Raw genomic sequence first — 57,671 nt, 5'->3', positions numbered from 1 at the left:
GCATGACTTCAAACTTTTCACAATTAAGCACTGATGCGCTTTCTCCGGGGCAATTACCAGAATCCGTGAAAGCACTGTTAAAACGTGCATATATTAATCGTTATCCAAAACGTACCACGATCATTGATGCAGGATCAGAATCTAAATCTTTATATTTAATTCTGAAGGGGTCTGTATCTATCATTCTTCGTGAAGATGATGATCGTGAAATTGTCGTGGCTTATTTAAATGCGGGTGACTTCTTTGGGGAAATGGGTCTATTCGAGGTTAATCCACAACGTACTGCGGAAGTTCGTACGCGTGATGTGTGTGAAATTGCCGAAATTACCTATGAAAACTTTCACGAAATCAGCAATCAATATCCTGATCTGAGCTATGCGGTATTTGCTCAATTAGTACGTCGTTTGAAAAATACCACACGTAAAGTCACTGATCTGGCATTTATTGATGTTTCAGGCCGGATTGCACGTTGCCTGATCGACCTGTCTTCACAGCCAGAAGCGATGATTTTGCCGAATGGCCGTCAGATTCGTATTACCCGTCAGGAAATTGGCCGTATTGTTGGCTGTTCCCGTGAAATGGTGGGTCGCGTACTGAAAACGCTAGAAGAGCAGGGCATGATCGAAACCGATGGTAAAGCCATCCTGATCTTTGATGCTTCACTAGAAGAAGCGTCTGAAGCAGTTGCAGATGGTGCCATAGACGAATAATCCAGATATTAAAAAGCAAATCTTCGGATTTGCTTTTTAATGCGTCATTACTTAATACATAAAAATTTAGAACAAGCTTCTCAGAAAAGATGATTTAAGCTCCCCTTATAATTCCGATAGGCTATAGCCCACTTGATCTCAATTCACTGAATAAAATTCACAGGATGTTTTTATGCAATTCAGACCGTTGGCGGATACCGGCATTCTTTTGCCAGAAATTTGTTTGGGCACCATGACCTTTGGTGAGCAGAACACGCAAGAACAGGCTTTTCAGCAACTGGATTATGCCTTAGATCAGGGACTGAATTTCTGGGATACTGCGGAAATGTACCCGGTACCGCCAAAACCTGAAACGCAGGGCGCCACCGAGCGCATGATTGGAAACTGGATCGCTGCCCATGGTGGCCGTGACAAACTTTTTTTAGCCTCAAAAATTGCCGGACCATCGCAAGGTGGTAGTCATATCCGGGATGGTCAAACCCGTTTTGTTGCCGATGAAATTTCAGCAGCAATAGACCAGTCATTGTCACGCCTGCAAACGGATTATATCGACCTGTATCAGTTACACTGGCCACAACGCCCCACCAATTTCTTTGGCAAGTTGGGTTATGGCAATGCTGAAGCGGCAGAAGACCGTGCCGTAACGGATCTGGAAGAAACCCTGACTGCCTTGCAGGATGAAATTAAAGAAGGCCGTATCCGTTATATCGGTCTTTCCAATGAAACCCCGTGGGGCACGATGAAATTTCTGCACCTCGCAGAGAAATTAGGTTTGTCCAAATTTGTCAGTGTACAAAACCCATATAACCTGCTGAACCGTACTTATGAAATCGGCATGTCAGAAATTGCCCATTATGAAGGTGTGGGCTTGTTGGCGTATTCACCTTTGGCATTTGGTTATCTGACCGGTAAATTCCGGCATGGTGCACGTCCTGCCAATGCGCGTGTAACACTGTTCTCCCGCTTTAGCCGTTATAGCAATCCGCAAAGTGAATGGGCAACCGAGCAATATGCCCAGCTGGCAGAACAGCATGGCTTAAGTCTTACCCAATTGGCTTTGGCCTTTATCAAGCAGCAGTTCTTTGTGACCAGTACCATTATCGGTGCGACCAATCTGGATCAGCTGAAAGAAAATATTCAGGCTTTTGAAGTCGACCTGTCTGAAGAAGTACTGAAAGGTATTGAAGATATTCACCGTCAACAGCCGAATCCGGCACCATAATCATGGTGTTGTTATTTTAAAGCACCCTCCAAGCGAGGGTGTTTTAATTTTATGAGAAATTAAATTTGATGATAAACAACATGGCCGGAAAACAATAAAAGCAGCATAATCGAAATAAGACGCATCAAGATGATTTGATAAAAATGAATAGTGAAACAGGTATTTCTAAATCCCAAGTATTAGCTATAGCAGTATTCAACTTAGCTGAGCAGTTGCAACTGAAAGAATTCGAACTTGCATTGATTCTGGGTTTATCTGAGGCGGAATTATCTCTGGTTATAAATGAAAAAGAATTAGAACCAGATACTACAGCAGGCGAAAAAGCTATAGCTTTAGTAAATATCTATCAAAAGTTATTTAGCTTGCATGGTGGAGACTTGAGCTGGATGCGCCATTTTATCAATTCACCTAACAAGCTTTTGAATCATCAAACGCCAAGATCCTTGATGCAAACAGAACATGGTTTGAGTGAAGTATTGCGATTACTAGGAAGGTTGCAACCGTACTAAAAATATCTCTCTATTCTCTACTAAGCTGAAAAATAGCAGAGTAAATTAAATAAAATATGAATTGTTTATCTTCACCTTAAAAATTCTTCTAACCTCACTTGAAATATGATTTGATTACACCAATATTATTATTAAAAACTGTCTAAATGTTTATATTAAGTTTTTGAAAAATATATAAAAATGATTTGAAATTTTATCAAGTGCACCCATATATCCATCAAGTAGAACATTTGTTGTGAGGAATAACAAGAATGCGTTTTGAAAAATTTACCAATCGCCTGCAGCAGATCCTTTCAGATGCACAAGTCTTCGCTATGAGCAAAGACCATACCGCAATTGAACCGATTCATCTTCTCCATGCAGTTTTAAAAGAAGCTTCTTATGCAAGCTTATTACAGCAAGCAGGTGCAAATTTAGTTGAGCTGCAAACGAAGCTACAACAAGCCCTCAATGATGCGGCAAAATTATCAAATCCGTCAGCGGACATTAATGTAAATCCTGAAGCTTATAAAGTACTGACATTAACGGAGAGTTATGCACAAAAAGCCGGAGATGAATTCGTTAGTGTTGATTGGTTGATTTTAGCACTGGCTGAAACAGGATCTACGCAAAAAATACTCAGTAGTGTCGGCGTAAAAGCAGATCTACTGAAACAGCTGATTAATCAAATCCGAGGCGATGAAAAAGTCATGAGCAACAATTATGAAGATCAGCGTGATTCACTGAATAAGTACACCATTGATTTAACTGAACGTGCGTTGGCAGGCAAGCTTGATCCTGTGATTGGCCGTGATGATGAAATCCGTCGTACTATTCAGGTCTTGTCACGCCGTACCAAAAATAACCCGGTACTTATCGGTGAGCCAGGGGTCGGTAAAACGGCGATTGTCGAAGGTCTGGCGCAGCGGATTATTAATGGTGAAGTGCCTGAAGGACTCAAAGGGAAGCGTGTTTTATCTCTAGATCTAGGTTCTTTGCTGGCTGGCGCCAAATACCGTGGTGAGTTTGAAGAGCGCTTAAAAGCGGTTCTGAAAGATATTGCCAAACACGAAGGTGAAATCATCCTGTTTATCGACGAGTTGCATACGCTGGTGGGTGCCGGTAAAGGTGATGGCGCGATGGATGCCGGTAACATGCTGAAACCTGCGTTGGCCCGTGGCGAGCTGCGCTGTGTCGGTGCGACCACACTGGATGAATATCGTCAGTATATTGAAAAAGATGCAGCGCTGGAACGTCGTTTCCAGAAAGTACTGGTCGATGAGCCAAGCGTGGAAGATACCATTGCGATTCTGCGTGGTCTGAAAGATCGCTATGCCACCCATCACGGGGTACAGATTCTGGATTCCGCGATTATTGCGGCGGCGAAAATGTCACATCGTTATATCACCGACCGTCAGTTGCCGGATAAAGCTATTGACCTGATTGATGAAGCAGCATCGCGCATCAAAATGGAACTCGATTCTAAACCAGAAGCACTGGATAAACTGGAACGCCGTCTGATTCAGTTAAAAATGCAGCTGGAAGCGGTGAAAAAAGATGAAGACTCAGGTGCCAAAGCTGAGATTCAATACTTGTCCGATCAGATCGCCACAGTTGAAAAAGAGTATCATGACCTGGAAGAAGTCTGGCGTGCAGATAAAGCGCTGGTTGAAGGCAATAAAGACGTACAGATCAAACTGGATCAGGCACGTACAGCACTTGAAAAAGCGCAACGTGAAGGTGATCTGGGCGAGGCCGCGCGTTTGCAATATGGCGTGATACCAGAGTTGCAAAAGCAGCTTGAACTGGCTGAAAAAGCCGATGAAAGCGCAACGCCAAAATTGCTGCGTAACAAAGTCACCGACAATGAAATTGCTGAAGTAGTGAGTGCTGCGACCGGTATTCCGGTTGCGAAAATGCTGCAAGGCGAGCGTGACAAATTGCTACATATGGAAGAATTCCTGCATAACCGTGTAGTAGGGCAAGATGAAGCCGTGGTGGCGGTATCCAATGCAGTACGCCGTTCACGTGCCGGTCTGTCAGATCCGAACCGTCCAAGTGGGTCATTCCTGTTCCTGGGGCCAACGGGTGTCGGTAAAACAGAATTGACCAAAGCCTTGGCGAATTTCCTGTTTGACAGCGACGATGCCATGGTGCGTATCGATATGTCAGAATTTATGGAAAAACATTCGGTCAGCCGTTTGGTTGGTGCGCCTCCGGGCTATGTCGGTTATGAAGAAGGTGGGGTGCTTACTGAAGCCGTACGTCGTAAACCGTATAGTGTGATCTTGTTTGATGAAGTCGAAAAAGCGCATCCGGACGTATTTAACATCTTGCTACAGGTACTGGATGATGGCCGTTTAACTGACTCGCAAGGCCGGGTAGTGGACTTTAAAAACTCTGTGATCGTCATGACTTCGAACCTGGGTTCGCAGGATGTACGTGAATTGGGCGGTAATGCCACAAAAGAAGAAGTCCGTACGGTGGTGATGAATGCGGTATCGGAACATTTCCGTCCAGAATTTATTAACCGTATTGATGAACTGGTAGTGTTCCATGCGCTGGAAAAAGACCAGATTCGCGGTATTGCCGATATCCAGTTGAACCGTTTACGTCAACGTCTGGCAGAACGTGATATGCGCTTGTCGGTAGATGACAGTGCTTTCGATCAGTTAATCGATGCTGGCTTTGATCCACTGTATGGTGCGCGCCCCCTGAAACGTGCAATCCAGCAGCGTATTGAAAATGGTCTGGCGCAGAAAATCCTGGGCGGAGAGTTCCAGCCGGGCGATACCATTCTGGTGAAAGCTGAAGCAGGTGAGTTAATCTTTGAAAAAATGAAACTTAACTAAACCACTTCTCCTTGCAACAAAAAACCCAGCCTAGGCTGGGTTTTTTTTAATCTTATTGTTAACTTCGAGCATTGCAACACTTTTGTATTCTTGTTGCGGCGAGCTTTAAAGCATGGCTTAAAACTCAGCTCAGGGAAAATAAAGAAGATATCAATCGTGATAAAGACAGTTAATTCATCATCAAATTACACTTGCGGATGACGGATTTTCCAGGCACGGTGAATCTTTTGATTCCGCTTGAAGTCAGGTCCAATGGTTTCCTGGGTAATTTCTTCAACATCAAAGAAGGCCAGAATTTCTTCATCCATCTCAAAACCACGATAGTTATTTGAGAAATACAAGGTACCATCAGTGGTTAAGCGGTTCATCGCACGTTTTAACAGGGACAAATGGTCGCGCTGTACGTCAAAGGTCCCGTAGAATTTCTTCGAGTTTGAGAAGGTTGGTGGGTCGATAAAGATCAGCTCATATTGCTCATGACCTTCTTTTAGCCATTCGAAACAGTCAGAGGCAAAGAACTGATGCTGTTCATCCGCATGATCCACGGTTAAGCCGTTCAGAACAAAATTTTCTTTAGACCAGTTCAAATAAGTATTCGACAGATCGACGCTGGTTGTACTTGCAGCACCACCCAAAGCAGCATGTAAACTTGCCGTTGAGGTATAGCTGTACAGGTTCAGGAAGTGTTTGCCTTTTGCTTCACGTGCAATACGTAAACGCATTTGACGGTGATCCAGAAACAGACCGGTATCCAGATAATCGGTCAGGTTGACCAGAATCTTGGCTTGACCTTCCTGAACGATAAAACGCTTGGATGCTGTACTTTGTTTGGTGTACTGGTTTTTACCTTCCTGACGTGCACGGGTCTTGATAAAGATCGCATCACGGCCCAAACCGGTCACGGCACGAATGGCCTGTAAGGCCAGGTTGAAACGTTTTTTGGCTTTTTCCGGATCAATAGTTTTAGGTGGCGCATATTCTTGTACATGCAAACGCTCGCCATACAGATCTACTGCGACGTTAAAATCAGGTAAATCTGCATCATAGAGACGTAAACAATGGATCTGTTCCTTGACTGCCCATTTTTTTAGAGCTTGCATATTTTTGGTCAGACGGTTGGCAAACTCCATCGCACCTTCAATCGGTTCAAACTGCTGAGGCTGCCAGCTTTCTAGGAATGGACGTACCACTGCGGCCGGTTTAACCGTACCGAAGCGGATATAGATCGGCAATTTACCATTCATCAAACGCAGGATTTGCGGATCATTGAACGCCAGCACATCGGCCTGTTCCACTTGGGAGGCAATCACAGCCGCTTTTTGATTCGGGAAATTCTTTTGCAATAAAGCCGATAAACCCAGGTATAAAGAACGGTTTTGCGCTTTATCGCCGAGACGTTCGCCATATGGCGGGTTGGTCACGAAGAATACTTTCTTGCCTTCTGCATGGAAATCAGGCCAGTCATTTAAAGTCCGTTCTTCGATCATGATATTGTCGAGAGCAGCTTCAAAACCCGCCGCGATAATATTTTGTCTGGTGGCTTTAACCGCTTCCCAGTCCGCATCGAAAGCATAGAATTGTGGTAATGGATTTTCCATTGCCGCTTGATGACGTTCAGCAGCTTCGGCCTTGATGCTCATCCACAGTTCATGGTCATGGCCATTCCAGCCATTAAAACCGAAACGACGGACCAGACCCGGTGCACGGTCGGTCAAAATCATTAGGGATTCAATAATAAAGGTACCTGAACCACACATTGGATCGACAATGATGTCCGGATTAATCTGTTTAAGCTGGCCTTTTTGCAGAATCGCAGCAGCCAGGTTTTCCTTAATCGGTGCATCAGTCATGAAACGGCGATAACCGCGTTTATGCAAAGAGTCACCAGACAGGTCGAGGCAGTAAGTATGTTCTTTCTTGCCTGCCAGAATATACATGGTGATTTCTGGCTGTTTGGTGTCAATGCTTGGACGTTTGCCTACCGCTTCCATAAAGGAATCTACGACACCATCTTTGGCACGTAAAGTCGCGAACTGGGTGTTGACCTTGATGTCACGCTCGACATGCAAACGAATCGCAAAGGTGCTTTGTGGTGCAAAAATCAGCGACCAGTCGAAGCTGAGAGCCCCTTCATAGAGTTCTTCTGCCACATCACGGGCATCATGAGAAAATTCAATTTCATGCGTGTGGATTGGCATCAAAACACGTGAAGCCAGACGTGACCACATGCAGATACGATAAGCATTTTCCAGTGTGCCTTTAAAGGTCAAACGGCCCGGAAAACGCTCAATATTCTGAACACCTAAGCCTTGTATTTCTTCTTCTAATAAGGTTTCCAGACCATCGGCACAGGTGACCCAATAATTGCTTAAACGTGGAGAGGTATTCATATAATAGAGAGACCAAAAAAGATAAATAAAAAACTGCGCTAAGTTTACCGTATTTTTATATTGAAAGCTTTTGAAATTCTCTGAAAGGCCGTGGCATGTGATAGAGAAAAATAATATTCACACTATAAATTGAGGAACTGGTACGCATTTTGCTCTATACATGGCAAATCAGGCGGTCAGTCGATGGGGAGCGATGGCTGCCTGATTTTTCAATTTTATAATGGGGGTTAAGATGTTAGAGAATCAGTTACGCAACCATGACGCTTTTTCAGTGGCCACTTTAATTTATGCACGTTTACGACGTGTTTCAGGTCGGGTAATTGATGCAATTTATCTGGCAGAGAACCTGGATTATGCCCGGCATGTGATTCAACTGGCAGAGCAAACCCAGGATCCAGATTTGAATCATCTGATCCAGCGCCTCAAAATGGTACTGGAGATTTCTGAAACAGCACAAGACTCACCAACAGAATCTGCACACCCAAGCCAGCAGGAAGGGCTGATCTCGGTCGAACCGGATGAAGACGATATCTATCGTGCACAGGTGTCACATCGTTATATTGGTGCACTGCGTTAAACCTGAGATGGGTGTGAATGCTCCAGACTGAAGCGCCCGTTGGTTTTGTACTTAAAATCAGCAAGATGCAAATCGGGTTAAATTATCTTATTGAAAAAATACAAAGGAATCTGATTTTTTATTTTTATTGTTCAGATGCTTTTTGTACAAGTAGCAGCATAGCCAACTATAAAAATTCGCCAATCTCTGTATAATATGTTGACTTAACGCATAAGGAATCTCTCATGCACTTGGCGGCATTGCATACACCGAGCCAGATTCAACTCAATAAAGAAGGTAATCTAAAACACTTCTTGACCATCGAAGGTCTTTCTAAAGAAACCCTGACAAAAATATTGGACACTGCACAGTCCTTTTTTAATGACCAAAATCAGCTGATCACCAATAATTTGCTCGAAGGCAAAACGGTGATGAACCTGTTCTTCGAAAATTCAACCCGTACCCGCACCACCTTTGAAGCCGCTGCCAAGCGCCTTTCTGCCAACGTTCTCAATATCGATATTGCCCGTTCGAGTACTTCCAAAGGTGAAACCCTACGTGATACGTTATGGAATCTGGAAGCCATGGCGGCCGATATTTTCGTGGTACGCCATTCATCTTCAGGGGCAGCACATTTTATTGCCAAAGATGTCTGTCCAACCGTGGCAATTATTAATGCCGGTGATGGCCGTCATGCGCATCCGACACAAGCGATGCTGGACATGCTGACCATTCGCCGTGAAACCAAGAAAAAATTCGAAGAAATGTCGATTGCAATTATTGGTGATATCAAGCATTCACGTGTCGCGCGTTCAGATGTGGCCGCCTTGCAAACTTTAGGCTGTCAGGATATCCGGGTGATTGCACCGAATACCTTGCTGCCATTGGGCTTTGAAGAATATGGTGATGGTGTTCGTCTATTTAATAATATGGAAGACGGCATCAAAGACTGCGACGTGATTATTACGCTTCGTATTCAGAACGAGCGGATTGATTCTCCAGCACTGGCCTCGCAAGCTGAGTTCTACAAAATGTATGGTTTGAATAAAGAACGTCTTGCCATGGCCAAACCGGATTGTATCGTGATGCATCCGGGACCAATGAACCGTGGGGTTGAAATCGACTCAAGTATTGCGGATGGCCCACAATCTGTGATTTTAAAGCAGGTGACCAATGGCATTGCAGTGCGTATGGCGGTGTTGGCTTTGTCGATGCAAGGCCAGTTACAAGAACAAGGTTTGATTGAAGCGATTGCGGGTTAAGGAATAAGTCATGACTATTGTAAAAATTGAAAATGTCCGTGTTCTTGATCCAATCCAAAACACTAATTCTATCCAGACCGTGTATCTGGAAAATGGAAAACTCGTTGCAGAAACAGCGGATGTCTCTGAAACGATAGATGGTCAAGGCAAATGGTTGATGCCAACCATGGTTGACCTGTGTGCGCGTTTACGTGAACCCGGTCAACAGCAACACGGTACACTTAAGTCTGAAGGGAAAGCGGCACGTGAAAATGGTATTTTGCACGTGTTTACGCCACCTGATTCAAAGCCAATCGTACAAGATAATGGTGCATTGATTCACGGCCTGGTTGAAAAAGCCATGCTGGATGGTGGTATCTATCTTCAAGTGATTGGTGCACAAACCCAAGGCTTAAATGGTCAACAACCGGCAAATATGGCGGGCTTGAAAAAGGGTGGTTGTACTGCGGTTTCCAATGCCAGTGCGCCGTTTGCCAATGATGATGTGGTATTACGTACACTTGAATATGCTGCAGGTTTAGACCTGACGGTGGTGTTCTATGCCGAAGAACCACAAATCGCCAAAGACGGCTGTGTGCATGAAGGTTTTATTGCATCACGTCAGGGCTTGCCGATGATTCCGGCACTGGCTGAAACCGTGGCGATTGCCAAATATCTGTTGATGATTGAATCAACCAAAGTACGAGCACACTTTGGTCTGTTGTCTTGCGGTGCATCAGTCGAATTGATCCGTATTGCCAAGGAAAAAGGCTTGCCAGTGACCTGTGATGTGGCCATGCATCAGTTACATCTGACCGATCATTTGATTGATGGATTTAATTCACTGGCACATGTACGTCCGCCGCTTCGTTCTGAACAGGACAAAGAATTATTGCGCCAAGGTGTGAAATCAGGCGTGATTGATGCGATCTGTACTCATCATGAACCACTAAGCAGCTCTGCGAAAATGGCGCCGTTTGCTGAAACGCAGCCAGGTTTCACTGCTTTTGATACCTATGTACCTTTTGGTCTGCAACTGATTCGTGAGGGATTGTTGACTCCACTGGAATGGGTGGAAAAAGTGACCTTAGCTCCGGCACGTGTTGCACAAATGGCAGATCGATGGATAAATGAATCAGGCTGGGTGTTGCTAGATCCGGAACTGGAATGGACCCTGAATAAAGAAAGTATCGTGTCACAAGGTAAAAATACCCCGTTAATTAATCAAAAAGTGCTGGGTAAAGTGGTTCAAACTTTTGCTGCTTAAGTGATCCCAATTTTATAAAAGTCAGCTTCGGCTGGCTTTTTTTTATTTTTTAAATTTTGTGTTGGTAAAATGAGTACTCAATAAAAATAGTGAAACTTTATGATATTCATACAATTATTTACATTTTAAAAAAATGGGGATCGTTACACTGATTAAATATTAAACATTAGAAAAATCAAAAGAATGGTGACGATTATGAATATAGACTTTATAGAACGCTTAAAAAGCGATGTTACGGCGATTGTGCTTCAAGGTGAAACCGAGCATTTATTTGCCAAAGATCAAGCTTTGGCTCAATTCTATCCCATCTTTTTAAGTATATTACGTTCACGTCCCGCCTGGATTGAAAATCTTGGTCAGCAACTCAATCCAAAAATCCATGAATTATTCAATGCAAACCCGGCACTCAAGCAGCAGTTTCTAAATCAACTCGATCAGAGCGCACCGCAAGACGAAATAGAACATACCTTGAACCGGTCAATTGTACCGACCATGAATTTTTTACAGACCGAAGCAGGTGCTTCGAGTCCGGAAGCGATTAGCCATTTGCTGGAAACCCACGCCGATTCGATTCAGCGTACATTACCCGTTTGGGCTGGCCCTATTCTGGCAGCGCTAGGAGTTTCACCCTTGGCAGGGCAGAATTTAAATCAGGAGCCTGTATTGGCGGAGCAGACCATCATTGTTCAGGAAGAGAGAAAAACCGGCTTTTTATGGCCGTTTATTATTTTTCTGATCTTAGCGGGTTTGATCCTGTTTCTGGTTCGTAGCTGCATGCAGGATGAGGTTGAAGATTCAAATACCCAAGCGACCAGTGAAGTTGCTGCAGCTCAGCCTGCATCCTTGCGATTAAGTACCGGCAGTAATGGCGAAATTGTCAGTTGCCAATTACAGCTGAATAATCCGCAGTATATGGAAATTCTACAAAATGAGATCAAACAGATCTTTAATTATAATATTGGTTGTGGTGCGCTGAGCAGTGAGGTTTATCATTCAGAATTTATTGATCAGGATACTATTCCGACTGTGTTGAGAACAATGCAGGGAATGCCAAATGTGTCACTTGACTGGATTGGCAATCAGGTTTCAGTGCGTGCAGCAACCAATGCAGAGGCCGAGCGTCTGGCAGCACAAATTCGTAGTCTGGCCAAAAATGTCACAGTGGTGACCCAGCAGCCGCTCAATAGAAGTGACGTGATTAATACCGCCAATAGTGAGGCAGAACAAGCCTTGGCCAGTATCAAGACCGATAATGTTAAAGCGCTGGATGTGGCGACTGCACTGAATTTACAGATCATTAATTTTGATACGGCATCGACTGAAGTTCCCGAGGTCAATAAATTGGTGCTGGATCAGGCTGCTGCATTATTGCAACGAGCACCGCATGTCATTCTGAAGGTTACAGGACATGCCGATGCTCAGGGTAGTGAAGCAGAAAATAAGGTGCTGTCTGTGCAACGAGCTCAAGCGATTACCAGTTATCTCGTTGGAAAAGGGGTCAATCCTGCACAGTTACAGGCAGTTGGCATGGGAGAGGATCAGCCGGTTGAACCCAATGCCACACCTGCCGGACAGTTTCAGAATCGTCGCGTGACCTTTGAGGTCGTGAATACCGAAACGGGAATTGTACGTGAAGTAGATGATGAAGGTATAGTTGAGAAGACAGGAAATTAAGAGAGCGGCCTAAATAAAAAAGGACGAATTTTCGTCCTTTTTTATTGTTTTGAATTAAGAAAATACCGGCGGGCTGTAGGTCAGCGTTCTTCCTAGGAACCAGAGCAGGAACAGTACCAAAGGCAGATGGAAAATCAGCTGGGTCACCGTGAATCCAATCACATCTTTAGCTTTCAGTTTCAGGATACCCAACATCGGCAACATAAAGAATGGATTAATCAGGTTGGGCAAGGCTTCTGCCGCATTATAAATCTGCACCGACCAGCCCAGATGCACTTTCAGGTCATGCGCAGCCTGCATCACATAGGGTGCTTCGATAATCCATTTGCCTCCACCGGATGGAATAAAGAAACCCAGAATCGCCGAGTATAAGCCCATCACAATGGCAAAGGTTTCCTGTGAGGCAATGGAAACAAAGAACTCGGCAATGTAATGTGACAAGGACAGATCGGCCGGGTTTAGCGCATTGGTCATCATAAAGGCAATACTGCCATACAGTGGAAACTGGATCAGTACCCCTGAAATAGCCGGAACGGCCTTTGAAACTGCATTCAGAAAATTTCGTGGTGTACCGTGCAAGGCCACGCCCAAAATCAGAAAGATAAAGTTATAGGTATTTAAGCTGGAAATGGCCAGAATCGGATTGCTTTTGGAAAATTCGTTAAACATCCAGACTGCGCCCAGAATCACAATCAGAATGCTTAAAATGGGTGAATTTTCCAGCCAATCCCCCGGTCTTTTTTCGGCAGATACTTCCGTTTTTTCTTCTTCAATCTGAATCGGGAAGTGTTCAATGGTTTTAATGTCAGAGCCTTTAGGAGCTGACCAGTAAGCAATTGCAATTGAAGCTACAATCAGTACCGCCGTCATGATCATAGACTGTGGCAAGAAAATAGTCTCAGTAAATGGAATCACGCCCGTCAGATTATAGATCGGTTCGAGTAAACTGCTTTTATTGGCCTGTAACTGTGCAGCAGAAGAACTGATGCCCAGCGCCCAGGTCGCACCCATTCCGATAATCGCAGCAGCCGCAGCAGCGCGGTAATCCATGTTAAGCTCTTTACGCTGTGCCAGTGCAATCACTAGGAGTGCAGTCAGTACAGTACTCATGGCCCAATTAATCAGAGAAATTAACAGGCTGACCGTGGCGACCAGGACAATCGCACCACGACCGGAATGTGGCAGGCGCGCCATTTTCTGGATCAGAAGCTGGACAGGCTTAGATACGGAAACCACATAACCGACCACGATCAGCATGCACATCTGCAAGGTAAAGGGAATCAGGCTCCAGAAGCCGTCTCCAAAGGAAATCGCGACATCCTGTGCGGGTGCACCAATTCCGATGGCGGCAATCGCCACAATGATGACGCCAAGCAGGGCAAAAATATAAGAATCCGGAAACCATTTTTCAGACCAGTCGCTGACGCGCAAGGCGAAGCGCTGCAAAATATTTTGTTGAGTTTGCATGATTAAAATCCATTTATTCTGCGATTATTATTTTGAAATGAAACGGCTATATATATAAAAAAGCCCTTAAGAAATTTTATTCTTAAGGGCTGGCTGGATTATGCAGCGTTACGTAGTAGCGCTACCCCAGTGACTTTTTGAATCTCTTCAAAACTGACCTCTGGTGCCAGTTCAATCAGTCGAATTCCATCAGGACTAACATCCAGTACACCGAGATCGGTAATAATCCGGTTCACCACAGCTTGACCAGTCAGCGGCAAGCTACACTGCGGTACAATTTTCGGTGTACCATCTTTGGCGCAGTGTTCCATCAAGACCACGACCTTTTGTACACCCGCGACCAGATCCATGGCACCGCCCATGCCTTTGACCTTTTTGCCTGGAATCATCCAGTTGGCCAGATCACCAGTTTCTGAAACTTCCATAGCACCCAGAATGGCAATATTGACATGACCGCCACGGATCATGGCAAAGGAGTCGGCACTTGAGAAAAATGAAGCACCTTTACGCGCGGTAACCGTCTGTTTGCCGGCATTGATCAGGTCGGCATCCACTGTCTCCGCAGTTGGAAATTCGCCAATCCCCAGCAGGCCATTTTCAGACTGCAGCCAGACATTGATATTTTCCGGAATATAATTTGCGACTAGAGTCGGCAAGCCAATTCCTAAATTGACATAGAAACCATCTTCAAGCTCTTGTGCCGCGCGCTGCGCCATTTCATTACGTGTCCAAGCCATGATCAAGCCTCCGCCTTTAAAGTCATCTGTTCAATACGTTTTTCGGGTTGAGTATTTAAGATAATCCGGTTCACATAAATGCCGGGTAGATGGATCTCGTCCGGATCTAGCGCACCAATCTCGACAATTTCTTCAACTTCAGCAATGGTGACTTTACCCGCCATGGCACAGACCGGATTAAAGTTCTGGGCGGTTTTACGGAAAATCAGGTTACCGGCTTTATCGGCCTTATAGGCGTTGACTAGCGCGACATCGGCAGTTAAGGATTCTTCCAGAATATAAGACTTGCCATTAAATTCACGGACATCCTTACCTTCAGCGATCACGGTTCCGACACCCGTGGCCGTATAAAAAGCCGGAATACCGGCACCGCCAGCACGTAATTTTTCTGCCAGTGTACCCTGTGGGGTCAGTTCAACTTCCAGTTCACCGTTTAAATATTGACGTTCAAACTCCTTGTTTTCACCCACATAAGATGAAATCATTTTTTTAATCTGTTTGGTTTCCAGCAGAAGTCCGAGACCGAAGCCGTCTACGCCGGCATTGTTGGAAATACAGGTGAGTTGCTTAGCACCTGTTTCTTTTAAAGCTGCGATCAAAGCTTCCGGAATACCGCATAAACCAAAACCACCAACGGCCAGGGTATGACCATCTTGCACCACATCCTTTAAGGCGGATTGAGCGCTGTCATAAACCTTGTTTGACATCTTGTCACCTCTATTATTGTTGTAGCAGACTTCAATCTGCTGCTTATATCCTTATGGCTTGCTTGAGAGCATTTTGCTCAAGCAAGCTTATTTTCAAGCACAGGCTTTTTGCCAATAGGCATTGGCATAATTGGATGGATTGTTGCGCTGTAAGACTTCACTGATATTACGGCTGGCCTGCATCAGGGCATCCAGCTGAATGCCAGTTTCAAAGCCCATCTTCGAGAGCAAGTAATACAGGTCTTCAGTTGAGACATTGCCGGAAGCGCCTTTGGCATAAGGGCAACCACCTAGGCCGGCAATGGATGAATCAAAGACCCGAATGCCTTGCAACAGCGACTGGTAGATATTGGCGATGGCCATGCCATAGGTATTGTGAAAATGTCCCGCCAGAACCTTGGTATCAAGTTCAGCCAGACAAGCCTCCCAGACGTTTTTCACCCGGTCCGGTGTTGCTGTACCAATGGTTTCACCCAATGACACTTCGTAGCAGCCCATCTCCAGCAAACGCTGGGTGACTTTGACCACCTGCTTCGGATCAATGGCACCTTCATAAGGACAGTCCACCATGCAGGAAACATAACCACGTACCTTAATGTCATTGGCTTTGGCTGCTGCCATAACATCGGTAAATTTCTCGAAGCTTTCATCAATCGAGCAGTTGATGTTTTTGCGGGTAAAGCTTTCAGAAGCAGCGGTAAATACCGCCACTTCCTTGCAACCCACAGCCAGTGCAGATTCAAAACCTTTCAGATTTGGAGTTAACAAACTGAACTGAATATTCGGATCTTGGGGTAGGCTGGCAAAGAGCACATCACTGTCTGCCATTTGCGGTACCCATTTGGCTGAGACACAGGAACCGACTTCGATGGACTGCAGACCGGTTTTCATCAGGTCCAAAATCAGGTTTTTCCGGTCATCCAATGTCAAAGGTGTTTTTTCATTTTGCAGGCCATCGCGTGGTCCGACTTCTACGATTTTGACAAAATCCGTCATGCCACTTCCTCCGCCAGTGGCTGGAACTCGACCAGTTCATCACCAGCTTTGACTTGATCACCTTTCTGGAAATATGAACTTGCAATGATGCCGTCATGCGGTGCACGAATTGAATATTCGATCTTCATGGCTTCCAGCGTCATCAGTACATCATCTTTTTTGACTTTGTCATTGGCTGCCACGAGCACCTGGGTAATGACACCTGGCATTGGCGCGATCAGATTATTTTCCGTGCCTTGTTCATCCTGATTATTAAAATCAGACTTCAGGTAATTGAACTTATAGCTTTGACCATTCTGGAATAGGGTAATGCCTTGCTCAGTCTGGCTAAAAGCCAGTTTTTGCTGTTTACCCGCCAGTTGCAAGGCTAAAGTATGGGCATCGACGAGCTGACCCTGAATCTGAATTTGCTGACCGTTATAGCTGGTGACAAAACCTTGATCTTGGGCCTTGAACTGAATTTTCAGGTTAATGCCATTGCGTTGTAATTGCACTGTATGGCTATTTTGCTGATTCAGACGCCAGAATGCTTGCTGCTGCCACACCGGATTGCTTGGAATGGGATTCTGTGCTTGACGTGCCAGGAGTTCAATCAGTGCGGCACTGACCACCAGTTCGGCACTGATATCCGCAGAAGGTTTGAGCAGAGATTCTTCTTCACGCTGAATCAGGCCAGTATCTAAATGTGCATTTTTAAAAGAGTCACACAGCACCAAGCGATCTAGAAAAGCGATATTGTTACCCAGACCATCGACATGGAACTGACCCAGTGCATGATGCATTTGTGTCAAGGCTGCTTCACGATTTTTACCCCAGACAATCAGTTTGGCAATCATCGGATCATAATAGGTGCTGATTTCATCGCCTTCGACAATGCCACTATCCACACGGACATGGTCATTTTGCTCCGGATAATGCAGGTAGCTGATCTGACCAATCGCAGGAATAAAGCCTTTTTCCGGTTCTTCGGCATAAACACGGGCTTCGAGTGCATGTCCATGAATCTGCAATTCATGCTGCTGCTTCGGTAAAGGTTCACCAAAGGCCACGCGCAGTTGCCATTCCACCAGATCCTGTCCGGTAATCATTTCCGTCACTGGATGTTCAACCTGAAGACGGGTGTTCATTTCCATGAAGTAAGCTGTGCCGTCTTGCTCCACGATAAACTCGACTGTACCGGCACCGACATAGTTCACTGCACGCGCAGCATCGATTGCCGCCTGACGCATCGCCTCAAGTTTGTCTTCCGGCATTTTCGGTGCAGGCGCTTCTTCCAGCACTTTCTGGTGACGGCGCTGTACCGAGCAATCACGTTCGAACAGATGTACATAATTGCCGTGGGTATCACCAAACACCTGCACTTCAATATGACGTGGCTGAATCACATAGCGTTCAATCAGAACGTCTTCATTGCCAAAACTTGAACGTGCTTCACTTTTACAAGATGCCAGTGAACTCAGGAAATCTTCACTGCGTTCCACCAGACGCATGCCTTTACCGCCACCGCCGGCACTGGCTTTAATCAATACCGGATAACCAATATTGTCTGCCTGCTGTTTCAGGAAGTCGGCATCCTGATTGGTACCATGATAGCCGGGGGTTAAAGGCACACCGGCTTTTTCCATCAGGGCTTTAGAGGTGGCTTTCAGACCCATTGCCAGAATGGCATCGACTGGTGGGCCAATAAACACAATATTGTTGTCCTGACAGGCCAGGGCGAACTGGTCATTTTCAGACAGGAAACCATAACCTGGGTGAATTGCCTGAGCACCAGTGCTTTTGGCTGCCTGAATAATGTGATCAATCTGTAAATAACTTTGTGCAGCTGGCGATTCACCAATATAGATCGCTTCATCGGCCAGTTTGACATGTTGTGATAGTGCATCGGCATCGGAGTAGACGGCAACAGTAGCAATACCTAATTTCTTCGCTGTACGAATGACACGGCAGGCAATTTCACCACGGTTGGCAATTAAAATCTTTTCAAACATCGTAGGATCCTTCTTGTTGTTATGCCGTGGTCTTGATCCAGGCCGGGCTTTGTTTGTTCAAAAATGCATTCAGTCCATTTTTCGCCTCATCTCCCTGGCGAATATGGGCAATATGCTGTGCTGTTTTAAGCAGTAAATCTTCGGTCAAAACCTGTTGGTCAACCAGTTGGATCAACTGTTTCGATGCGCTCTGTGCAGCAGGACCACCCAGTAAAAGTGCTTCCACAATTTCATCAATTTTGCTGTCGAGCTGTTCTGGTGTAGTAACTTCATGCGCAAGACCAATGCTTTTGGCCTGTTCAGCAGTAATCCGCTCGGCGGTCAGGAAATAACGTGAGGCCTGACGGGCACCAATCGCACGAATCACATAAGGGCTGATGGTCGAAGGTGCCAGACCTAAGCGAACCTCGGAAGTGGCAAACTTGGCATCTGTACTGGCCACACAAATATCACAGGCTGAGGCCAGCCCCATGCCGCCACCAAAGGCAATGCCGTGTACCCGGGCAATGGTTGGCTGTTTTAAGGTCGCCAGACTTTGCAGCATTTTTGCCAGTTTGAGAGCATCCGCTTCGTTGTCTGCCTGTGATGCCTGACCTGCCTGTTTCATCCAGTTCAGATCCGCGCCAGCAGAGAAACTCTTGCCTCGGCCTGCCAAAATCACCACACGCACATCATCATGGTCATTTAAAGACCGGAAACAGGCATGCAGTTCTTCAATCACCTGGGTATTAAAAGCATTGTGCAGTTCAGCACGGTTAATCCAAACCGTTGCCACCTGATTCTGCTGTTCGAGCTGTAAAAATTGATATGTCATTTTGTCACCTCTTACATGCGGAACACGCCGAATTTGGTTGGCTGGATGGGCGCATTCAGGGCTGCAGCCAGACTCAAGGCTAGTACTTCACGCGATTGTGCTGGATCAATCACACCATCATCCCATAAACGCGAAGACGCATAATAAGGATGGCCTTGGCGTTCGTACTGGTCACGAATCGGCTGTTTAAACTGGTCTTCTTCTTCAGCTGACCAAGTTCCGCCTTTTTGCTCAATCTGGTCACGTTTTAAGGTCGACAAGACGCTGGAGGCCTGTTCACCGCCCATCACTGAAATACGCGAGTTTGGCCAGGTCCACATAAAGCGTGGCGAGTAAGCGCGTCCACACATACCATAGTTGCCTGCACCAAAAGAACCGCCAATCACTAGAGTCAGTTTCGGTACATTGGCATTGGCGACGGCCATCACCAGCTTGGCACCATTTTTGGCAATGCCTTCATTTTCATACTGGCGGCCGACCATAAAGCCGGTAATGTTTTGCAGGAAAATTAGTGGAATATTGCGCTGGGTACACAGCTCAATAAAATGTGCGCCTTTTTGGGCTGACTCGGAAAATAGAATGCCATTATTGGCAATAATCCCGACCGGCATGCCATAGAGCTTGGCAAAACCGGTCACCAGGGTAGTGCCGAAACGTGCCTTGAACTCGTCAAAACGTGAGCCATCGACAATACGCGCTATCACTTCACGGATATCAAAAGGCTTGCGCGCGTCACTCGGCACAATGCCGTACAGTTCCGAACTGTCAAACAGCGGCGCTTCGATTTCATCTGCGGTCTTGTTTGGCTTTTTATTCAGGTTGGCCACGATGTTGCGGGCAATCGCAAGTGCATGTTCATCGTTTTCAGCCAGATGATCAGCCACGCCAGACAAACGGGTATGCACATCACCACCACCGAGATCCTCACTGGACACCACTTCACCAGTAGCTGCCTTAACTAGAGGAGGGCCGCCTAGGAAAATGGTGCCCTGATTGCGGACAATAATGGTTTCATCTGACATGGCAGGCACATAAGCACCGCCTGCAGTACAGCTGCCCATCACCACTGCAATTTGGGCGATACCTTGGCTCGACATACGTGCCTGATTGTAGAAAATACGGCCGAAGTGATCGCGGTCTGGAAATACTTCATCCTGTAAAGGCAAATATGCACCGCCTGAATCCACCAGATAAATACAAGTCAGATGGTTCTGTTCGGCAATTTCCTGGGCACGTAAATGCTTTTTCACTGTTAATGGATAATAAGTACCGCCTTTCACCGTAGCATCATTGGCGATGATCATGCAGGTCACACCGTTGACCTGACCAACACCAGCGACCACACCTGCGGCAGGAACATCATCCTGATACACCTGATAGGCAGCCAGCTGACCAATTTCCAGAAAAGCGGTTCCTGGATCGATCAGGTGATTAATCCGTTCACGGGGGAGTAATTTGCCACGGTCCAGATGTTTTTGACGGGCAGTTTCGCCACCACCCAAAGCAATTTTTTCAACTTTCTGTTTTAGGTCATCCACCAGTTGCCGCATGGCAGTCTGGTTGGTTTTAAACTCTTCACTACGTATATTGATTTTGCTCGATAACTGATTCATGACCAACATCCTTGTTTTATTCTAAGTGTTAAGGTTTAGGCTGTTTCGTTGAAAAGTTCACGGCCAATCAGCATGCGGCGGATTTCTGAAGTACCGGCGCCAATTTCATACAGTTTGGCATCACGCCATAAACGGCCGGCAGCAAATTCGTTGATATAACCGTTACCACCTAAAGTCTGAATGGTTTCTCCTGCCATCCAGGTCGCTTTTTCAGCAGCATATAAAATGGCACTGGCAGCATCTTTACGCAGGCTACGGCTATGCTCAGCTTTGTCACATTCAGCACCGACCGCATAAACCAGTGCCTTACAGGCTAGCCAGGTCGAATACATGTCGGCAATTTTGCCTTGCATTAACTGGAATTCGCCCAGCGCCTGACCAAACTGTTTACGGTCATGAATATATGGAATCACGGTATCCATACAGGCATCCATAATCCCCAGTGGGCCAGCACTCAATACAGCACGCTCATAGTCCAGACCACTCATCAAGACCTTGGTGCCATTACCGACGCCGCCCATGACGTTTTCTTTGGGTACTTCGACATTGTCAAAAAACAGCGGATAAGTGTTTGAACCGCGCATACCCAGTTTGTCCAAATGTGTGCCATGACTGAAACCTGGCATATTTTTTTCAACCAGAAAGGCGGTCATGCCTTTGGCGCCGGCCTGCAAATCGGTTTTGGCATAAACCACCAGGACATCAGCATCGCCACCATTGGTGATCCACATTTTTGAACCATTCAACAGGTAGTGATCGCCTTTGTCTTCTGCTTTCAGTTTCATGCTCACCACATCCGAGCCTGCATTCGGTTCAGACATTGCCAAGGCACCGACATATTCACCTGAAATCAGTTTAGGCAGATAACGCTGTTTCTGTTCTTCAGTACCATTTCGCTTAATTTGGTTTACACATAGGTTAGAATGTGCGCCATAGGACAGCCCAATGGATGCAGAAGCACGGGAAATTTCCTGCATGGCAATGATGTGCGCCAGATAACCAAAATTTGAACCGCCATATTCCTCACTGACTGTCAGCCCGAGCAGGCCCATCTCGCCAAATTTTTTCCAAAGGTGAGCAGGGAACTCGTTGTCACGGTCAACCTGTTGAGCAATCGGGGTAATTTCTTTGGCGCAAAATGCGGCCACTGAATCACGAAGCGCTATTAGAGTTTCATCCAAACCGAAATCCAAGCTTTGTAAATTCATTCTTCATCCATCCTGAGGTTATATTTGTTGTGTCCAAAAAAGCATTGTTGTTGTGCTTGTGGTTTTAACATACAACGAAAAAATAAAAAAGTGAATCTATATTCACAAAATGATTTACAATTCATTTTATCTTGTTGAGATTAATTTTATGAGTTATAAAAGATCATCATTGATGCAGGAACGAATGGAACAAAATCGCCTGTCGATTTTGGAATCTGCTCGTGAACTGATTATTCAAGGGGGCTTGAAGGAGGCATCGATTCAGGCGATTGCAGAACGCGCAGGCGTTTCTACAGGGCTGGTCTATCGATATTTCGAAAGCAAAAGCCAGATTTTAATTGAGGTTTTGTCGGCCGCGATTCAGCATGAAGTCGGAATTCTGAACCATATTGCCGAGTCAGATTTATCGCCAAAACTGAAATTGCAAAAATCTGTTACAACTTTTGTCAAGCGTGCCATGAATAGCCCCCAATTGGCGTATTCACTGATGTTCGAACCGGTTGATCCGGAAATGGAACATGAGCGTTTTCGCAGTAAGCAGCTGCTTAAGCAGAGCATTAAGGAAATTCTGGCCGAAGGCAAGGTCAATGGAAAATTCGAATTTGAAGATTTGAATACGGCAGCATTAGGTGTGGTTGGTGCCATGACCTTTGTCGTGATTGAACCTTTAAATCCGTCCCGAAATGTCATGTTTGATCAGAAGTATAAGGATCACTTTGTCAAACAGATTGCCGATTTTTGTGTCAACGCAGTACGTGGGCAGGAGGAAAATTTACAAGCATAAACACACAAAAAACCGGTACACAGACAAGGTCGTCGTGGTCATAAAACAATTAGTAAAGTTGAAAATCAGAATTACAAAGAATCAAGGAGATCGATTCAATGACACAAGTACGGTTAAGCTATGCCTATGGAACCAGCAGTCAGCCTTTGTTGGGCATGACGATTGGTGAAAAATTTGATCAGGCTTGCGAGCAGTATGCAGAACGTGATGCGGTAGTGAGTTTGCATCAGAACATACGCCTCAGTTACCGGCAGCTACAGGATCAGGTCAATGCCTTTGCCTGTCAGCTGCTGAAACTAGGTATGCAAAAAGGTGACCGTCTGGCAATCTGGTCGCCGAACTGTGTGGAATGGACCATTACCCAGTTTGCGGCCTTCAAGGCAGGCATTATTCTAGTGAACCTGAATCCGGCCTATAAAAGCAATGAGCTTGAATATGTGCTAAACAAGGTCTCCTGTAAGGGACTGGTGATTGCAGCGCAGTTTAAGACGACGGACTATCAGGAAATTCTGACTAAAATTGCACCTGAGCTGATGCAGACTGAAAGTAAATTCCTCAATGCAGAGCGCTTGCCGCATTTAAAGCATGTGATTGAAATTGATGATCAGCAGCATACCGGTATCCACCGTTTTCAGGATTTACTAAGCTCGCCAAGCGCCCAAGAGCTGGAACAACTGCAACAGATCTCCAGTGAATTGCAGTTCGATGAAACGATTAATATCCAGTTTACTTCGGGCACTACGGGCAATCCGAAAGGCACCATGCTGACCCATAATAATATTTTAAATAACGGGTACTTTGTCGGTGAAGCGATTCATTTAGGTCCAGAAGACAGCGTCTGTATTTCAGTTCCTTTATTTCACTGCTTTGGTATGGTGATGGGTAATCTGGCCTGTATTACGCATGGTTCTGCCATGATCTATCCATCAGCTGTATTTAATCCGCTAGAAACCCTGAAAGCCATCCAGCAGGAAAAATGTACCGCGGCTTATGGCGTACCAACTATGTTTATTGCGGTGCTGGAACATGAGCAGTTTGATGAATTTGACCTATCCAGCTTGCGTACCGGGATTATGGCGGGTAGTCCATGCCCGCAGGAAATTATGCAGCGCGTGATTGAACGTATGCATATGTCTGAAATCACGATTTGTTATGGCATGACTGAAACCGCACCCGTCAGTGCACAAAGCTCAACGGCAGACAGTGTCGAGCAACGTGTCAGTACGGTTGGCCGGGTACATCCGCATCTGGAAGTTAAAATTGTCGATGAAAATGGCAAGGTGGTTCCACGCGGCCAATTGGGTGAGCTGTGTGTACGTGGTTATTCAGTGATGCTCGGTTATTGGGAAGATCAGGATAAAACCCAGGAAGTGATTGATGCGGCGCGCTGGATGCATACCGGTGATATCGCTGAAATGGATGATGAAGGCTTTGTCAAAATCAAGGGCCGAATCAAGGACGTGGTGATTCGTGGAGGGGAAAACCTGTTCCCGAAAGAAATTGAAGATTTCCTTTATACCCATCCGGCTGTTTCAGATGTACAGGTGATTGGGGTGCCAGACCATAAATATGGTGAGGAACTTTGTGCCTGCATCATCCTGCATGAAAATGATCCTTGTACTGAAGAAACCATCCGTCAGTATTGTAAGGAGCATATTTCTCACAATAAAGTGCCGCGCTATGTGCGTTTCTTCCAGGAATTTCCAATGACGGCTTCAGGGAAGGCGCAGAAGTTCAAATTGCGTGAATTTATGCGTGAAGAGCTGAACTTGAAAGAGATTGCTTAAACTTTATTTTTTACGTTAGAACTAATCCTAAAGCTAACAATTAATAGCAACTCATCAGAGAGCCCGGCGACATGGATGTCGCCGTTTCACTGTATGGCAGGGATGCCATATCAGTGAAACAAAAGGGTTTGGTTACTTTGCCCCGTCAAAGTAACGAGAAACCTGCGCAATGGACGTTCAATATATCTAGCAGTTTGAGGTTGTACATTTAGCAAGATTCTAAAATGTCTGTAAATGAATTTACTGATCACGACGGTCTGGTAATAGAAATACATGAATGTACTGAACATCTAAAATCAGAGTAAAATATGGCAAAAAACTTTCACAGTGAAGTCGTGGTCGCCAGTTATGACGATCATATCCGTAAACTGATTCCCGGTTATGAACTGGTGCATCAGCAGATTGAAGCAATTCTCAGCACTGAACTCCCAGAAACCGCACATATATTAATAGTGGGTTGCGGAACAGGTTATGAATTGTCGTATTTATTAGAGCAACATCCAGACTGGACCTTTACTGCAATTGATCCATCAGCAGCCATGCTGAAACAGGCTAGTAAAAATCTGAATTCTATAGATCGACAAAGGGTGCAATTCATCCAAAGCACGATTCAAGATTTGAATCAGCCGGATACTTTCGATGCCGCATTGGCCATTCTGGTGGCTCATTTCATTCCAAATTCCGAAAAAAACGGATTTTTTCAGGCTATCCATCAGTGTCTTAAAACCAACGGTCTTGCATTGACCTATGACCTGATGCAACCCGAAGATCAGCAAAACATCAAAATTATGCAGAAACTAGCGCAACAGACAGGATTGAGCCTAGCGCAAAGTGAAAAAATGATTGAACGCTTGGAGCAGGATTTTCACTTGTTATCTGCACAAAATTTTACAGCACTTTTAACCAAAGTCGGATTTAAACATTGCAAGATTTATTGTCAAATCATGAATTATTATGGCTTTTTGATACGAAAATAAAGATCAAAGAACTTTTTGCAAATTCTAAAGTTTAAGAGAATATTCAGGGAAGTATTAAAACAATGTCGGCATATTACAGTTTTATTCAGCGCGAACAGCATGCAGATGGCAGTACCACGGCCTGTTATAGTTCTAATATTCATGCACAAGGTGCATGGAATCCGCATGAGCAGCATATGGCGCCAGCCACCGGTATTCTGTGTGTCGAACTGGAACAGTTTCAGCCACGTGCTGACATGCGTATTGGTCGGGTCGGGCTGGATATTTTTGGCCTGATAGCCTTTGGTGAATTTTCAATTACTACGCGCATGATCCGTCCAGGTAAAACCATCGAACTGGTTGAGGCTGAAATGTGTGCCAATGGCAAAACCTGCATTGTGGCACGTGCCTGGAGAATGCTAACTTCAGATACCAAGGCCATTGCTGGAGTGGAAGACTTTCCGATTGAAAGTCCAGAATATTTACCTGTTTGGGAGGGTATGCGTTGCTGGCCGGGTGGTTATATCCAGAGTATTGAAACTCGGGCACATGCCGACCATCGTGCAGGCAAGGGGATTGTCTGGCTGAGAAATTCGCTGGACATGGTGGAAGGACAGCTCACTACAGATTTTAGTCGTTTGCTCGGTATGGTTGATACGGCCAATGGCATCGTGCCACGTCAAGACCCGAATTCTGGTTGGGGATTTCCGAATCTGGACCTGCAGATTCATATGCACCGTCTGCCGCAGGGTAAATGGCTGGGACTGGAAGTGGTACAGCAATATGGTGAAGATGGTATCGGTTTAACCAGCGGAATCCTGCATGATGTTCATGGACCTTTTGGTCGAAGTGAACAGATTCTGACCCTGCGAAAGTTCTAAAGTCTATTCGAAACATCAAGGCTAATTGCCTCAATCTTTATTTATTGGCATGCTGTGCGTAATTTATCAGGAAGAACAGCAGATGCGGATCAGTATGATTGGGGCAGGGCGAGTGGCATATCATCTTGCCCTGGTATTGTCAGCACAACATGAGATCGTACAGATCTACAGTCGAACCCTAGAAAAAGCACAGCAACTGGCTGAGCAATTCAACGCTCAGGCAATCGCTCAGCCTGAACAGCTGGATCATGAGGTGGATCTGGTCATTATCGCGGTCAGTGATCAGTCGATTGTCAGCGTCATTGAAAAGATTCATCCGTATCTGCAGCAGAATCTGATCGTACATACCTCTGGCAGCACTCATCTCGATTTACTGAAAAATGTGCATGCGCGTGCAGGCGTATTTTATCCTTTACAGACCTTTAGTCTGGAACGCCAGATTAATTGGCAGCAGACGCCAGTGTTTATTGAAGCGGTGAATGAACAGGACCAAATCCTGTTATTAGAATTGGCAAATAGCCTAAGCAATCGTGTTTATACTTATAGTTCTAGTCAACGTCTCAGTTTGCATCTTGCAGCGGTATTTGCCTGTAACTTTGCCAATTATTGCTATGACATGGCCAAGCAGGTAGTGGATGCACAACAGGTCGATTTCAGTTTGCTGTATCCCTTAATACTGGAAACCGCCAATAAAGCCACTCAGAATGATCCTAAACAAATGCAGACCGGTCCAGCGATGCGTGGTGATCAGAATATTTTACATATGCATCAGCAGATGTTGGCCAATATGCAGCGGGAAGATTTGCAAAATGTCTATCAGTTGTTGAGCCAGCAAATCCTAGAACGTCATCGAAAATAAAAGAGCCGGATTTTTTAGTCTAAAATAAAATACTCAATTCTTTTTCCTCTTTAATTTTGGTGAAAAATGAAAAGAAAAAATAATAAAAAATGGAAATAGTATAAAGATGAAAATCTATTTTTCTTCTTAAGTGTTATTTCGGGTGCATTTGTCTTTATATAAGTGGATTGCAAAATTTTTCCCATAAAAAAGCGCTGATTAATCAGCGCTTTTTTGAATCTTGGATTAAGAAATTTTCTTGAAGATAAAATCATTAATCTTGTGGCCGGCTTCAATGCCGCGACGTTCAAACTTGGTTTGTGGACGCCATTCCGGACGAGGATAGCTATTGCCTTTGCCCGCCAGATTTTCCAGACGTGGACGTTCTTCCAATACTTCTATCATCCATTCCGCATACGGTTCCCAGTCCGTTGCAGCATGGAAAGTTCCGCCAAGCTCCAGCTTTTGCTCCACCAGCGGCATACGGTCATGCGAAACAAAGCGGCGTTTAAAATGACGTTTTTTCTGCCATGGATCAGGGAAGTATAACTGAACTGCATTAATACTATTGTCTGGCATTTCACGTAATACCTGAATTGCATCAGCATCCAGCACACGTAAGTTCGTTAGGCCTTCAATACCTGCTTCATACACGCACTGCGCAATTCCAGGTACATGGACTTCAATTCCGACAAAGTTACGTTCAGGATTAGCTTTGGCCATCAATACCAGTGAACGGCCCATACCAAAACCAATTTCTACAGTCAAAGGACGTTCAGGATGTTCAAAGTGCTGACGCAAATCACCGACTGGATATTCCAAAATTAAGTGACCATATTGTTCAAGCGCAGTACGTTGAGAGGTATTCAGCGGCATTGAGCGGCGCATAAACGTCACGATTTCACGGTGCTCGCTTAAGTTTTCCAGCTCCACGACTTGCTGGTCTAATTGATCGTTCGACATAACTTTGGCAAATCTAAAAATTCAGAATGCGGTATTTTAAGTCCTGAGCCGAGCAAGTCAAACTTTTCTCGGTATTTCTCCATAAAAATCGGCAAGATCTTCCAGATAAAATAAAAGAGCCAATTGAGGCTCTTTTATTAATCATCGTTCATCAGCTACTAAAACGGTCGATCAATCTACTGCTGGCTTCATTCAAACCATTCACCCTTACATCTATCCCTTGGGCTTTAAACTTCTGAATCACGTTATTCAGCATATTGACCGAAGTCACGTCCCAAATATGCGCATGGGTCAGATCCAGTTCGACATGCTCAAGCTTCTCTTTAAAATCAAAGAACTGATAGAACTTCTCTGAACTGCTAAAGAATATCTGTCCAGAAATAAAGTAGCTGCGTGAATGAGCCGAATTCAAATGCGTATAGACATGTACGGTTCTTTCCAGTTTATTAATAAAGAACAGGGCAGAGAGCAATACGCCGACAAATACACCAAGCGCCAGATTATGAGTGGCAAGCACGACAATAATCACGGCAATCATCACGGTATTAAATTCTAGCGGATGTTTGCTGAATTGCTTGATTGCTCCCCATTGAAAGGTGGTAAATGCCACCATAATCATGATCGCAACCAGAGCTGCCATTGGGATATAAGCCAGCCAGTCTTTCAAAAAAACCACGAGACACAGCAGAAACACGCCAGCGACCAGAGTCGATAAACGGGTACGTGCCCCTGAAGACACATTGATAATTGACTGGCCGATCATGGCACAACCGGCCATCCCGCCCATAAAGCCGCTGACAATATTGGCCATACCCTGACCACGACATTCCTGATGACGGTCACCTTCAGTTCCGGTCACTTCATCAATGACTGTAGTGGTCATCATGCTTTCCAGCAAACCGACAGTCGCCAAGGTAAAGGAATAAGGCAGGATAATTTGCAAGGTTTCCAGATTGAGTGGAATTTCTGGAATCAGGAATACTGGCAAAGTATCCGGGAATTGTCCAAGATCGCTCACGGTACGCATATCTGCACTTAACAACAGCGCCAACCCGCTTAATACGATAATACAGATTAAAGGTGAGGGAATGGCTTTGCCAATTTTCGGGATATACGGAAACAGATAAATAATTGCCAGACCAATCGCAATAAACAGATAACCGGTGCTATCCATCCGGTTAATTTCCGGGATTTGTGCCACAAATATCAGGATCGCCAAGGCATTCAAAAATCCGTATACCACCGCCTGCGATACAAAACGCATTAATTTAGCGACTTTAAAATACCCCGCAATGACCTGAATGATACCGGTCAGAATTGTGGCAGCCAGCAGATATTGCAGACCATGTTCTTTTACCAAGGTAATCATCAAAAGCGCCATTGCGCCTGTAGCAGCAGAGATCATGGCGGGACGTCCGCCAAAAAAGGTAATGGATACTGCAATGCAGAAAGAAGCATATAAACCGACTTGCGGATCGACGCCGGCAATGGCAGAGAAGGCAATTGATTCAGGAATCAGGGCAAGTCCCACCACCAGACCTGCCAGTACATCTGTGCGGATATTAGAAAACCATTCTTCTTTTTTCAGGCTAATCACGAAATATCATCTATATTTTGAAAACCTGTGTATGTTAAACAGATAGAGATAAAAATCTACACAAGATTGACTTGCAAAAGCCCGGAATATCCTGAATATTGAATGAGTAACTGCCCCAAAATGACAGTTACGCTTTTTTGCAATTTACAGGTTTGATCACTTGAAAGTTTGTCAGAAGCGATTTAAAACATTGAGAAGTGTATAACAAGGATCAGAAATGAAGCTTTACTATTCGCCAGGTGCCTGCTCACTGGCAGCACATATTATTTTAAATGAAATTAATGTCGATTTTGATTTGGAACGTGTTGATTTAAAAACACATAAAACAGAAAAAGGTACGGATTATTACGAAGTTAATCCTAAAGGCTATGTACCAGCGTTAGAAATTAACCCTGGTCTGATCCTGACAGAAAATGTTGCAATTCTACCGTTTCTTGCTCAACACGATCCAAAACAAGATTTGATTCCACCATCGGGCATGGGACGTGCCAAAGTGCTGGAATGGTTAGGTTATCTGAACTCTGAACTACATGATGCCTATGCGGTGTTCTTCGGTGGCAAGTTATCCGACGATGAAAAGAAAAAAGCCTATGCGGAGATTGATCGTCTATTGAGTTATATCGATAAAGCTATCGGTGAATCGGACAATGATTATCTGGTGGATGATAACTTTGGCCCTGCGGATGCTTATCTGTTTGTCTTGACCAACTGGTCGAACCAGATTGAGCATGATCTGAGTCCATATAAAAATATTATTCATATCCGTAATAAGGTAGCAGAACGTCAGTCTGTACAGATTGCCATGCGTGATGAAGGTCTGATTCCTTAATTACTGGAAAAAATAAAGGACTCAATTGAGTCCTTTATTTTTGTTCATGAAAATTTATTTAAAGAAATAGCCGGTTTCCGGTGAGCTGGCATTGGCCATACGCTTGCGCGGCATACGGCCTGCAAGAAAAGCTTCTCGGCCTGCTTCAACGGCTTTTTTCATCGCAGATGCCATCAAGACCGGATTTTGCGCTGCCGCAATCGCTGTATTCATGAGTACGCCGTCACAGCCCAGTTCCATCGCAATCGCAGCATCACTGGCTGTACCGACACCGGCATCGACCAGAACCGGGACTTTGGCATTTTCCTTGATGATTGACAGGGTATGTGGATTCAGAATGCCCAGACCAGAACCAATCAGGCTACCCAATGGCATAATCGCAACACAGCCCATGCTTTCCAGCTCTTGCGCCACGATCGGATCATCCGAGGTATAAACCATGATCTCAAAGCCATCGTCAATCAAGGTGCGCGCAGCTTTCAGTGTTTCGGTTACGTTTGGATAAAGTGTCTTTTCATCACCCAAAACTTCAAGTTTGACCAGATTGTGGCCATCGAGCAACTCACGCGCCAGCATACAGGTGCGGACGGCACTATTGGCATCGAAGCAACCTGCGGTATTCGGCAAAATGGTATATTTTTCCGGAGGAATGACTGACAGCAGGTTCGGCTGGTCAGGATCTTGGCCAATATTGACACGGCGAATAGCGACAGTGACAATCTCTGCACCACTGGTTTCAATGGCCTGCTGAGTTTCATTTAAATCTTTGTATTTGCCCGTGCCTACCAAAAGGCGTGAATGGAATTGGCGTGAACCAATCTGTAATAAATCTTGCATAATTGTCCCGAGTATTAGCCGCCACCGACCGCGTGAATAATTTCTATTTTGTCTGTATCGCAAATTGGCGTATCGCCCAATCTGCTTTTAGGAATAATCATTTCGTTGACTTCAACTGCAAAACGCTTACCCTCAAGCGCCATACTCTGAATCAGTTCCAGCAGATTCTTGCAGTGAGTTTCGTGTTGTTCGCCATTGATGTAAATCATCATTCTAGCAACCCTCCATGATTAAGTGTTGTTCAGACTTATCTGGCGTATTTTAAAGCATTCCAGGCCAGAATTAACCATCCGGCAATCATTAAAGCGCCGCCAATAGGTGTAATCACCCCTAAACCGCGGGGTAATCCTAAGGCCATGATATACAGTGAGCCAGAAAACAGTAAAATACCAACCTGAATCAGTCCGAAGCTCCACTGAATCGGTAGTGCAGGAATGACTTTCGCGAGCAGAGAAAGAATCAGTAGTCCTAAGGCATGATAGAAAAAATAATCTGTTGCCGTTTGCCACCAGCCGAGCTGTGCTTCAGTTGCTCGCGCTTTTAAACCATGTGCACCAAAAGCACCGAGCATAACTGCAAATGCCAAATTAAGTGCTGAAATCGCAATCCACATTTGAATTGATCTTCCTGATAAAGTTTGCGCTCAACCTTAGCATAAATTCAAAATGCGGACATAAAAAAGCCTTCCTGAAGGAAGACTTTTTAAAAATAAATCAATAACAGAATTTGGTGTTAATTGGATGACATTGCTACTTTAATTTTTTCCATGGCATTTTTTTCCAGCTGACGAATACGTTCCGCAGAAACATTATATTCGGCTGCAAGCTCGTGCAGGGTCGATTTCTCGTCGTCTAACCAACGGCGTTGCAGAATATTCCGTGAACGATCATCTAGCTGATCCATGGCTTCGTGCAGGGCAGAGGTGCTTTGCTCCTCATAGTCTTCATTTTCAATCAGACGGGCCGGGTCATAACGGTTATCTTCAAGATATAAAGCGGGTGCCACATGGGTGGAACCTTCATCATCGTCATCGCTTGATGCATCAAAAGCCGCATCATACGCCGTCAGACGGCCTTCCATTTCCAGTACTTGTTCTGGTGTGACATTTAAATCATTGGCAATAGACTGTGCTTCTGCGAGCGTCAACTTTTTCGATGATTTCTTCAGGCTGCGCAGATTAAAGAACAGTTTACGTTGCGCTTTAGTGGTGGCGATTTTCACAATACGCCAGTTACGGATCACATATTCGTGAATTTCCGCCTTGATCCAGTGCACGGCAAATGACACCAGACGTACGCCCATATTCGGGTCAAAACGTTTTACAGCTTTCATCAGGCCCAGGTTGCCTTCCTGAATCAGGTCGCCTTGTGGCAAACCATAACCTGCATAACTACGCGCAATATGTACTACAAAACGCAAATGCGACATGACCAGCATTTTCGCTGCATCTAAATCTTGGTCATAATAATAGCGTTCAGCCAACTCTTTTTCTTGTTCGGCCGTTAAAATCGGAATCTGATTGACAGTGCTGATATAAGCACCGAGGTTGACACCTGGCGCCGATAATGACAGGGGCATTAACTGATTGCGGCTGTCACTCATGTGTTCTCCTTGAAGTGCGGGATAACCCTAAACTAGGTTTTATCTTAATCCAATCTCTCCGCAAATAATGGATATTTGGGTAGAGAAATGTAAAAAAGTATACGAAAGTGAAGATCAACAGTTTAATTGAAAATTTTTAAGATTCAATTAAGTAGTGAAACTCTGTATCAGAAATTTTTTTAAATTCAAGCTTGAGCTGATGCAGCTGACAATAGCGGCTGACATCTGTCTGGCTATGCGGATCAGATGATGTCAGCAGGAATGTTTTCTGATTTCCGGCCTTTAGTGCGCGCTTTAACATTAATAGCGGCATCGGGCACGGTTTTCCCATAGCGTCTATAAGGCTGAATTGCGCTGGATATTCGGACATTGCGGTTTTATTTAGATAGCAGAAAAGGCTATAAATAGTAGCAAATATGATGCCAGAACCAAACTGGTTTCAGAAAAAGAAGATCTAAATGACTTTATAAAGTCTTTTGACAATTTTCATGAAAAAAATAACTAAATCAAACAGAACATGCTAAAAAAAATCTATTAATTGTGATAAACCCATGTTAAGCTCGTTGCGTATTTGGGACTTTGAATAAACAAAGTGATTGTTTTTCACCCTATTACATAAATGGATGTAACCGGGATTTTGTTGATAGTTTTACAGAATGATTACAAGCTTAAAAATAATATTTTCAAACTTGTTTGCTCTGCTGTTTGCAACACCGGGTGGTCCTTCTTTTAGTTTCAATGAGGATTAACTTATGACAGCTGCTCGCGAACAAGGCGTAGTTAAGTGGTTTAACGATACTAAAGGCTTCGGCTTTATTCAACGTAATGGCGGCGATGACGTATTCGTTCATTTCCGTGCTATCCAAGGTGACGGTCACCGTTCACTTCGTGACGGCCAACGTGTTGAATTCAGTGTTGTTAAAGGCCAAAAAGGCTTTCAAGCTGAAGAAGTTCAACCATTAGACTAATCTTCGGATTAAGCTAAAAAGAAAACGCTCCAATATAACTTGGGGCGTTTTTTGTTTATACTATCCCTATCTTAGTGATTACCCAATTAGAGCACCGCTTTATGTCATCTGGTTTTGAAACCTTAAATTTACATCCCAATCTAAAAAAAGCGATTGATGCTTTAGGCTTTACCACCATGACGCCTATCCAGCAGAAGGTTTTGAAATTCACGCTGGCAGGACATGATGCAATTGGCCGTGCACAGACTGGTACAGGTAAAACTGCGGCCTTTTTAATTAGTATCATGAACGATCTGTTAAATAATCCGATTCAGGAACAACGTTATCGTGGTGAGCCGCGCGCGCTGATTCTGGCACCGACCCGTGAACTGGCATTGCAAATTGAAAGCGATGCACAGCACCTGGCGAAATATGCGGGTTTGCATGTGGTGACCTTGCTGGGTGGTGTGGATTTTGACAAGCAAAAGAACCAGCTTAATAAAGCGCCTGTCGATATTATGGTGGCTACACCAGGTCGTCTGATTGATTTTGTAGAACAAAAAGAAGTCTGGCTAGATCAGATTGAATTTTTAGTCATTGATGAAGCAGACCGTCTACTGGATATGGGTTTCATTCCATCGGTTAAACGGATTGTACGTTTCTCGCCGCGTAAAGAGCAGCGTCAGACTTTAATGTTCTCTGCAACATTTAGCTATGATGTGTTGAATCTTGCGCAGCAATGGCTGTTTGAACCGGTTACGGTTGAAATTGAGCCAGAAAAGAAAACCAATGCTGATGTCGAGCAACGGGTTTATATGGTGGCAAAATCAGATAAATATAAATTGTTGCAAGAAATTCTGCGTGATGAGCCGATTGAGAAAGTCATGATTTTTGCTAACCGTCGGGATCAGGTACGCAAACTTTATGATCATTTAAAACGGGATGGTTATAAGGTGGTGATGTTGTCTGGTGAAATCGCGCAAGATAAACGCACGAAAATGTTAGATCAATTTAAAAATGGTCAGCATAATATTATGATTGCGACGGATGTGGCAGGACGTGGTATTCATGTAGATAACGTATCCCATGTGGTGAACTTTACCTTGCCAGAACAGTCAGATGATTATGTACATCGTATTGGTCGTACAGGCCGTGCCGGTGCGCAAGGTGTAAGTATCAGTTTCTTGTCCGAAGATGATGCGTTCTATCTTCCGGAAATTGAAAAAGCCATTGGGCAAAAATTGCCTTTGACCCGCCTGGAAGGTTATTGTTAATCCAGATCATAGAAAAACCGCTCTTGAAGAGCGGTTTTTTATTGCGCTATGGTTTGGCTTATTTGGCCTGACAGCGGAATGTAAGCACCGTCTGATAGTCGTCATTCTGGTTTAAACCAGTATTGGTACCTGCGATATTGCCAAGGACAGTAGCTGCTGCCTGAATCATCTGACCTGTTTGTTCATCGACCACGCCTTTTAAAGCGCCGTTATAAGCTGTCTTTTCATCTACAATAATTGGGGTTGATCGAGAGCCACAGGCTTTATTGGCCGCAGTAATCGCGTTGTTTTTCGAAGTCAGTTGATTTTTACCTAATCCGGTCACTTCATACTGGTTATTTTCCTTTTGCACTGCCAATGCAGTCGGGTTTGAGGCACAGGCAGTAAGCAGTAATGCGGAAATAGCTAATCCGCTGAAAGCGATTGTTTTTTTCATCATGAAATCTCAAGTAAATACGATGCTGAATATTTCAACACAGCAAGCAGCGCAGATTTTGTAGCTGTTGTATAGGTTTGGCAATTTTTGGTATAGCTCTATGTGAGTTAGGTGAAAAATAGAGCAGCACAGGATTGAAAAACCAAGCAACTTTATCTTCAAATTGTGATGAGCGTGCTGAATCGCTATGAAGTTTCTAGCGTATTTTTCTTTGAATATGTTAATCTTGAGTATGGTTTTTTAAGTGTAGATATACAAGGCAATGACGGAATCTGCGATTGACATCGTTCATCAAAATATTCACCAACGGCAATCGATTGGTCATCTGCTGGCACCCGCACCCAATGCAGAACAACTGGAAAGAGCCTTTCAAGCGGCATTAACTGCACCCGATCATCATCGGCTCAAGCCGACCACATTTGTGGTGGTTCCAGATAATCAGCGTGAAGCTTTTGGAGGGTTGCTGTCGCAGGCGCTCGTCGATTTGGGTGAAACTGAAACAGCGCAGATTGAGCGGGTCAAGAATCATCCATTTCGTGCGCCTTTATTGGTGCTTGCCTTAACGCGTTTGCAGGATCATCCTAAAGTTCCGCATTTTGAACAAATCCTTAGTTCAGGCGCAGCCATTCAGAATTTTCTGTTGTCACTTCAGGTTCAGGGTTTCTCGACCATGTGGCGTAGCGGTGCTGTAGTCGAGTCTGGCCTGTTTAAGCAGGCATTGGGAATTTCAAAAGATGATCTGGTCTCAGGTATTATTTATATTGGCACTGCAGCAAAAGCAATTCCAGCACGCGCAGAGATTCAAACCGGTGATTTTGTCAGTTATTGGAACCAGAACAGCTAGTTTGCAGGGTATAACAGGATATTAAAAAATAAGATGTCAGAATTAAATTTCTCAAAACTGGTAGAACCGGTTGCAGTTGATCATAAGACAGCTTTAAGAGTCACGGTATTGGGTGGGGGCAGCTTCGGTACTGCAATGGCCAATACTGCAGTGCGTAATGGTTGCAATACCATGATCTGGATTCGTGATGAAGCAGTTGCGGCAGATATTAATGTCACGCATATCAATAAACGCTATTTGCCAGATTTTAAGTTAGAAGAAAATCTGCTAGCGGTGTCAGATCTGGAACAGGCTGTGCGTGATCGCGATATTATTTTAGTCGCTATTCCGAGTCATTCCTTTCGGGATGTCTTGCAGCAAATCAAACCTTTTATTACGTCGCAAGCCGTGATCTCGCTGACCAAGGGTATTGAAGCCAAAACCTTTAGTTTCATGAGCGATATTATTCGTGAAGTGTTGCCTGAAGTGCCTTATGGTGTGTTATCAGGACCGAATCTGGCCAAAGAAATTGTGGCAGGACAGCCAGCAGGAACCGTGATTGCCAGCCAGTCCGAGCTGGTGCGTTATGCCGTACAACAAGCCTTACATAGTGCCTTGTTCCGCGTATTCGCCAGTGATGATGTGCATGGGGTAGAACTTGGGGGCGCATTAAAAAATATTTATGCTGTCGCGATGGGTATGGCCGCTGCGTATAACGTGGGTGAAAATACCAAGAGTATGATCCTGACTCGTGCCTTGGCTGAAATGAGCCGTTTTGCAGTAAAACTCGGTGCCAATCCGCTGACCTTTCTTGGGCTTTCAGGTGTGGGTGATTTGTTCGCAACCTGTAGCAGTCCGCTCAGCCGTAATTATCAGGTGGGTTATGCACTTGGCAAAGGTAAAACCTTGGAGCAGGCAACGACTGAATTGGGGCAAACGGCAGAAGGGATTAATACCATTGTGCAGGTCAAGGCACGTTCGGAAGAGCTCGATGTATATATGCCGATTACCTCGGCCTTGTATGATGTGATTTTTGAAGGTGCGCCACCACTCAATATTGCCTTGTCATTGATGAAAAACGGTCATCGAAGTGATGTTGAATTTGTCTTGCCACATCATCAAGTCTGATCTATAACACAGGGACTGTCTGCGAATTGTCATATTCGCTGCTTATCATGCAGGCAAAAGAATATAAGGAAATCAAATGCAACTGACTTTAGTTCGACATGGCGAGGCCGCGCCACCGATCAATGGTAATGACACCAAGCGACCTTTAACGGAGCGTGGTCATCAACAGGCTGAACAAACTGCGCAGTTCTTAAAGGATCTGATTAAGCCTGAAGTGTTTGTGGTCAGTCCGTTGTTGCGAGCGCAGGAAACTCTGGCACATTTGCAGCAGTATTTTAAAGATGTGCCGGTGGTGATCTGTAATACGATCAAACCGGATGATGATGCCAAAGTCGCAGTGGAATGGTTATCGCAACTGCCTTATGAGTCGATTGTAGTGGTGTGTCATATGAATGTGGTGGCCCATATGTCTTCCATTCTGCTGGCTGAATCTTTTCATCCCTATGCATTGGCAGAAGCACGTATTTATGATCAGGCGGTGATTGCCCCGGGCTTATCCACACAGATTAAAAGTTTTATTCCTACACTATAAAAAATTAATTAAAATGGCAGAACACAATTGATGTTGTATTTATGGATGCCAGAAGCCAATGGGGTTTGGCAATGGTCAACTGGGGAATTCTGGAACACTGCGGACACACTTGAGCAGCTGATTCAGGATATACAGGCTCATCATGGCGAAGAGGCGGTAGTATTTTTCCCGAGCCGTCATGTGCAAATTTTGCAGCAGACCTTGCCCAAGAGCCAATATAAGAAAATGGGCAATGATGGCATTAAATATTTGCTCGAAGAATACGTGGTGCTGCCGGTAGATGCTATGAAAGTGCTACATCATTTTCAGCAGCCGGATCAGATCAGCATTATGGGGATTGCGAATTCTACGCTTGAGACCTTGCAACATGCTTTAAGCCTGATCCCAGTCAAGCTGGCAGCTTTGTTACCGGACTTTTTGGTGCTGCCGGTTCCTGATGCCAATCAGCGTGTGATTGCGCAAATCGGTGGACGTTTGCTGGTGCGCGAGTCGGAATATATCGGCCAGTCGCTGGATGATCTAAGCCTTTATCTGGATTATCAGCCCAAGGATCTCAGCTATAAGGTGAGCAATCTGAATCAGGAGCAGTTGCGTAGTCTTGAAGCACTGGTCACTCAGGAGCAACTGGAGTCTTTCCAGTATGGAATTCCTGTACTGAAAAAACCGAAACAGCATCCGTTTAATGTCTTGCCTAAAGCAAAATCCAATGGCGCTATTTCCGGCTACTGGAAAGCCTGCGCGGCGGTTTTTCTGGGTATTTTAGTATTGCAGTTTAGTTATGATGCTGTGCGCTGGTATAAATATAAGAAAGTGGCGAATCAGACCGCCGCGCAAGCCATCGACCAGTTTAAATACTGGTTTGGACAAAATTATCCGGTCACTGAGCAGAATATCAAAAGTCAGTTTGAAGGGCAGTTGCGTCAAAGCCAGATTGCAGATACGCATGCATTGCAGCTGATTAGTCGGGTGGGGCCAGTCTTGATGCAAAATCAGATTGTGGCACAACGGGTGAATTATGATGCTTCTGTGTTAAGTATGGAGCTTAAAGCCAATTCATCAGAAACGTTAAATGCACTGACCACACAATTAAGCCAGCAAGGCTTTAAGGTGGAGCTGGGGAATATTCAGGCCAGCGGAACAGCTGCGATCGGACTGGTGAGGATTCAATAATGAAAGGCATTGAAGCGCTACAAAATCGTATGGATCAGTCTTTTGAAAAACTGAGTGATTATCTGGACAGCTTGTCGGTACGTGAACGGGTAATGGTGATTTTTACCACTGTTTTTGTGATTGTGGCGGCAGTCGGTTCTGCACTCTGGTATATGCATCAGGCGGCAGATACCCAGCAAAAACGCTTAAATCAGCTGAAAGATACCATTGTTTGGATGCAAAGTAATGCAGTAACCATGAAACCGGCTGGGGACACCCAACTGGATGCAGCGGAGAAAGTACAGCGAGTCGCACAGCAGCAAGGATTGTCGGTGGCTTCCCAGCAAATGGAAGGAAAAATTCAATTGGCGGTCATGCATGAAAATTATGCAGTACTGGCAAATTTCCTGACTCAGCTGGCACAAATGGGGCTAAGTATCGAGAAAATGGAACTAAATAATGAGGCGGGACAGATTAAATTAACGGCGACCATACAATAAACGGTAAAAATAAAGATTTGCAAAGCATGGTTTTTAAGTCAGCCTATGCCTATAATATGCCGACTTAAAAAGCAGTAGACTTTTCTGGATATGTTGTATTCTCTAGCCCGCCCTTTGTTGTTTTCTTTAGCACCAGAGCGTGCACATGAGCTGACATTATCACTATTGAAATCATCCCATAAAATGGGCTTGATGCGTCAAAACGTTGCTGCGAAACCTGTGACCTGTATGGGAATCGAATTTCCCAATCCGGTAGGTCTTGCGGCAGGTTTGGACAAAAATGGTGCCTATATTGACGCCCTTGCCGGTCAAGGTTTTGGTTTTATTGAAATTGGTACCATTACCCCGCGACCGCAAGCCGGCAATCCTCATCCGCGTTTATTCCGTTTACCACAGGCCAAAGCCATTATTAACCGTATGGGCTTTAATAATGATGGCGTGGATCAGCTGGTTGAAAATGTCAAAGCTGCCAAATTTAAAGGCATTCTCGGTATTAATATCGGTAAAAACGCTGATACTCCGGTAGAAAAAGCAGTAGATGATTACCTCATCTGTTTAGAAAAAGTCTATAATTATGCTTCTTATATTACCGTCAATATTTCTTCTCCCAATACCAAAAACCTGCGCAGCCTGCAAAGTGGTGATGCACTCACCGAACTGCTGGAAACATTGAAGAAGCGTCAGCTTGAATTGGCTCAGGAATACCAGCATTATGTACCTTTGGTACTGAAAGTGGCGCCTGATCTGGATAACAGCGATATTGCCTTTATTGCCAAACAGTTATTGCAATTCAAGATCGATGGTCTGATCGTGACCAATACCACACTGTCACGTGAAGGGGTAGAGGGTCTGGAGCATGCAGAGGAAGCGGGCGGTTTGTCTGGCGCGCCAGTATTTGAGAAAAGTACCGCATGTCTGGCTGCATTTGCTGCGGTATTAAAAGGACAAATTCCATTGATTGGTGTGGGTGGTATTCTTTCAGGTGCAGATGCTGTTGCCAAGAAACAGGCAGGCGCCAGCCTTGTACAGGTTTATAGTGGCCTCATCTATACTGGACCTAAACTTGTAAAAGATTGTGTAGACGCACTTTAAATCCTATGAATGTCATTGATATCTTTCTACTGATTATCTTGCTCATTGGAGGGCTCAACGGTTTGCGTCAAGGATTTATTAAAGCCTTTGCGAACTTAGTGGGATGGATCTTTGCCCTGATTGTTGCGGCAAAATATTCAACGCTACTTGCGCCGTCTATGGTTGCTCTGAGTACAGATCCAGTTGTACAAAAGATTGCGGCCTTCGCCTTTATCGTCCTGCTGATTGTAGTTCTGACCTGGATCGTTACTGCACTGTTGAACCGTATTTTAAAGAGTCTTAAACTGGGTCCTCTCAACCGTCTGGCTGGTGGTGTCTTTGGTAGCCTGAAAGGTTTGCTGATTGTTCTGATTACCATGCAGGGGATTGGTCCGTGGGTAGAAAGCTCGCCGCACTGGAAACAGTCCAAGTTTATTCAAGCCTTATTGCCTTATGCGCCTTGGGCGACTCAAATGTCGAAAGAAGCCGCGAATGGCGCACTACAACATATCAAGCCTGAAGGGGCATCGAAACCTTCAGCTTCATCATCTGAAACATCGTCCAAGTCTGGAGTTGCAGATGAGTCTACAAATAATCCTTTTTATTAATCCTAGCTTGTCTGCGAGGTTGCTATGTGTGGAGTAGTTGGTATAGCTGGTAAATCACCCGTTAACCAAATGTTGTTTGATGCATTAACGATGTTACAACATCGTGGACAAGATGCAGCTGGGATCGTGACATGTGATGAAGGACGTTTATTCCTGCGCAAAGACAATGGTATGGTGCGTGATGTATTCCATACCCGTCATATGCGTGCTTTGAAAGGAAATTACGGTATTGGTCATGTGCGTTATCCAACAGCCGGTTCATCGAGCAGTGCTGAAGCACAGCCGTTTTATGTGAACTCGCCGTACGGGATTACCTTGGCACATAATGGTAACCTGACCAATGCTGAAGAAATTCATGATGACCTGTTCAAAACTGACTTGCGTCATATGAACACTGATTCTGATTCAGAAGTCCTGTTAAACGTGTTTGCGCATGAACTGCAAAAACATGGCAAACTGGTGCCAACGTCGGAAGATATTTTCCATGCGGTAACACGTGTGCATGAGCGTTGCAAAGGTGCTTATGGCGTGGTGGCGATGATTACCGGTCAGGGTCTGGTGGGCTTCCGTGATCCAAATGGTATTCGTCCATTGATCTACGGTTCACGTGAAACTGAACAGGGTATGGAATATATTATTGCTTCTGAATCTGTTGCGATTACTGCGCTGGGCTTTAAAGTTGAGCGTGATATTCTGCCAGGTGAAGCGGTATTTATTGATTTAGAAGGTAATTTCTTTACCAAGCAATGTGCCGTAAATGCCGAATATCGTCCTTGTATTTTTGAATACGTTTATTTTGCCCGTCCAGATGCCATTATTGATGGAATCTCGGTGTATAAAGCACGTTTAAAAATGGGTGAGAAACTGGCGCAAAAAATTCTGCGTGAGTGGGGTGAAGAGCATGATATTGATGTGGTGATTCCGATTCCGGATACTTCACGTACTTCAGCGCTAGAACTTGCCAATATGCTGGGTGTGAAATTCCGTGAAGGTTTCATGAAAAACCGCTATATCGGCCGTACCTTTATTATGCCGGGACAGCAGCTGCGTAAAAAATCGGTACGTCAGAAACTCAACCCGGTTGAGCTTGAGTTTAAAGGTAAAAACGTACTGTTGGTGGATGACTCGATTGTCCGTGGTACGACCTGTAATGAAATTATCCAGATGGCTCGTGATTCTGGCGCGAAAAAAGTATTCTTTGCGTCTGCAGCACCGATGGTGAAATATCCAAACGTTTACGGTATTGATATGCCGGCGAAATCTGAGCTGATTGCATCGGGACGTAGCGTAGAAGAAATCCGTGAAATTATTGGTGCTGACCGTCTGATTTTCCAGGATCTGGAAGATTTGAAAGATGCGGTAAGAACCACCAAAGTACCGGATGTCAAAGACTTTGATTGTTCAGTCTTTGATGGCATCTATGTTTCGGGCGGTATTGATGCGCAATATCTGGATGATCTTCAGCAAAAACGTAGTGACAGTGCCATGAAAGAAAGCAATTATATTGATGTCAATATTGATGCAGCTTCAGTGGATTTGACTGGCGTACGCGAAGTCTAAGTAGTTAAAATCATCATGAAAAAGCGGGAATTTCCCGCTTTTTTGTTTTATGATGAGCCCATTGAAAATCATCATTTTAGGATTCTGCATTGCGAAACGTAGGATACGATTTTATAAAAAACAAAAATATAGTACTGCCTGTAAGTTTTTGCCTGATTGCAATTCTGTTGACTATTTTTATTATTAATACCGTTGTTGGTCTCTTTGTTTTTTATACTGATCCTAGCCAGTCAATCTTCTGGCATGCGCTGAGTCCTTACCTGATTGCTTTGTTGTTATGTGCCATGATGATCTCGGTCATCTACGAGTTTTATATTTTTCGGAATGGTGGTTATTCACTGGCGAAGCAGTTGGGTGCGCGTCGGTTGAGTCCGATGGACAGTATTCCAGAAGAAAGTGCTGCACTGCACATTAACCAGCAACTGGCAGAGACTTTTCTGATTGAAGTTCCGGCGGTGTATGTGCTGCCCGATGAAGTTGGTGTTAATGCACTGACGGCGGGATTTAGTCCGCGGGATACCGCGATTATTCTGACTTGGGGTGCGATACAAACACTCGATAAAGTCGAGCTGTATGGCTTACTCAGCCATGAATTCAATAAAATCCTCTCTGGTGAGGCTGCGGAAAATACCCGTTTGAAAATTCTGTATAGCAGTTTAACTACGTTTAGTCAGTGTGGCAGTAAGATTGCCAAGTCTGGTTTTTATCGAGCGGGTAGTCCGCGTGAAAACAAGTTCGAAACCTTCTATGTGGCAGTTGGTGCGGTGATCTGGCTGATTGGTAGTTTGGGCGTTTTGATTTCCCGTTTTATTAAATATATTTCGTTGGGTGGTCGAACCTATAAAAATGATCAGAAAACTCGTCGCCTGATTCAAAATGATGCCAATATCCAGACTTTACTCAGAATCCATGTGCATCATTCCGGATCCCAGATTTATAGTGAATATGCTGAATCCATTTCACATATGTGCTTTGCCAATTCTTTGAGCCCGCAAAACTGGCTGAATATTCATCCCAATATCAATCAGCGGATTTATGAATTAAATCCTGCCTTGATTCAGGACTTACAGCTTGAGAATCTGAAAAAACTCAAAAATCAGCCTTTGTTTAGTTTGTTCCGTTCTTTGGAAGAAGTGGTGCCTGAAACTGCAATGAGCTGGAGTTCGCCACAGCCTTTGCCATTATTACGGCTGTCTCCGATCAGTTTTGCGATTAAAGATGCGATCAAGCCGCTGAATCCGGAACTTCGGCTCAAGATGCCACGTCCGGAACTGATTGAGCGTGCATTACAAACGGCAACCGGCTCTCGTGAAGTGATGGTCGCCATTTTAATGATTCGTCAATATCGTGAATTTATTCCGACTGAGGCTGAAGTTAGTCGTGCAATTGTAGATTCATTGCTCAATCTCGATGGGCGTGTGCATATTTCGATTTTCCAGCAAGCCTGCAAGAATATCGGCGGCATGCCGACAACTGTCGCACGGCAGTTTTTGATGAAGCTGGCACGGATTATTCAGGAAGATGGCGAAATTGGCCTGCTGGATGCGTTATTACTGGAATGTGTGAAATATGAGTTAAATCTGCTTCCTGCACATACTCCTACAGCACTCGAAGAAGTCAAGCCACAGATTGTGCGTTTGATTGACGCCTTGCTGCATGTACAGCAGATTAATAGCGGCAACCAGCTTGAGGTGCGGGAGCGGATTTTAAACCGGATTCTGACCGCTCAGGAACTGGACTTATACAATGAAATTTCTGATGAGCCGATTGATCTTGCAGAAATTCTGAATGATATTGCGGGGCTGTTATTACGTGATCGTCTCAGTATTTTAGGTATTGCAGAAGCCTGTTTGTGGAGTGATCGTATCGTGACACAGGATGAGTTGGACGTGATGGAGCTGTTGTATTGGCGCTTGGGTTTTGAGGCAGAACAGGTCGTTCAGCAAATGTTAAAGAAGAACAGTTTAACCATTCTGTAGAAAATAAATGACAACGCGCAGCTTTAGCCGGAATCTGTTATAACAGCAGAAATGGTTTGATGGTGTATTAAAAGCACGGTTTTTAGCAGACAGCTAAACTTTGTACTAGAATCCATCAGGATAAAAAAGAAAAGCTGAAAAAGTTCGGCAAAGCACAGGCAATCCGGCTAAAATGTTCAGCCTGAAATTGGTGATGATGAAAAGATGATTGGGCATCAGCGTGACATACTGGCAACATTAGGAATCGATCTCTGGATTCCTAGGGACAGCGCATGTCAGCCGCACCAGGTTTCGATCTGGCGTGATCAGGCTGCACCTGAATTTCACACCGATATCGTCTTACCACAGCCTGCTTCCGTAGAGGCGTTGGCTGATCTACCGATTCCTGAGCCAGAGCCAATTGTTACGCTTAAGGTTGATACACCACCTGCGGCACCGACTCACATTGCAACTGTTCAGGAAGAGCGTGAAATCGTACAAATCCCGCCATTCAGTTTGCAGGCTTTAAGTCTGGCACATTGCAGTATCGTGATTGATGCAACTGCAATGACCGAAGACACCCAGAATTTATGGGGCAATATCCAGCGTGCAGTCCCAGGTGAGTTTCATGAGCTGAACTGGCCATTTCCCTGGGCCAATGTTCAGGATGGACGTGGTGTAGAATCCTATATTCAGGGTTTTCTGGATGGAATGAGTGCAGAGAAAAATATTATTTTCCTCGGGCCTGTAGCGCATATATCAAATACGAAAATGATCCAGTTGGCATCTTTACAAGAAATGCTGGATCAGCCGATTCTAAAAAAACGTTTATGGCAGTTTATGCAAAATAGGACTGCCAGTCTGGAATAATCTTGCTGTGGAATAAAAATAGATGAAACAAAAAGTGGTTGTATTTAGTCAAATTGATACTGATATTCAAAACAAGCTGGAACAAAATTATCAGGTTAGTTATATACAATCGAAGCTAGGCGATGTGAATCAACAGCTTTTGCAGCAGGTTCAGGATGCTGATGGCATGATTGGCGCAGGGCGCTTGTTGAATCGCGATAATCTGGCCAGTGCCACCCGGTTAAAAATTATCTCCAGTGTCAGTGTCGGTTATGACAACTATGAACTGGATTATTTAAATGAAAAGAAAATTTATCTCAGTCATACGCCGCATGTACTGACTGAAACCACTGCTGACCTGGCTTTCACTTTACTGATGTCAGCAGCACGCAAAGTGGCTTACCTGGATCAATGGACCAAGCAGGGACAATGGCAGCGTACCGTGGGCGAAGCACAATTTGGTATGGATATTTTTGGAAAAACCCTCGGAATTATTGGTCTCGGTCATATTGGGGCGGCAATCGCACGTCGTGGTTTTTACGGTTTTAATATGAATATTCTGTATCATAATCGCCGGGAAAAACCAGAACTCGCTCAAGGGGTGAATGCGCAATATTGCCAGCTTGATGAACTGTTACAGCGTTCTGACTTTGTGGTTGTTGCAGTAGATTTGAATGCGGATTCCAAGGCGCTGATTGCAGCAGCAGAATTGGCGAAAATGCAACCTCATGCGGTATTGGTCAATATTTCACGTGGTTCGGTCATTGATGAACAGGCATTAATTTCAGCTTTAAAAGCCAAGCAGGTTTTTGCTGCCGGTCTGGATGTGTATCAGAAAGAGCCGTTAAAGGAATCGGAATTATTCCAGTTGGATAATGTGGTTACATTGCCACATGTGGGTTCGGCCACTGCAGCCACCCGTAAAAAAATGGCAGAACTGGCTTATCAGAATCTTGTTGATGCCTTGGAAGGACGAGTGCCCCGTTATGTGGTCAATCCGGAATTTTAAAATGCATCTGATTCGTCGTTTAAATGGTATTAAAAAATAACATTTTCTTGCGTCTCTGCTCATTGTTCAATGCTATATTCAAGATAAATTAGATCGGCAGGATTAGAGATTTTTCATTGAAACGATTGGCGCTGGCGTGTGGCTTAAGTCTGTATATGGTAGCAGGGCACGGCTCTAACCATGATTTTAATCAAGTAAATGTACAATTTTCTGTGCCTGATATTGGTACAGGCGTCGGCTTACTCGATCAACAAAAAGAAAAAATGATCGGTGAAAAAGTCTATCGTGAAGTGCATAAACAAATGCCGGTCCTGCAAAATCCATGGCTTGAAGATCAGTTGCTTTCAGTATTTTCTCATATCCTGAGTCAGACTCAATTGCAACAGCCGATCGGTTTGCTGGTCATTAATGATCCCCAAATTAATGCTTTCGCCGTACCGGGTGGCCTCTTTGCACTTAATGCTGGTCTGATTAATTCAGCCCGAAACATGGATGAAGTGGCAGGAGTGATGGCGCATGAAATTGCACATGTCACACAACGTCATTACAGTCGCTCTCAGGATGCATTTAAAGGGCAAGGTTTACTGGCGCTAGCCGGAATTCTCGTCGGTGCTTTGGTCGCTTCTCAGGCAGATGGCGATGTCGGCACAGCGGTCATGATGGGTTCACAGGCAGCACTTCTGGATAAACAGCTTACCTATAGCCGTAATCAGGAGCGTGAGGCAGACCGGATTGGTATGCAATATATGTATCGTTCCGGTTATAACCCGCATAGTATGGCAGATTTCTTTGAGGTCATGCATCGCTCGACCAGCCGCTTAAGCTTTCTGCCGGATTTCTGGTTCACTCATCCACTCACCACCGAGCGTATGAGTGAAGCACGTTTACGTGCCAACCAGCTTCCTGCGGTGAAACGCAGTCTCAATGACCAAGACTTTGACATTATCAAGTGGTATAGCAGGGTATTGTCTGGTCAGACCAATGCAGAGCAGCTTATCCTGATGGACCGGCAAAATAATTTTGCAGGCCAGCTTGCCTTAACTGCCTATCGAATACAGCAAAGTGATTTCCAGGCCGCGCAGGCCACTTTAGATCGAGCAAAAAAGCATAACCAGATGCATCCTTTACAGGTTTTATTCCAGACTGATATTTATTTAGCTCAGAACCAGCTTGATGCAGCTTTGGAAAGTGTAGCGTCAGCAGCGCGGATCATGCCGGAAAATCGAGCGCTCAATTATAAATATGCAGAAGTGCTGATTCGCGCCAAGCAACCCGATAAAGCAAAAGTTTTAGTGCAGCGATTTCTAAATGCCAATTCACGGGATGTCAGTGGCTGGCGACTAATGCAACTGGCTGCCAATGCAGAGCCAGATTCGCCGATTAAGGCTGCTAATGTGCTGCGCTATCGTGCAGAAGTAGAATATTGGTCAGGATATGAAGAAACTGCCATCAAATCATTATTACATGCACAGCGTAGCGTAAAGAATAATCAATCTTTATCGTCCACCATTCGCCAGCGTCTGAAGCAGATGCAGCAGGCACATCAATATAAGATTTAAAGCTGAACTGGGTTTTAAGTTTTTGTATCAGGATGATATAGCAAGAATATATTCAATCAGGCTACAATCTTTTTGAAAGATCAGCGTGAATCAAACTGAAGCATAATATGAAAAAAATACTATTGGGCGTGTGTCTACTGGGGTGGAGTTATGGGGTTTTTGCTGCGAGTGCAGTTGAATATGTAGAAGCAATAGAACGAATTAATGCGGATTATAAAAAGGAATCGCGTCAGTTTTTAAGTGGTTTAAATCCGCAGCAACAGGGATTTAGTCCTGAGCAGAATGCAAAATTTTGTGGAATTGTAGGACGTTATGTTGATCGTTTATATCAGGCCGCTGACCAGAATCGTCCTTATCTGGATCGTCAGTTTCAAAATATGAGTAAACGGGATGTAATTGTAGAAGTGAAATCGTCGAAAGAGATGCAATTACTTAAGCGTTATCAGGTCGATTGTAATTTGCAATGAGAATACGTCAGGAACTGTCTTTGATTAAAGGCAGTTCAACGTTAAAGAGAAAATGCTAGAGAGTATGGATTAAGCAAGTTGCGCTTTGATTTTGGCGGAAACTTGTGCAGGATCGGCGCGCCCGGCTATGAGCGGACGCAGAGAATTCATCACCTTACCCATATCTTTCATGCTAGTAGCTTGTTGCGCTGCAATAGCTTGCGCAATCATGGAATCAAGTTCTTCCTCAGTCATAGCTTCTGGTAGAAACTGAGACAAAATCTCAATTTCGGCTTGTTCCTTACTAGCTAAATCATCTCGGCCAGCGCCTGCAAAGGCTTTAACCGATTCTTTACGTTGTTTAATTTGTTTTTCAATGACCGCAAGAACCTGAGCGTCGTCAAGTTCTTTGCGCTCATCGACTTCGATTTGCTTAATTGCTGCCTGTAGACTACGAATGACCGTCAGCTTGGACATTTCTTTGGCACGCATTGTTGCTTTCAAAACATCCGTGATTTGGTCTTTTAAAGTCGTCATTATTTATTCCAGGCAATCAATCACAAATTAATCTTAGTAAAGGCGAGTTGTACGTACTGATTCACGCGCCAATTTCTTTTGGTAGCGTTTAACAGCAGCAGCTTTTTTGCGCTTACGTTCTTGAGTTGGTTTCTCGTAGAATTCACGCTTACGTACGTCAGCAAGAACACCCGCTTTTTCGCATGAACGTTTGAAACGACGGATAGCTACGTCTACTGGTTCGCCTTCTTTCAATTTAACTTGTGGCATGAAGAATCCTCATATCAGTTAGGGTAAGATCTCGGGCTGAATTGCCCTCAATCACAAGTGAAGGTCAGTATTTTACTCATTTACATCTCATACCACAAGTCTATAATAGTTGCTGCAATAGAATTGATACAGGTTATAGGCAGTTTAATGATCGTTTTAGGCTTGGAAACGTCGTGTGATGAAACAGGACTTGCGCTGTATGACAGCGAGTTGGGTTTGCGCGGACAGGTGCTTTATAGCCAGATTAAACTGCATGCAGAATATGGCGGTGTAGTTCCAGAGCTGGCGTCACGTGATCATGTGCGTAAACTGATTCCACTCATCAATGAGCTGCTTGAACAGAGCGGCGTGAAAAAATCAGAAATTGATGCAGTCGCATATACCCGTGGCCCGGGTCTGATGGGCGCACTCATGACCGGTGCATTGTTTGGTCGTACTTTGGCCTTTGCGCTGAATAAACCCGCAATTGGTGTGCATCATATGGAAGGTCATATGCTGGCACCTTTATTGTCAGAAACTCCGCCTGAGTTTCCATTTGTCGCATTGTTGGTATCGGGTGGACATTCTCAGCTCATGGCTGCTTATGGCATTGGCCAGTATGAACTCTTGGGTGAATCCATTGATGATGCGGCAGGCGAAGCATTTGATAAAGTCGCGAAGATGATGGGTCTGCCGTATCCGGGTGGCCCGAATATTTCCAAACTGGCAGAGCAGGGCGATCCAAATGCATTTGCATTCCCGCGACCAATGCTGCATCAAGGTTTAGAATTTTCATTCAGTGGTCTAAAAACCGCAGTTTCTGTACAAATGAAAAAACTCGGTGATGAAAACCGCGATGCCGATATTGCGGCCAGTTTTCAGGAAGCCATTGTCGATACTCTGGTGAAAAAGTCGGTGAAAGCATTGAAGCAAACGGGGCTTAAACGTCTGGTGATTGCGGGCGGTGTCAGTGCCAATAAGCGTTTGCGTGAGCGTTTAGAAGCAGATTTAGCCAAGATCCGTGCATATGTTTATTATGCTGAACCTGCACTCTGTACAGACAATGGTGCAATGATTGCTTTTGCGGGCTATCAGCGTTTAAAAGCAGGGCAGCATGATGGCTTGGCGGTGACCACCACACCACGCTGGCCAATGACGGAATTGACTAATCCGACAGAGGCATAGATTTCAGGCTTGAAAAAAAGAGGCTAAGGCCTCTTTTTTATTGTGAATTTTTAAATGAAAACTTATAGCAACGGTATGTTGTAAATATATAGTTTTATAGCTGTATTTAGAGCTTGTATATTCTATTGAAACCGGAAAAATAGTTTAATAGCTTAAGTTTATATCATGCATATTTTTACAGGTTTGTAGCAGAGGCAATCTCGGATGGAAAATATAAATTTCAAAAGTTTTCAGGATGCTGGAGAGGCGGTGTTAAAGTTTTTGCATCAGCATTTTGGCTTTAATTTATGGATGATCACCCGGGTAGAAGGCCAAGACTGGATTGTGCTGCAAAGTGAAGATCATGGTTATGATATACGACCCGGTCAAGTGTTTCAGTGGGCTGATTCTTTTTGTTCTCATATGGTCGCAGGTAAGGCCCCGAGAATTGCCCCCCGCTCTGAAGAAATTCCTTTATATGCCACAGCGCCGATTAATCAGCAGGTCTGTATAAAATCTTATATTGGTCAGCCACTCCTTAAAGAAGATGGTAGTTTGTTTGGAACGCTCTGTGCGATTGATCCAGAAACCAAATCGGAAGCTATTGTGCAAGATATGCAACTGGTCGAGTTGTTGGGACAATTGCTCAGTTCGATCTTGCAGGCAGAATTACGTCAGAGTGAGCAGATAAGACAGCATGAATTATTGCAGGAAGAAGCCAGTAAAGATGAATTGACCGGGCTCTATAATCGCCGTGCCTGGGAAAAACTGCTGCGAGCAGAAGAAGAGCGTTGTAAGCAATATGGTCATCCCGCCGCTGTATTATTTATTGACCTGAATGACCTAAAAAAGGTGAATGATAGTTTGGGGCATGATGAGGGTGACAAGCTGATTCAAAATGCGGCTCAAGTATTGCGAGATAACGTACGAATTAATGATATTGTTGCCCGTTTGGGTGGCGATGAGTTTGTGATTCTTAGCGTGGAAAATGATGAAACGGGTACTGAAAGTTTAGTGGATCGTTTAATTAATGCCTTTGCAGCAGCAAACATTGGCGCAGCGATTGGTATGGCAATGCGTCATCCTGGTCAGGGTTTATTTGCAGCGCTCGCACAAGCGGATCAGAACATGTTTGAATATAAACGTCGGAAAAAATCCAGTGAATCCATGACCAATCTAAAATAATTGACGCTTTAAATCTTCTTTAAATGATTCAGTATTTCATATCATAAAAATGATCATTTTCTATGCTCTAAAGTCATCCTATCTTTTAATATTTTCTTTCATAGCCATGTATGAAAGTTGAGCATGATTCTCCATAAAAAGAAAATTCAATCCGTCTTTAACTTAACCATTACAAATTTTATAAGCTTTGTTGCAAAGTAAATTGATTTAATTAAATGCGCTTTAATTGTATTGAAAAGTGACACTGGTAAGGAACAAGATTCACATAAGCACTTCATTTCTTATGATAATTGTTGTTTGAAATATACATTAAAATTACAGAACCAAAAATTTCTTTGTTTAAAGATAAAGCGATATCGAAGGATAAAGCTGGCTGCCAAGAAAAAATATCACCGGCAGAAATAGCATTTGAGCTGTTCAGTTTCGAGAAGGCCAATCTTTAGTGATCACCAAATAAAAATGCAAAGAAATTTTAGGGAATAAATTTTATGAAAAAGCAGATTTCTATCTTTGGACTTGCTCTTGTTTCGGGTTTAATGAGTGCCTGTGGCGGTGGTGAGGGAAGTAGCTCAGACAGCCCTACTGTCACTACACCTCCAAATGTTCCTAAGGAAAGTATTTCCCCTGAGCTTTCAGAGGAGTTTGTCCCGTTTGAAGATCAGGATATTGTAAAGAAAATTCGCGATAAAATTTCCGGAAATACCAGTAATGATACCGACTATAATGTTGCTCTAGGTCACATGATTGGAGAAGTATTCGCAGATTATCCTTATGGGCGTACTGCACGTATTATCAAAATTTATAATTTGGGCATCAATAGTATTAAATATCCAAATCTGATCTGTTCGGAAGTCAATACCACTGGTTCGGTCAAAACCCTGAAATTAAAAACAGATAAAGATAACTGTATTATTCTGGATAAAACTTACCGTAAAGGCTCAAACATTACTCAGACGGTGAATGGTGACACGACGACTTTAAGCTTTAGCAATGTCCGTTATGGTTCAAATGTAGATTTTAATCTCAAGGACGACTACCTGATTTCTGGCACAATTGTGCATCGTAAAACCAAAAATAACATGGGGCAATCCGAATCTTATCAAATCGATCAGTTGGAATTCCAGCGTATCGCCGAGACCGGTCAGGCAGGTACTTCTGGAATCGCATTTGATACAAAGAGCAAAGAATATCTGCAGGTGCGTAATTATAATTACAGCTTGGTTGATGATTATGGCAGTGGCAGTAATGGGATTCGTACCTTAACCAGTCGTGGTACGATTATCGGTCAGCCTGATCTGGCAGATTATCGTTACAGTTTTGATTTTAATACCACGACACCATTTAAAATGGATGAAACCGTATTAAATAACTATAAGCATTTGCCAAAAGAGGGCGTGCTTAGAATTAAGGACAGCGATGATCAGGTGATTGAAGTCAAACAGAACCAGCCTGAATCATTGAAGGCTACTGTTTATTTCAATGGCAGTGAAATTGATGACCTGCTATGGTCTACCATTATCGGTGATAAACAATAATTCGAGATGTCAAAAAAGCCCTGTATTTCCAGGGCTTTTTTTATTATTGATTGGGGAGAAGTCTTTATTACAAAACTATTTTGAATAGCCGTGCTAATAAATCAGGTAACTGTAGCATCCAATAACAATTCGGCGGGATAAACCGCTTGCCATGAAGTTTTAAACTGTTTATGCACTTGGTCAATTGGGAAAGTACTGAGTTTTGCAATATTTTGCGCTTTTTGAATATTGTCGGCGCGCATATATGCAATCAAATAGTCCTGACCATGAAGTTGCAGATAAAACCAGGACTCGACATGAACCTGTTCAGCCTTAAGCGTTTCAATTACTTCGTCTTGACGTGCTTTCAAAGTACGCTGCCAGTCATGAACTTGCTGCATGTGTAAGGGCTTAAGTTGAATGAGAACTGCGCCGACATCCATAATTTTAATTTTCTTTTGAGTATCATCATTATATAAATGATTTATATGAAAAAAGCGACCTGAGCCGGTCGCTTTTAAGTTGTTAAGAGGCATTTAGTTGGGTTGAACCAATCCAGTGCTTGGAAAACTGATAGGCAGCACGTCCTGAACGTTGACCGCGTGCCTGACACCAGCGTAGGGCTTCAGCACGGGTTTCTGGCGTGAGTTCCATGCCTGCCTTTTTGAGGTAATGTTCGACAATTTCCAAATACAGGTTCTGATCCATTGGATAGAAAGACAGCCATAAACCAAAGCGGTCAGACAGTGAAATTTTTTCTTCAATCGCTTCCTGAGGATGTAATTCAGTATATTGCGGCACATCAACTCGGGTAACGGGCGTATTTTCATGCATGAATTCGGGTAATAAATGACGACGGTTACTGGTCGCATAAATCACAAAATTGCTGGAACCGGACTGTAAAGAACCATCCAGAACACTCTTTAAACTGCGATAATTTTCATCTTCGGCATTAAAAGCCAGATCATCGCAATAGACAATAAACTTCTCTGGGCGCTCTGCAATGAGTTGCTGAATCTGAGGCAGATCAGATAAGTCATCTCGTTCGATTTCAATTAATCGTAACCCTTGATCTGCATACTCGGTGAGTAGGGCACGCACAATAGAAGATTTGCCTGTACCACGAGAACCCGTCAGCAATACATCATTGGCAGGTAAGCCATTTAAAAACTGCAACGTGTTCTGGATAACTTTTTCTTTTTGCCGCTCAATCCCTTTTAAATCGGCCAGCTCCATCTTTCTAAGTTGATGAATGGGTTTGAGTTCACCATGTTGCCATTTATAGGCATGAGCAGAAAAATCAGGAATTTGTTTTAGTTCGGGCAGGCTTTGCTGAAGTTGCTGCAGAACAGTCGAAAGGGCATTTAAAATATGGTCAGGTAACTCAATTTTCGCCATGATTTAACATTACAGATTTAAAATTATGTCTAGGATAGTACCATTGCAAAATTCACAGTCAAAGCCAGAAAAGTATGATAATTTGCTTAAAGTAGAGAATTTTCGTTATTGTAGAGGATAGAAAATTTGTACACATTTTCTGGCTCTGGGTACGAGCTGTATCAAGAATAAATATAGGGAAGAAGGCAGATGCTGTTTAAAGATTTTACTCAGGATATTAATCCACATCAGGCCTATCGTATTAAAAAGCTCAAGCAGCAGCTGCAACAGGCTGAGTCCTATGAGGAATGGAAATACATCGCCCTGAAAATAGATGAAGAATCAGGTGCACAGGAATGGAAATTTGATAACAGTTCACCCTACTTTGATGCAGAAGTGATTGCACATCGTCTGGGTAAATTACGACGCTATCGACAACAAAAGCGTACCCGTGACCTGATGTATATTTTGCGCGAAGGCCTGAGCTACGATATTGCCAACATTGCCCATCCTCTACTGTTTACCGAAGCCTATGTGGGCACTAAAAGAATTATTGAAGATTATGTCGAAGAAGTCAGCCAAGGCTTAGCCTATATTGCTTCAATAGACTGTAACTGTCTCAGTATGGAAGAAAAAATCGAATATTTTCAGCATTGTCAGCGCGCCTATGGCCAGCCAGCCCTGATGTTTTCCGGTGGTTCGACGCTGGGTCTGTTTCATACTGGTGTATGCAAAGCCTTAATGGAGCAGGACTTGTTGCCGAAGGTAATGTCCGGTTCAAGTGCGGGTGCCATCATGACCGCCATGTTAGGTGTATCCAAACCTTCGCAATATATTGATATTTTGAAAGGCCATAATTTCTTTCATGAGGCTTTTCATTTCCGCACCATGAGTGAATTGATGAAAGGTAATGGTGGTCTGGCGGATGTAAAATATCTAAAAAAATTTCTGGTCGAAAATCTGGGTGATCTGACCTTCGAAGAAGCACTCAAAACCTCAGGTCTGCATATCAATATTGCGGTTGCACCTTATGATGCTGGACAGGATGCACGCATTTTAAATGCCTATACTTCTCCGGATTTGCTGGTCTGGAGTGCGGTACTGGCGTCTTGTGCGGTGCCGGTTCTGTTTCCACCGGTTCGTTTGACCAGTAAGCGCTATGATGATCAATATACGCCTTATATGGGTTCAACCCGCTGGGTGGATGGCAGCGTGCGCAGTGATTTTCCGCAGGAGAAAATGGCACGCCTGTATAATATCAATTATACCATTGCCAGTCAGACCAACCCGCATATCGTGCCATTCATGCAGGATGATATTTCACGTTTCCGTAAAGGTACTTTGAGCTGGCCACAACGAATTGTTCGCCGTCAGGGCGCGGTGATTACCAAAGGAATGATGGATTTCGCCCGGGAACATGCCGGTAGCTTGCCTCCTGTACGCCGTCTACTGGATCATGGCTATGGTGTAGTTGACCAGCGTTATTATGGTGATGTGAATATTGTCGGTAAATATAGCCTACGCCACTATAGCTATATGTTGCAAAATCCGCGGCCGTATCTGTTTAAAATTTTACAGCGTGAAGGGGAGCGGGCTACTTGGCCAAAAATCTCCCTCATTGAGACTCAGGAACGGGTCGGGAAAACTATTCAGCATTGTCTGGAGCTGCTAAATTATCAGCATACACTTAATCCAATACCTGAATACATTGCCACGACTTAATTTAGATCATCTCGATATTTCTGATTTTGAACTACGAACCAAAGCCCGTAGTCTGGGTTTTGGTCGGCGTCTTTATTATGCCAAGGGAAATGCGCTCTGGCTAAAAACCCAGATATCGCATAGATCTGATAGTTTAATATCATCTCCACATGCTGAACTAGGCTGGCAACATGAGCTGGATTTTTATCAGGCTCATGCCAGCTCAGGTGATCTAAATTTTTTCCTTCCACATCAAATTATTCAACAGCCTTTCAAGATCAATCATGAACAATTTGAGCAGGCCTTAATTCTGGTCGATGCGCCGGCGCATTTTCAGATCATGCCGCATCAGCAATCCATCACGCAAATTCGGCAACATTTGCTGCAAGCTGTGGAGCCTTTAATCTGCCTGCAAGAATTGGGTTATTTGCATGCCGATTTAAAGCAGGAACATTTTGTAAATAATCAGGGCAGGGTCTGCCTGCTTGATTTTGAGCATGTCCAAATACTCCATCAGAATGACCTGCATGAACTGAATGCGACACCGCGTTATATGGCGCCGGAACTGTTCCAAGGCCAAGCCAAGAGCCTACAAAGTGAAGTTTATGCTTTGGGTGTTATTTTTTATGAGTGGTTGAGTGGTCAGCGTTTACAGGCGACAGATTATCTGGATTGGGCCTTTTTGCATTGTCAGCGTCTGAAAGTTGAGTTACCGCAGCACTTACAGGCTTTTCAAGGCTTATTAGAAGAAATGTTAAGTAAGCAGAAGCAGCATCGTTTGGCTGATTTTAAAGCTGCTAAAGCCTACTTAATGACTGAAATTGAATGAGAAAAATACAATAAAACGTGGATTGTTTCTTATTTAATCAAATGAATATTTTTTTATGATAAACGGCTTGTCAGCTGGAAATGATCTCTATAATATACACAGCCATTGGGGACGTGGCGAAATTGGTAGACGCACTGGATTTAGGTTCCAGCGCCGCGAGGTGTGAGAGTTCGAGTCTCTCCGTCCCCACCAATCGATATTTGGGTAACTGGATATTGGGTGGAAGTAGAGGATTGGTGTAATGGCTGTCTCTTATACACATCTGACGCTGCCGACGATC

The 57,671-nt window shown here is 44.2% G+C and carries 55 protein-coding genes and 1 tRNA gene; 35 read left to right on the top strand and 21 right to left on the bottom strand.

Features of this window, described 5'->3' with window-relative positions:
* Positions 1 to 2 precede the first annotated feature (2 nt).
* The 4 genes from crp to clpB all read left to right on the top strand — a co-directional run bounded on the left by crp (position 3) and on the right by clpB (position 5,272).
* Positions 3 to 710 carry a cAMP-activated global transcriptional regulator CRP gene (gene crp / locus BFN00_RS02485; protein WP_004730006.1) on the top strand — a complete coding sequence of 236 codons (708 nt, stop codon included), beginning with the start codon at positions 3 to 5 and terminating at the stop codon, positions 708 to 710.
* A gap of 172 nt (positions 711 to 882) precedes the next feature.
* Positions 883 to 1,932, top strand: coding sequence for an NADP(H)-dependent aldo-keto reductase (locus BFN00_RS02480; RefSeq protein ID WP_071850359.1), 1,050 nt, complete (start codon positions 883 to 885; stop codon positions 1,930 to 1,932).
* Positions 1,933 to 2,075: 143 nt separating this feature from the next.
* Positions 2,076 to 2,441: an antitoxin Xre/MbcA/ParS toxin-binding domain-containing protein gene (locus BFN00_RS02475; protein ID WP_004646580.1), complete on the top strand. Its 366-nt coding sequence runs from the start codon at positions 2,076 to 2,078 to the stop codon at positions 2,439 to 2,441.
* Between the two features lie 251 nt (positions 2,442 to 2,692).
* A complete protein-coding gene (gene clpB, locus BFN00_RS02470) occupies positions 2,693 to 5,272 on the top strand; it encodes an ATP-dependent chaperone ClpB (protein ID WP_004646581.1) in 2,580 nt (859 codons plus the stop codon).
* Between the two features lie 185 nt (positions 5,273 to 5,457).
* Here the strand turns inward: clpB and rlmKL are convergent, their stop codons facing one another.
* A complete protein-coding gene (rlmKL, locus tag BFN00_RS02465) occupies positions 5,458 to 7,662 on the bottom strand; it encodes a bifunctional 23S rRNA (guanine(2069)-N(7))-methyltransferase RlmK/23S rRNA (guanine(2445)-N(2))-methyltransferase RlmL (RefSeq protein ID WP_071850358.1) in 2,205 nt (734 codons plus the stop codon).
* 232 nt (positions 7,663 to 7,894) lie between these two features.
* On the opposite strand from rlmKL, the gene BFN00_RS02460 reads away from it, so the two are divergent.
* From BFN00_RS02460 to BFN00_RS02445, 4 genes are all read left to right on the top strand, one after another.
* Positions 7,895 to 8,239, top strand: coding sequence for a hypothetical protein (locus BFN00_RS02460; protein ID WP_004280135.1), 345 nt, complete (start codon positions 7,895 to 7,897; stop codon positions 8,237 to 8,239).
* A 224-nt stretch (positions 8,240 to 8,463) separates the two neighbouring features.
* Positions 8,464 to 9,480, top strand: a complete 1,017-nt coding sequence (locus tag BFN00_RS02455; RefSeq protein ID WP_004730000.1) for an aspartate carbamoyltransferase catalytic subunit — start codon at positions 8,464 to 8,466, stop codon at positions 9,478 to 9,480.
* A gap of 10 nt (positions 9,481 to 9,490) precedes the next feature.
* The gene (locus tag BFN00_RS02450) at positions 9,491 to 10,726 is read left to right on the top strand and encodes a dihydroorotase (protein WP_071850357.1); all 1,236 of its coding nucleotides are present in this window, start codon (positions 9,491 to 9,493) and stop codon (positions 10,724 to 10,726) included.
* A 183-nt stretch (positions 10,727 to 10,909) separates the two neighbouring features.
* Positions 10,910 to 12,400, top strand: coding sequence for an OmpA family protein (locus tag BFN00_RS02445; protein ID WP_082180541.1), 1,491 nt, complete (start codon positions 10,910 to 10,912; stop codon positions 12,398 to 12,400).
* A 54-nt stretch (positions 12,401 to 12,454) separates the two neighbouring features.
* Here the strand turns inward: BFN00_RS02445 and BFN00_RS02440 are convergent, their stop codons facing one another.
* The 8 genes from BFN00_RS02440 to BFN00_RS02405 form a co-directional block, all read right to left on the bottom strand.
* Positions 12,455 to 13,867 (bottom strand): short-chain fatty acid transporter, encoded by a 1,413-nt coding sequence (locus BFN00_RS02440; protein ID WP_071850356.1) that lies wholly within the window; start codon positions 13,865 to 13,867, stop codon positions 12,455 to 12,457.
* A gap of 98 nt (positions 13,868 to 13,965) precedes the next feature.
* The gene (locus tag BFN00_RS02435; RefSeq protein ID WP_071850355.1) at positions 13,966 to 14,604 is read right to left on the bottom strand and encodes a CoA transferase subunit B; all 639 of its coding nucleotides are present in this window, start codon (positions 14,602 to 14,604) and stop codon (positions 13,966 to 13,968) included.
* 2 nt (positions 14,605 to 14,606) lie between these two features.
* Complete coding sequence (locus tag BFN00_RS02430) at positions 14,607 to 15,311, bottom strand: CoA transferase subunit A (protein WP_071850354.1); 705 nt, start codon at positions 15,309 to 15,311, stop codon at positions 14,607 to 14,609.
* Positions 15,312 to 15,404: 93 nt separating this feature from the next.
* Positions 15,405 to 16,307, bottom strand: a complete 903-nt coding sequence (locus BFN00_RS02425; protein ID WP_071850353.1) for a hydroxymethylglutaryl-CoA lyase — start codon at positions 16,305 to 16,307, stop codon at positions 15,405 to 15,407.
* Positions 16,304 to 18,298 (bottom strand): acetyl/propionyl/methylcrotonyl-CoA carboxylase subunit alpha, encoded by a 1,995-nt coding sequence (locus BFN00_RS02420; RefSeq protein ID WP_071850352.1) that lies wholly within the window; start codon positions 18,296 to 18,298, stop codon positions 16,304 to 16,306. Before BFN00_RS02420 ends, BFN00_RS02425 begins: the two co-directional genes overlap by 4 nt.
* Before the next feature lie 19 nt (positions 18,299 to 18,317).
* Positions 18,318 to 19,112 carry an enoyl-CoA hydratase/isomerase family protein gene (locus BFN00_RS02415; protein WP_071850351.1) on the bottom strand — a complete coding sequence of 265 codons (795 nt, stop codon included), beginning with the start codon at positions 19,110 to 19,112 and terminating at the stop codon, positions 18,318 to 18,320.
* Between the two features lie 11 nt (positions 19,113 to 19,123).
* The gene (locus BFN00_RS02410; protein WP_071850350.1) at positions 19,124 to 20,725 is read right to left on the bottom strand and encodes a carboxyl transferase domain-containing protein; all 1,602 of its coding nucleotides are present in this window, start codon (positions 20,723 to 20,725) and stop codon (positions 19,124 to 19,126) included.
* A 35-nt stretch (positions 20,726 to 20,760) separates the two neighbouring features.
* Entirely contained in the window at positions 20,761 to 21,933 is a 1,173-nt protein-coding gene (locus tag BFN00_RS02405; protein WP_004646592.1) for an isovaleryl-CoA dehydrogenase, read from the bottom strand.
* Positions 21,934 to 22,081: 148 nt separating this feature from the next.
* On the opposite strand from BFN00_RS02405, the gene BFN00_RS02400 reads away from it, so the two are divergent.
* The 5 genes from BFN00_RS02400 to BFN00_RS02380 all read left to right on the top strand — a co-directional run bounded on the left by BFN00_RS02400 (position 22,082) and on the right by BFN00_RS02380 (position 27,200).
* Entirely contained in the window at positions 22,082 to 22,717 is a 636-nt protein-coding gene (locus BFN00_RS02400) for a TetR/AcrR family transcriptional regulator (RefSeq protein ID WP_071850349.1), read from the top strand.
* A 98-nt stretch (positions 22,718 to 22,815) separates the two neighbouring features.
* Entirely contained in the window at positions 22,816 to 24,504 is a 1,689-nt protein-coding gene (locus BFN00_RS02395) for an AMP-binding protein (RefSeq protein ID WP_071850348.1), read from the top strand.
* Positions 24,505 to 24,812: 308 nt separating this feature from the next.
* Entirely contained in the window at positions 24,813 to 25,481 is a 669-nt protein-coding gene (locus BFN00_RS02390) for a class I SAM-dependent methyltransferase (RefSeq protein ID WP_071850347.1), read from the top strand.
* Positions 25,482 to 25,543: 62 nt separating this feature from the next.
* On the top strand, positions 25,544 to 26,341 hold the full coding sequence (locus tag BFN00_RS02385) for a thioesterase family protein (protein ID WP_071850346.1): 798 nt from the start codon (positions 25,544 to 25,546) through the stop codon (positions 26,339 to 26,341).
* Positions 26,342 to 26,423: 82 nt separating this feature from the next.
* Positions 26,424 to 27,200, top strand: a complete 777-nt coding sequence (locus tag BFN00_RS02380; RefSeq protein ID WP_071850373.1) for a Rossmann-like and DUF2520 domain-containing protein — start codon at positions 26,424 to 26,426, stop codon at positions 27,198 to 27,200.
* A 225-nt stretch (positions 27,201 to 27,425) separates the two neighbouring features.
* Here BFN00_RS02380 and trmB read toward each other — a convergent pair whose 3' ends face one another.
* Positions 27,426 to 28,142 (bottom strand): tRNA (guanosine(46)-N7)-methyltransferase TrmB, encoded by a 717-nt coding sequence (trmB, locus tag BFN00_RS02375; RefSeq protein WP_004280110.1) that lies wholly within the window; start codon positions 28,140 to 28,142, stop codon positions 27,426 to 27,428.
* Positions 28,143 to 28,293: 151 nt separating this feature from the next.
* Complete coding sequence (locus BFN00_RS02370; protein ID WP_071850345.1) at positions 28,294 to 29,739, bottom strand: SulP family inorganic anion transporter; 1,446 nt, start codon at positions 29,737 to 29,739, stop codon at positions 28,294 to 28,296.
* Positions 29,740 to 29,956: 217 nt separating this feature from the next.
* Here BFN00_RS02370 and BFN00_RS02365 point away from each other — a divergent pair, with 217 nt between their 5' ends.
* Complete coding sequence (locus tag BFN00_RS02365) at positions 29,957 to 30,568, top strand: glutathione binding-like protein (protein WP_004729975.1); 612 nt, start codon at positions 29,957 to 29,959, stop codon at positions 30,566 to 30,568.
* A gap of 54 nt (positions 30,569 to 30,622) precedes the next feature.
* Here the strand turns inward: BFN00_RS02365 and BFN00_RS02360 are convergent, their stop codons facing one another.
* The 5 genes from BFN00_RS02360 to BFN00_RS02340 all read right to left on the bottom strand — a co-directional run bounded on the left by BFN00_RS02360 (position 30,623) and on the right by BFN00_RS02340 (position 33,377).
* A complete protein-coding gene (locus tag BFN00_RS02360; RefSeq protein WP_005107305.1) occupies positions 30,623 to 31,405 on the bottom strand; it encodes a thiazole synthase in 783 nt (260 codons plus the stop codon).
* A gap of 14 nt (positions 31,406 to 31,419) precedes the next feature.
* Complete coding sequence (gene thiS, locus BFN00_RS02355; RefSeq protein WP_071850344.1) at positions 31,420 to 31,617, bottom strand: sulfur carrier protein ThiS; 198 nt, start codon at positions 31,615 to 31,617, stop codon at positions 31,420 to 31,422.
* Positions 31,618 to 31,652: 35 nt separating this feature from the next.
* Complete coding sequence (locus tag BFN00_RS02350) at positions 31,653 to 32,018, bottom strand: DUF423 domain-containing protein (RefSeq protein WP_044112682.1); 366 nt, start codon at positions 32,016 to 32,018, stop codon at positions 31,653 to 31,655.
* 119 nt (positions 32,019 to 32,137) lie between these two features.
* A complete protein-coding gene (rpoH, locus tag BFN00_RS02345; protein ID WP_004280101.1) occupies positions 32,138 to 33,007 on the bottom strand; it encodes an RNA polymerase sigma factor RpoH in 870 nt (289 codons plus the stop codon).
* A 136-nt stretch (positions 33,008 to 33,143) separates the two neighbouring features.
* Positions 33,144 to 33,377 (bottom strand): sulfurtransferase TusA family protein, encoded by a 234-nt coding sequence (locus tag BFN00_RS02340; RefSeq protein ID WP_071850343.1) that lies wholly within the window; start codon positions 33,375 to 33,377, stop codon positions 33,144 to 33,146.
* Between the two features lie 382 nt (positions 33,378 to 33,759).
* Between BFN00_RS02340 and BFN00_RS02335 the strand changes: the two genes are divergently transcribed.
* A complete protein-coding gene (locus BFN00_RS02335) occupies positions 33,760 to 33,975 on the top strand; it encodes a cold-shock protein (protein ID WP_004280099.1) in 216 nt (71 codons plus the stop codon).
* A 101-nt stretch (positions 33,976 to 34,076) separates the two neighbouring features.
* On the top strand, positions 34,077 to 35,228 hold the full coding sequence (gene rhlB, locus BFN00_RS02330) for an ATP-dependent RNA helicase RhlB (RefSeq protein WP_004646602.1): 1,152 nt from the start codon (positions 34,077 to 34,079) through the stop codon (positions 35,226 to 35,228).
* Positions 35,229 to 35,286: 58 nt separating this feature from the next.
* On the opposite strand, the gene BFN00_RS02325 is transcribed toward rhlB, so the two are convergent.
* Positions 35,287 to 35,667, bottom strand: coding sequence for a hypothetical protein (locus BFN00_RS02325; protein WP_004646604.1), 381 nt, complete (start codon positions 35,665 to 35,667; stop codon positions 35,287 to 35,289).
* Between the two features lie 259 nt (positions 35,668 to 35,926).
* On the opposite strand from BFN00_RS02325, the gene BFN00_RS02320 reads away from it, so the two are divergent.
* The 13 genes from BFN00_RS02320 (at position 35,927) to BFN00_RS02260 (ending at position 48,877) form a co-directional block, all read left to right on the top strand.
* Positions 35,927 to 36,508 (top strand): nitroreductase family protein, encoded by a 582-nt coding sequence (locus tag BFN00_RS02320; protein ID WP_044112675.1) that lies wholly within the window; start codon positions 35,927 to 35,929, stop codon positions 36,506 to 36,508.
* Positions 36,509 to 36,541: 33 nt separating this feature from the next.
* The gene (locus BFN00_RS02315; RefSeq protein ID WP_071850342.1) at positions 36,542 to 37,615 is read left to right on the top strand and encodes an NAD(P)H-dependent glycerol-3-phosphate dehydrogenase; all 1,074 of its coding nucleotides are present in this window, start codon (positions 36,542 to 36,544) and stop codon (positions 37,613 to 37,615) included.
* A 76-nt stretch (positions 37,616 to 37,691) separates the two neighbouring features.
* Positions 37,692 to 38,147 carry a phosphoglycerate mutase family protein gene (locus BFN00_RS02310; protein ID WP_005107300.1) on the top strand — a complete coding sequence of 152 codons (456 nt, stop codon included), beginning with the start codon at positions 37,692 to 37,694 and terminating at the stop codon, positions 38,145 to 38,147.
* 30 nt (positions 38,148 to 38,177) lie between these two features.
* Positions 38,178 to 39,317 carry a type II secretion system protein GspL gene (gene gspL / locus BFN00_RS02305; protein WP_071850341.1) on the top strand — a complete coding sequence of 380 codons (1,140 nt, stop codon included), beginning with the start codon at positions 38,178 to 38,180 and terminating at the stop codon, positions 39,315 to 39,317.
* Complete coding sequence (locus tag BFN00_RS02300; protein ID WP_004280088.1) at positions 39,317 to 39,796, top strand: type II secretion system protein M; 480 nt, start codon at positions 39,317 to 39,319, stop codon at positions 39,794 to 39,796. The genes gspL and BFN00_RS02300 overlap by 1 nt, the downstream gene beginning before the upstream one ends.
* A 90-nt stretch (positions 39,797 to 39,886) precedes the next feature.
* Positions 39,887 to 40,888, top strand: coding sequence for a quinone-dependent dihydroorotate dehydrogenase (locus tag BFN00_RS02295; protein WP_004646608.1), 1,002 nt, complete (start codon positions 39,887 to 39,889; stop codon positions 40,886 to 40,888).
* A 5-nt stretch (positions 40,889 to 40,893) separates the two neighbouring features.
* The gene (locus BFN00_RS02290) at positions 40,894 to 41,475 is read left to right on the top strand and encodes a CvpA family protein (RefSeq protein WP_004646609.1); all 582 of its coding nucleotides are present in this window, start codon (positions 40,894 to 40,896) and stop codon (positions 41,473 to 41,475) included.
* Positions 41,476 to 41,499: 24 nt separating this feature from the next.
* A complete protein-coding gene (gene purF / locus BFN00_RS02285) occupies positions 41,500 to 43,035 on the top strand; it encodes an amidophosphoribosyltransferase (protein WP_004646610.1) in 1,536 nt (511 codons plus the stop codon).
* A gap of 89 nt (positions 43,036 to 43,124) precedes the next feature.
* The gene (locus BFN00_RS02280; RefSeq protein ID WP_004646611.1) at positions 43,125 to 45,014 is read left to right on the top strand and encodes a M48 family metalloprotease; all 1,890 of its coding nucleotides are present in this window, start codon (positions 43,125 to 43,127) and stop codon (positions 45,012 to 45,014) included.
* 204 nt (positions 45,015 to 45,218) lie between these two features.
* A complete protein-coding gene (locus BFN00_RS02275; RefSeq protein WP_071850340.1) occupies positions 45,219 to 45,863 on the top strand; it encodes a hypothetical protein in 645 nt (214 codons plus the stop codon).
* A 22-nt stretch (positions 45,864 to 45,885) separates the two neighbouring features.
* Complete coding sequence (locus BFN00_RS02270; RefSeq protein ID WP_071850339.1) at positions 45,886 to 46,851, top strand: 2-hydroxyacid dehydrogenase; 966 nt, start codon at positions 45,886 to 45,888, stop codon at positions 46,849 to 46,851.
* Between the two features lie 116 nt (positions 46,852 to 46,967).
* A complete protein-coding gene (locus tag BFN00_RS02265; RefSeq protein ID WP_213032099.1) occupies positions 46,968 to 48,410 on the top strand; it encodes a M48 family metalloprotease in 1,443 nt (480 codons plus the stop codon).
* A gap of 107 nt (positions 48,411 to 48,517) precedes the next feature.
* A complete protein-coding gene (locus tag BFN00_RS02260) occupies positions 48,518 to 48,877 on the top strand; it encodes a hypothetical protein (RefSeq protein ID WP_005107293.1) in 360 nt (119 codons plus the stop codon).
* Between the two features lie 69 nt (positions 48,878 to 48,946).
* Here BFN00_RS02260 and BFN00_RS02255 read toward each other — a convergent pair whose 3' ends face one another.
* Entirely contained in the window at positions 48,947 to 49,393 is a 447-nt protein-coding gene (locus BFN00_RS02255; protein WP_004280076.1) for a GatB/YqeY domain-containing protein, read from the bottom strand.
* A 33-nt stretch (positions 49,394 to 49,426) separates the two neighbouring features.
* Entirely contained in the window at positions 49,427 to 49,642 is a 216-nt protein-coding gene (gene rpsU / locus BFN00_RS02250) for a 30S ribosomal protein S21 (RefSeq protein WP_001136722.1), read from the bottom strand.
* Positions 49,643 to 49,789: 147 nt separating this feature from the next.
* On the opposite strand from rpsU, the gene tsaD reads away from it, so the two are divergent.
* The 3 genes from tsaD (at position 49,790) to BFN00_RS02235 (ending at position 53,505) form a co-directional block, all read left to right on the top strand.
* On the top strand, positions 49,790 to 50,806 hold the full coding sequence (gene tsaD, locus BFN00_RS02245; RefSeq protein WP_082180540.1) for a tRNA (adenosine(37)-N6)-threonylcarbamoyltransferase complex transferase subunit TsaD: 1,017 nt from the start codon (positions 49,790 to 49,792) through the stop codon (positions 50,804 to 50,806).
* 204 nt (positions 50,807 to 51,010) lie between these two features.
* Complete coding sequence (locus BFN00_RS02240) at positions 51,011 to 51,970, top strand: sensor domain-containing diguanylate cyclase (protein WP_071850338.1); 960 nt, start codon at positions 51,011 to 51,013, stop codon at positions 51,968 to 51,970.
* Positions 51,971 to 52,458: 488 nt separating this feature from the next.
* Positions 52,459 to 53,505, top strand: coding sequence for a hypothetical protein (locus BFN00_RS02235; RefSeq protein WP_071850337.1), 1,047 nt, complete (start codon positions 52,459 to 52,461; stop codon positions 53,503 to 53,505).
* Between the two features lie 101 nt (positions 53,506 to 53,606).
* Here BFN00_RS02235 and BFN00_RS02230 read toward each other — a convergent pair whose 3' ends face one another.
* On the bottom strand, positions 53,607 to 54,020 hold the full coding sequence (locus tag BFN00_RS02230) for a DUF6176 family protein (protein ID WP_004646620.1): 414 nt from the start codon (positions 54,018 to 54,020) through the stop codon (positions 53,607 to 53,609).
* Positions 54,010 to 54,882, bottom strand: coding sequence for an ATP-binding protein (locus tag BFN00_RS02225; RefSeq protein WP_071850336.1), 873 nt, complete (start codon positions 54,880 to 54,882; stop codon positions 54,010 to 54,012). The genes BFN00_RS02230 and BFN00_RS02225 overlap by 11 nt, the downstream gene beginning before the upstream one ends.
* A gap of 189 nt (positions 54,883 to 55,071) precedes the next feature.
* On the opposite strand from BFN00_RS02225, the gene BFN00_RS02220 reads away from it, so the two are divergent.
* The 3 genes from BFN00_RS02220 to BFN00_RS02210 all read left to right on the top strand — a co-directional run bounded on the left by BFN00_RS02220 (position 55,072) and on the right by BFN00_RS02210 (position 57,583).
* The gene (locus BFN00_RS02220; protein WP_071850335.1) at positions 55,072 to 56,583 is read left to right on the top strand and encodes a DUF3336 domain-containing protein; all 1,512 of its coding nucleotides are present in this window, start codon (positions 55,072 to 55,074) and stop codon (positions 56,581 to 56,583) included.
* A complete protein-coding gene (locus BFN00_RS02215; protein ID WP_071850334.1) occupies positions 56,570 to 57,391 on the top strand; it encodes a protein kinase domain-containing protein in 822 nt (273 codons plus the stop codon). Before BFN00_RS02220 ends, BFN00_RS02215 begins: the two co-directional genes overlap by 14 nt.
* A 107-nt stretch (positions 57,392 to 57,498) precedes the next feature.
* Positions 57,499 to 57,583 (top strand) — tRNA-Leu (locus BFN00_RS02210).
* Positions 57,584 to 57,671: the final 88 nt, after the last annotated feature.

It is taken from the genome of Acinetobacter sp. AR2-3 (assembly GCF_001878775.1).
GTDB classification, from domain to species: domain Bacteria; phylum Pseudomonadota; class Gammaproteobacteria; order Pseudomonadales; family Moraxellaceae; genus Acinetobacter; species Acinetobacter lwoffii_D.
Note: the sequence above shows the minus strand (reverse complement) of the source record. Positions and strands in the feature narration are given on the sequence as shown.

Coding starts and splice junctions, on each gene's coding strand:
- crp (WP_004730006.1), top strand. CDS start 3: ATGACTTCAAACTTTTCACAATTAAGCACTGATGCGCTTTCTCCGGGG.
- BFN00_RS02480 (WP_071850359.1), top strand. CDS start 883: ATGCAATTCAGACCGTTGGCGGATACCGGCATTCTTTTGCCAGAAATT.
- BFN00_RS02475 (WP_004646580.1), top strand. CDS start 2,076: ATGAATAGTGAAACAGGTATTTCTAAATCCCAAGTATTAGCTATAGCA.
- clpB (WP_004646581.1), top strand. CDS start 2,693: ATGCGTTTTGAAAAATTTACCAATCGCCTGCAGCAGATCCTTTCAGAT.
- rlmKL (WP_071850358.1), bottom strand. CDS start 7,662: ATGAATACCTCTCCACGTTTAAGCAATTATTGGGTCACCTGTGCCGAT.
- BFN00_RS02460 (WP_004280135.1), top strand. CDS start 7,895: ATGTTAGAGAATCAGTTACGCAACCATGACGCTTTTTCAGTGGCCACT.
- BFN00_RS02455 (WP_004730000.1), top strand. CDS start 8,464: ATGCACTTGGCGGCATTGCATACACCGAGCCAGATTCAACTCAATAAA.
- BFN00_RS02450 (WP_071850357.1), top strand. CDS start 9,491: ATGACTATTGTAAAAATTGAAAATGTCCGTGTTCTTGATCCAATCCAA.
- BFN00_RS02445 (WP_082180541.1), top strand. CDS start 10,910: ATGGTGACGATTATGAATATAGACTTTATAGAACGCTTAAAAAGCGAT.
- BFN00_RS02440 (WP_071850356.1), bottom strand. CDS start 13,867: ATGCAAACTCAACAAAATATTTTGCAGCGCTTCGCCTTGCGCGTCAGC.
- BFN00_RS02435 (WP_071850355.1), bottom strand. CDS start 14,604: ATGGCTTGGACACGTAATGAAATGGCGCAGCGCGCGGCACAAGAGCTT.
- BFN00_RS02430 (WP_071850354.1), bottom strand. CDS start 15,311: ATGTCAAACAAGGTTTATGACAGCGCTCAATCCGCCTTAAAGGATGTG.
- BFN00_RS02425 (WP_071850353.1), bottom strand. CDS start 16,307: ATGACGGATTTTGTCAAAATCGTAGAAGTCGGACCACGCGATGGCCTG.
- BFN00_RS02420 (WP_071850352.1), bottom strand. CDS start 18,298: ATGTTTGAAAAGATTTTAATTGCCAACCGTGGTGAAATTGCCTGCCGT.
- BFN00_RS02415 (WP_071850351.1), bottom strand. CDS start 19,112: ATGACATATCAATTTTTACAGCTCGAACAGCAGAATCAGGTGGCAACG.
- BFN00_RS02410 (WP_071850350.1), bottom strand. CDS start 20,725: ATGAATCAGTTATCGAGCAAAATCAATATACGTAGTGAAGAGTTTAAA.
- BFN00_RS02405 (WP_004646592.1), bottom strand. CDS start 21,933: ATGAATTTACAAAGCTTGGATTTCGGTTTGGATGAAACTCTAATAGCG.
- BFN00_RS02400 (WP_071850349.1), top strand. CDS start 22,082: ATGAGTTATAAAAGATCATCATTGATGCAGGAACGAATGGAACAAAAT.
- BFN00_RS02395 (WP_071850348.1), top strand. CDS start 22,816: ATGACACAAGTACGGTTAAGCTATGCCTATGGAACCAGCAGTCAGCCT.
- BFN00_RS02390 (WP_071850347.1), top strand. CDS start 24,813: ATGGCAAAAAACTTTCACAGTGAAGTCGTGGTCGCCAGTTATGACGAT.
- BFN00_RS02385 (WP_071850346.1), top strand. CDS start 25,544: ATGTCGGCATATTACAGTTTTATTCAGCGCGAACAGCATGCAGATGGC.
- BFN00_RS02380 (WP_071850373.1), top strand. CDS start 26,424: ATGCGGATCAGTATGATTGGGGCAGGGCGAGTGGCATATCATCTTGCC.
- trmB (WP_004280110.1), bottom strand. CDS start 28,142: ATGTCGAACGATCAATTAGACCAGCAAGTCGTGGAGCTGGAAAACTTA.
- BFN00_RS02365 (WP_004729975.1), top strand. CDS start 29,957: ATGAAGCTTTACTATTCGCCAGGTGCCTGCTCACTGGCAGCACATATT.
- BFN00_RS02360 (WP_005107305.1), bottom strand. CDS start 31,405: ATGCAAGATTTATTACAGATTGGTTCACGCCAATTCCATTCACGCCTT.
- thiS (WP_071850344.1), bottom strand. CDS start 31,617: ATGATGATTTACATCAATGGCGAACAACACGAAACTCACTGCAAGAAT.
- BFN00_RS02350 (WP_044112682.1), bottom strand. CDS start 32,018: ATGTGGATTGCGATTTCAGCACTTAATTTGGCATTTGCAGTTATGCTC.
- rpoH (WP_004280101.1), bottom strand. CDS start 33,007: ATGAGTGACAGCCGCAATCAGTTAATGCCCCTGTCATTATCGGCGCCA.
- BFN00_RS02340 (WP_071850343.1), bottom strand. CDS start 33,377: ATGTCCGAATATCCAGCGCAATTCAGCCTTATAGACGCTATGGGAAAA.
- BFN00_RS02335 (WP_004280099.1), top strand. CDS start 33,760: ATGACAGCTGCTCGCGAACAAGGCGTAGTTAAGTGGTTTAACGATACT.
- rhlB (WP_004646602.1), top strand. CDS start 34,077: ATGTCATCTGGTTTTGAAACCTTAAATTTACATCCCAATCTAAAAAAA.
- BFN00_RS02325 (WP_004646604.1), bottom strand. CDS start 35,667: ATGATGAAAAAAACAATCGCTTTCAGCGGATTAGCTATTTCCGCATTA.
- BFN00_RS02320 (WP_044112675.1), top strand. CDS start 35,927: ATGACGGAATCTGCGATTGACATCGTTCATCAAAATATTCACCAACGG.
- BFN00_RS02315 (WP_071850342.1), top strand. CDS start 36,542: ATGTCAGAATTAAATTTCTCAAAACTGGTAGAACCGGTTGCAGTTGAT.
- BFN00_RS02310 (WP_005107300.1), top strand. CDS start 37,692: ATGCAACTGACTTTAGTTCGACATGGCGAGGCCGCGCCACCGATCAAT.
- gspL (WP_071850341.1), top strand. CDS start 38,178: ATGTTGTATTTATGGATGCCAGAAGCCAATGGGGTTTGGCAATGGTCA.
- BFN00_RS02300 (WP_004280088.1), top strand. CDS start 39,317: ATGAAAGGCATTGAAGCGCTACAAAATCGTATGGATCAGTCTTTTGAA.
- BFN00_RS02295 (WP_004646608.1), top strand. CDS start 39,887: ATGTTGTATTCTCTAGCCCGCCCTTTGTTGTTTTCTTTAGCACCAGAG.
- BFN00_RS02290 (WP_004646609.1), top strand. CDS start 40,894: ATGAATGTCATTGATATCTTTCTACTGATTATCTTGCTCATTGGAGGG.
- purF (WP_004646610.1), top strand. CDS start 41,500: ATGTGTGGAGTAGTTGGTATAGCTGGTAAATCACCCGTTAACCAAATG.
- BFN00_RS02275 (WP_071850340.1), top strand. CDS start 45,219: ATGATTGGGCATCAGCGTGACATACTGGCAACATTAGGAATCGATCTC.
- BFN00_RS02270 (WP_071850339.1), top strand. CDS start 45,886: ATGAAACAAAAAGTGGTTGTATTTAGTCAAATTGATACTGATATTCAA.
- BFN00_RS02260 (WP_005107293.1), top strand. CDS start 48,518: ATGAAAAAAATACTATTGGGCGTGTGTCTACTGGGGTGGAGTTATGGG.
- BFN00_RS02255 (WP_004280076.1), bottom strand. CDS start 49,393: ATGACGACTTTAAAAGACCAAATCACGGATGTTTTGAAAGCAACAATG.
- rpsU (WP_001136722.1), bottom strand. CDS start 49,642: ATGCCACAAGTTAAATTGAAAGAAGGCGAACCAGTAGACGTAGCTATC.
- tsaD (WP_082180540.1), top strand. CDS start 49,790: ATGATCGTTTTAGGCTTGGAAACGTCGTGTGATGAAACAGGACTTGCG.
- BFN00_RS02240 (WP_071850338.1), top strand. CDS start 51,011: ATGGAAAATATAAATTTCAAAAGTTTTCAGGATGCTGGAGAGGCGGTG.
- BFN00_RS02235 (WP_071850337.1), top strand. CDS start 52,459: ATGAAAAAGCAGATTTCTATCTTTGGACTTGCTCTTGTTTCGGGTTTA.
- BFN00_RS02230 (WP_004646620.1), bottom strand. CDS start 54,020: ATGCCTCTTAACAACTTAAAAGCGACCGGCTCAGGTCGCTTTTTTCAT.
- BFN00_RS02225 (WP_071850336.1), bottom strand. CDS start 54,882: ATGGCGAAAATTGAGTTACCTGACCATATTTTAAATGCCCTTTCGACT.
- BFN00_RS02220 (WP_071850335.1), top strand. CDS start 55,072: ATGCTGTTTAAAGATTTTACTCAGGATATTAATCCACATCAGGCCTAT.